The organism is Streptomyces sp. cg36 (assembly GCF_041080675.1).
Lineage (GTDB): Bacteria > Actinomycetota > Actinomycetes > Streptomycetales > Streptomycetaceae > Streptomyces.
This window is the reverse complement of sequence record NZ_CP163520.1, coordinates 3,410,988-3,468,658: the sequence shown is the minus strand read 5'-3', so window position 1 is coordinate 3,468,658 and position 57,671 is coordinate 3,410,988. Positions and strand designations below refer to the sequence as shown.

49 protein-coding genes (2 of these 49 cut by a window edge) are annotated in these 57,671 nt (G+C 71.2%); 36 read left to right on the top strand and 13 right to left on the bottom strand.

Annotated features, from left to right (window positions below; genetic code table 11):
* Both AB5J87_RS15390 and ccsB read left to right on the top strand, forming a co-directional pair.
* On the top strand, positions 1-243 hold the end of the coding sequence (locus AB5J87_RS15390; RefSeq protein WP_369377217.1) for a cytochrome c biogenesis protein ResB. Its footprint begins 1,512 nt before the window's first position; the window shows 243 of its 1,755 coding nt (coding positions 1,513-1,755); the start codon falls outside the window, past its left edge; it ends in the stop codon at positions 241-243.
* Complete coding sequence (gene ccsB, locus AB5J87_RS15385; RefSeq protein WP_369377216.1) at positions 240-1,328, top strand: c-type cytochrome biogenesis protein CcsB; 1,089 nt, start codon at positions 240-242, stop codon at positions 1,326-1,328. The genes AB5J87_RS15390 and ccsB overlap by 4 nt, the downstream gene beginning before the upstream one ends.
* Positions 1,329-1,431: 103 nt before the next feature.
* On the opposite strand, the gene AB5J87_RS15380 is transcribed toward ccsB, so the two are convergent.
* Positions 1,432-1,710, bottom strand: coding sequence for a PLD nuclease N-terminal domain-containing protein (locus AB5J87_RS15380; RefSeq protein WP_369377215.1), 279 nt, complete (start codon positions 1,708-1,710; stop codon positions 1,432-1,434).
* An 89-nt stretch (positions 1,711-1,799) separates the two neighbouring features.
* On the opposite strand from AB5J87_RS15380, the gene AB5J87_RS15375 reads away from it, so the two are divergent.
* From AB5J87_RS15375 to AB5J87_RS15365, 3 genes are read left to right on the top strand one after another with little or no spacing between them, the layout of a single operon-like run.
* A complete protein-coding gene (locus AB5J87_RS15375; protein WP_369377213.1) occupies positions 1,800-3,254 on the top strand; it encodes a menaquinone biosynthesis decarboxylase in 1,455 nt (484 codons plus the stop codon).
* On the top strand, positions 3,254-4,156 hold the full coding sequence (gene mqnP, locus AB5J87_RS15370) for a menaquinone biosynthesis prenyltransferase MqnP (RefSeq protein WP_369377211.1): 903 nt from the start codon (positions 3,254-3,256) through the stop codon (positions 4,154-4,156). Before AB5J87_RS15375 ends, mqnP begins: the two co-directional genes overlap by 1 nt.
* 38 nt (positions 4,157-4,194) lie before the next feature.
* The gene (locus AB5J87_RS15365; RefSeq protein WP_369377208.1) at positions 4,195-4,905 is read left to right on the top strand and encodes a UbiX family flavin prenyltransferase; all 711 of its coding nucleotides are present in this window, start codon (positions 4,195-4,197) and stop codon (positions 4,903-4,905) included.
* On the opposite strand, the gene AB5J87_RS15360 is transcribed toward AB5J87_RS15365, so the two are convergent.
* Entirely contained in the window at positions 4,902-5,027 is a 126-nt protein-coding gene (locus AB5J87_RS15360) for a hypothetical protein (RefSeq protein ID WP_369377207.1), read from the bottom strand. The two genes, AB5J87_RS15365 and AB5J87_RS15360, sit on opposite strands and share 4 nt — an antisense overlap.
* Before the next feature lie 144 nt (positions 5,028-5,171).
* Here AB5J87_RS15360 and AB5J87_RS15355 point away from each other — a divergent pair, with 144 nt between their 5' ends.
* The 5 genes from AB5J87_RS15355 to AB5J87_RS15335 all read left to right on the top strand — a co-directional run bounded on the left by AB5J87_RS15355 (position 5,172) and on the right by AB5J87_RS15335 (position 8,451).
* Entirely contained in the window at positions 5,172-5,621 is a 450-nt protein-coding gene (locus AB5J87_RS15355; protein ID WP_067160265.1) for an Lrp/AsnC family transcriptional regulator, read from the top strand.
* A gap of 54 nt (positions 5,622-5,675) precedes the next feature.
* Positions 5,676-6,854 (top strand): aminofutalosine synthase MqnE, encoded by a 1,179-nt coding sequence (gene mqnE / locus AB5J87_RS15350; protein ID WP_369377205.1) that lies wholly within the window; start codon positions 5,676-5,678, stop codon positions 6,852-6,854.
* A 14-nt stretch (positions 6,855-6,868) separates the two neighbouring features.
* Complete coding sequence (locus AB5J87_RS15345; protein WP_369377204.1) at positions 6,869-7,393, top strand: N-acetyltransferase family protein; 525 nt, start codon at positions 6,869-6,871, stop codon at positions 7,391-7,393.
* 63 nt (positions 7,394-7,456) lie between these two features.
* Positions 7,457-7,753: a DUF4229 domain-containing protein gene (locus AB5J87_RS15340; protein ID WP_369377203.1), complete on the top strand. Its 297-nt coding sequence runs from the start codon at positions 7,457-7,459 to the stop codon at positions 7,751-7,753.
* A gap of 56 nt (positions 7,754-7,809) precedes the next feature.
* The gene (locus tag AB5J87_RS15335) at positions 7,810-8,451 is read left to right on the top strand and encodes a TetR/AcrR family transcriptional regulator (protein WP_369377202.1); all 642 of its coding nucleotides are present in this window, start codon (positions 7,810-7,812) and stop codon (positions 8,449-8,451) included.
* A gap of 79 nt (positions 8,452-8,530) precedes the next feature.
* On the opposite strand, the gene AB5J87_RS15330 is transcribed toward AB5J87_RS15335, so the two are convergent.
* Positions 8,531-12,142, bottom strand: coding sequence for a ricin-type beta-trefoil lectin domain protein (locus AB5J87_RS15330; protein WP_369377199.1), 3,612 nt, complete (start codon positions 12,140-12,142; stop codon positions 8,531-8,533).
* A gap of 301 nt (positions 12,143-12,443) precedes the next feature.
* Here AB5J87_RS15330 and AB5J87_RS15325 point away from each other — a divergent pair, with 301 nt between their 5' ends.
* The 3 genes from AB5J87_RS15325 (at position 12,444) to AB5J87_RS15315 (ending at position 20,161) form a co-directional block, all read left to right on the top strand.
* Complete coding sequence (locus tag AB5J87_RS15325; protein WP_369377197.1) at positions 12,444-19,043, top strand: RHS repeat-associated core domain-containing protein; 6,600 nt, start codon at positions 12,444-12,446, stop codon at positions 19,041-19,043.
* Positions 19,040-19,402 carry a hypothetical protein gene (locus AB5J87_RS15320; protein ID WP_369377196.1) on the top strand — a complete coding sequence of 121 codons (363 nt, stop codon included), beginning with the start codon at positions 19,040-19,042 and terminating at the stop codon, positions 19,400-19,402. Before AB5J87_RS15325 ends, AB5J87_RS15320 begins: the two co-directional genes overlap by 4 nt.
* Before the next feature lie 321 nt (positions 19,403-19,723).
* Positions 19,724-20,161: an RICIN domain-containing protein gene (locus AB5J87_RS15315; protein WP_369377195.1), complete on the top strand. Its 438-nt coding sequence runs from the start codon at positions 19,724-19,726 to the stop codon at positions 20,159-20,161.
* Positions 20,162-20,215: 54 nt separating this feature from the next.
* Here AB5J87_RS15315 and AB5J87_RS15310 read toward each other — a convergent pair whose 3' ends face one another.
* Complete coding sequence (locus AB5J87_RS15310; protein WP_369377194.1) at positions 20,216-20,443, bottom strand: DUF397 domain-containing protein; 228 nt, start codon at positions 20,441-20,443, stop codon at positions 20,216-20,218.
* Entirely contained in the window at positions 20,440-21,273 is an 834-nt protein-coding gene (locus AB5J87_RS15305) for a helix-turn-helix domain-containing protein (protein WP_369377193.1), read from the bottom strand. The genes AB5J87_RS15310 and AB5J87_RS15305 overlap by 4 nt, the downstream gene beginning before the upstream one ends.
* A 122-nt stretch (positions 21,274-21,395) precedes the next feature.
* On the opposite strand from AB5J87_RS15305, the gene AB5J87_RS15300 reads away from it, so the two are divergent.
* Positions 21,396-21,806 carry an ATP-binding protein gene (locus AB5J87_RS15300; RefSeq protein ID WP_369377191.1) on the top strand — a complete coding sequence of 137 codons (411 nt, stop codon included), beginning with the start codon at positions 21,396-21,398 and terminating at the stop codon, positions 21,804-21,806.
* Here the strand turns inward: AB5J87_RS15300 and AB5J87_RS15295 are convergent.
* Together AB5J87_RS15295 and AB5J87_RS15290 are read right to left on the bottom strand one after the other, a co-directional pair.
* A complete protein-coding gene (locus tag AB5J87_RS15295; protein ID WP_369377190.1) occupies positions 21,803-22,972 on the bottom strand; it encodes a lipase family protein in 1,170 nt (389 codons plus the stop codon). The two genes, AB5J87_RS15300 and AB5J87_RS15295, sit on opposite strands and share 4 nt — an antisense overlap.
* 133 nt (positions 22,973-23,105) lie before the next feature.
* Complete coding sequence (locus AB5J87_RS15290; protein ID WP_369377188.1) at positions 23,106-24,122, bottom strand: AraC family transcriptional regulator; 1,017 nt, start codon at positions 24,120-24,122, stop codon at positions 23,106-23,108.
* Positions 24,123-24,217: 95 nt separating this feature from the next.
* On the opposite strand from AB5J87_RS15290, the gene AB5J87_RS15285 reads away from it, so the two are divergent.
* Positions 24,218-26,065, top strand: coding sequence for a long-chain fatty acid--CoA ligase (locus AB5J87_RS15285; protein WP_369377186.1), 1,848 nt, complete (start codon positions 24,218-24,220; stop codon positions 26,063-26,065).
* A gap of 144 nt (positions 26,066-26,209) precedes the next feature.
* Here AB5J87_RS15285 and AB5J87_RS15280 read toward each other — a convergent pair whose 3' ends face one another.
* Positions 26,210-26,413, bottom strand: a complete 204-nt coding sequence (locus tag AB5J87_RS15280) for a cold-shock protein (protein ID WP_003967102.1) — start codon at positions 26,411-26,413, stop codon at positions 26,210-26,212.
* Positions 26,414-26,674: 261 nt separating this feature from the next.
* Here AB5J87_RS15280 and AB5J87_RS15275 point away from each other — a divergent pair, with 261 nt between their 5' ends.
* On the top strand, positions 26,675-27,523 hold the full coding sequence (locus AB5J87_RS15275) for a menaquinone biosynthetic enzyme MqnA/MqnD family protein (RefSeq protein WP_369377183.1): 849 nt from the start codon (positions 26,675-26,677) through the stop codon (positions 27,521-27,523).
* A gap of 27 nt (positions 27,524-27,550) precedes the next feature.
* On the opposite strand, the gene AB5J87_RS15270 is transcribed toward AB5J87_RS15275, so the two are convergent.
* Positions 27,551-28,612, bottom strand: a complete 1,062-nt coding sequence (locus AB5J87_RS15270; RefSeq protein WP_369377182.1) for an alpha/beta hydrolase — start codon at positions 28,610-28,612, stop codon at positions 27,551-27,553.
* A 215-nt stretch (positions 28,613-28,827) separates the two neighbouring features.
* On the opposite strand from AB5J87_RS15270, the gene AB5J87_RS15265 reads away from it, so the two are divergent.
* The 5 genes from AB5J87_RS15265 (at position 28,828) to AB5J87_RS15245 (ending at position 34,469) form a co-directional block, all read left to right on the top strand.
* Entirely contained in the window at positions 28,828-30,720 is a 1,893-nt protein-coding gene (locus AB5J87_RS15265) for a protein kinase (RefSeq protein WP_369377180.1), read from the top strand.
* Positions 30,721-30,801: 81 nt separating this feature from the next.
* Complete coding sequence (mqnC, locus tag AB5J87_RS15260) at positions 30,802-32,001, top strand: cyclic dehypoxanthinyl futalosine synthase (protein WP_369377179.1); 1,200 nt, start codon at positions 30,802-30,804, stop codon at positions 31,999-32,001.
* A gap of 16 nt (positions 32,002-32,017) precedes the next feature.
* On the top strand, positions 32,018-32,524 hold the full coding sequence (locus AB5J87_RS15255; protein WP_369377177.1) for a hypothetical protein: 507 nt from the start codon (positions 32,018-32,020) through the stop codon (positions 32,522-32,524).
* A 266-nt stretch (positions 32,525-32,790) separates the two neighbouring features.
* Positions 32,791-33,486: a demethylmenaquinone methyltransferase gene (locus AB5J87_RS15250; protein ID WP_369377175.1), complete on the top strand. Its 696-nt coding sequence runs from the start codon at positions 32,791-32,793 to the stop codon at positions 33,484-33,486.
* Positions 33,487-33,503: 17 nt separating this feature from the next.
* Positions 33,504-34,469 carry a glutaminase gene (locus AB5J87_RS15245; protein WP_369377173.1) on the top strand — a complete coding sequence of 322 codons (966 nt, stop codon included), beginning with the start codon at positions 33,504-33,506 and terminating at the stop codon, positions 34,467-34,469.
* 177 nt (positions 34,470-34,646) lie between these two features.
* Here AB5J87_RS15245 and AB5J87_RS15240 read toward each other — a convergent pair whose 3' ends face one another.
* A complete protein-coding gene (locus tag AB5J87_RS15240) occupies positions 34,647-35,165 on the bottom strand; it encodes a GNAT family N-acetyltransferase (protein WP_369377171.1) in 519 nt (172 codons plus the stop codon).
* A gap of 101 nt (positions 35,166-35,266) precedes the next feature.
* On the opposite strand from AB5J87_RS15240, the gene AB5J87_RS15235 reads away from it, so the two are divergent.
* The gene (locus tag AB5J87_RS15235) at positions 35,267-36,553 is read left to right on the top strand and encodes a geranylgeranyl reductase family protein (RefSeq protein ID WP_369377170.1); all 1,287 of its coding nucleotides are present in this window, start codon (positions 35,267-35,269) and stop codon (positions 36,551-36,553) included.
* Positions 36,554-36,720: 167 nt separating this feature from the next.
* On the opposite strand, the gene AB5J87_RS15230 is transcribed toward AB5J87_RS15235, so the two are convergent.
* Positions 36,721-37,542 (bottom strand): C40 family peptidase, encoded by an 822-nt coding sequence (locus tag AB5J87_RS15230; protein WP_369377168.1) that lies wholly within the window; start codon positions 37,540-37,542, stop codon positions 36,721-36,723.
* A gap of 736 nt (positions 37,543-38,278) precedes the next feature.
* Here AB5J87_RS15230 and AB5J87_RS15225 point away from each other — a divergent pair.
* The 14 genes from AB5J87_RS15225 (at position 38,279) to nuoN (ending at position 54,341) form a co-directional block, all read left to right on the top strand.
* Positions 38,279-38,638: an NADH-quinone oxidoreductase subunit A gene (locus tag AB5J87_RS15225; RefSeq protein ID WP_007383963.1), complete on the top strand. Its 360-nt coding sequence runs from the start codon at positions 38,279-38,281 to the stop codon at positions 38,636-38,638.
* A 17-nt stretch (positions 38,639-38,655) separates the two neighbouring features.
* On the top strand, positions 38,656-39,210 hold the full coding sequence (locus tag AB5J87_RS15220) for an NADH-quinone oxidoreductase subunit B family protein (protein ID WP_067163033.1): 555 nt from the start codon (positions 38,656-38,658) through the stop codon (positions 39,208-39,210).
* 71 nt (positions 39,211-39,281) lie between these two features.
* The gene (locus AB5J87_RS15215; RefSeq protein ID WP_369383538.1) at positions 39,282-39,965 is read left to right on the top strand and encodes an NADH-quinone oxidoreductase subunit C; all 684 of its coding nucleotides are present in this window, start codon (positions 39,282-39,284) and stop codon (positions 39,963-39,965) included.
* Positions 39,965-41,287 carry an NADH-quinone oxidoreductase subunit D gene (locus AB5J87_RS15210; protein ID WP_369377165.1) on the top strand — a complete coding sequence of 441 codons (1,323 nt, stop codon included), beginning with the start codon at positions 39,965-39,967 and terminating at the stop codon, positions 41,285-41,287. Before AB5J87_RS15215 ends, AB5J87_RS15210 begins: the two co-directional genes overlap by 1 nt.
* A 26-nt stretch (positions 41,288-41,313) precedes the next feature.
* The gene (gene nuoE, locus AB5J87_RS15205; RefSeq protein ID WP_369383537.1) at positions 41,314-42,126 is read left to right on the top strand and encodes an NADH-quinone oxidoreductase subunit NuoE; all 813 of its coding nucleotides are present in this window, start codon (positions 41,314-41,316) and stop codon (positions 42,124-42,126) included.
* A complete protein-coding gene (nuoF, locus tag AB5J87_RS15200) occupies positions 42,126-43,496 on the top strand; it encodes an NADH-quinone oxidoreductase subunit NuoF (protein WP_369377164.1) in 1,371 nt (456 codons plus the stop codon). Before nuoE ends, nuoF begins: the two co-directional genes overlap by 1 nt.
* Entirely contained in the window at positions 43,493-45,988 is a 2,496-nt protein-coding gene (locus AB5J87_RS15195; protein ID WP_369377162.1) for an NADH-quinone oxidoreductase subunit G, read from the top strand. Before nuoF ends, AB5J87_RS15195 begins: the two co-directional genes overlap by 4 nt.
* 61 nt (positions 45,989-46,049) lie before the next feature.
* Positions 46,050-47,408 (top strand): NADH-quinone oxidoreductase subunit NuoH, encoded by a 1,359-nt coding sequence (gene nuoH, locus AB5J87_RS15190; RefSeq protein ID WP_369377160.1) that lies wholly within the window; start codon positions 46,050-46,052, stop codon positions 47,406-47,408.
* Positions 47,383-48,045, top strand: a complete 663-nt coding sequence (nuoI, locus tag AB5J87_RS15185; protein WP_369377159.1) for an NADH-quinone oxidoreductase subunit NuoI — start codon at positions 47,383-47,385, stop codon at positions 48,043-48,045. The genes nuoH and nuoI overlap by 26 nt, the downstream gene beginning before the upstream one ends.
* Positions 48,045-48,857 carry an NADH-quinone oxidoreductase subunit J gene (locus tag AB5J87_RS15180; RefSeq protein WP_369383536.1) on the top strand — a complete coding sequence of 271 codons (813 nt, stop codon included), beginning with the start codon at positions 48,045-48,047 and terminating at the stop codon, positions 48,855-48,857. Before nuoI ends, AB5J87_RS15180 begins: the two co-directional genes overlap by 1 nt.
* Positions 48,854-49,153, top strand: coding sequence for an NADH-quinone oxidoreductase subunit NuoK (gene nuoK, locus AB5J87_RS15175; protein ID WP_067163047.1), 300 nt, complete (start codon positions 48,854-48,856; stop codon positions 49,151-49,153). The genes AB5J87_RS15180 and nuoK overlap by 4 nt, the downstream gene beginning before the upstream one ends.
* Before the next feature lie 14 nt (positions 49,154-49,167).
* Positions 49,168-51,114 carry an NADH-quinone oxidoreductase subunit L gene (gene nuoL / locus AB5J87_RS15170; RefSeq protein WP_369377156.1) on the top strand — a complete coding sequence of 649 codons (1,947 nt, stop codon included), beginning with the start codon at positions 49,168-49,170 and terminating at the stop codon, positions 51,112-51,114.
* A 3-nt stretch (positions 51,115-51,117) separates the two neighbouring features.
* Positions 51,118-52,689 carry an NADH-quinone oxidoreductase subunit M gene (locus tag AB5J87_RS15165; RefSeq protein WP_369377154.1) on the top strand — a complete coding sequence of 524 codons (1,572 nt, stop codon included), beginning with the start codon at positions 51,118-51,120 and terminating at the stop codon, positions 52,687-52,689.
* Positions 52,686-54,341, top strand: coding sequence for an NADH-quinone oxidoreductase subunit NuoN (gene nuoN, locus AB5J87_RS15160; protein ID WP_369377152.1), 1,656 nt, complete (start codon positions 52,686-52,688; stop codon positions 54,339-54,341). Before AB5J87_RS15165 ends, nuoN begins: the two co-directional genes overlap by 4 nt.
* A 106-nt stretch (positions 54,342-54,447) precedes the next feature.
* Here the strand turns inward: nuoN and AB5J87_RS15155 are convergent, their stop codons facing one another.
* Complete coding sequence (locus AB5J87_RS15155) at positions 54,448-57,153, bottom strand: fumarate reductase/succinate dehydrogenase flavoprotein subunit (RefSeq protein WP_369377151.1); 2,706 nt, start codon at positions 57,151-57,153, stop codon at positions 54,448-54,450.
* A 40-nt stretch (positions 57,154-57,193) separates the two neighbouring features.
* Positions 57,194-57,671, bottom strand: partial view of an ABC transporter ATP-binding protein gene (locus tag AB5J87_RS15150; protein WP_369377149.1) — the 3' portion only. 281 nt of this gene lie beyond the right edge of the window; only the last 478 of its 759 coding nucleotides appear in the window; its start codon lies off the right edge, out of view — the gene reads right to left on this strand; the stop codon is at positions 57,194-57,196.

The window sequence follows — 57,671 nt, the reverse complement described above, 5'->3', positions numbered from 1 at the left end:
TTCATCCAGCGGCGCCGGGTGTGGGTCCGGGCCGTGACCGGTAAGGACGGCGTCACCGTCGTCGAGATGGCGGGGCTTGGGCGGAGCGAGTCCGCGAAGCTCCCCGAGGAGCTGGCCGATCTCGCGGTCACGCTCATTCCAGAGGCGCCGACCGCGCCCGATCCCGCCCCTGAGCCCGCCAGGGACCAGGTGGCCGATTCCGCCGATTCCGCACCTGCCGAAGCTGAAGGGGCCGAGAAGTGAATCTCGCCGCTACGACCAACGAGAGTCTGGCGCACACCAGCAATTACCTGATCTATTCGGCCATGGCGGTCTATCTGCTGGCCTTCTTCGCGCACATGGCGGAGTGGATCCTCGGCAGCCGCAGCAAGGTCGCCCGTACGGCGGCGGCGCTGACCGCCGAGGGCGCGGCGGCGGACTCCGGCACGGTCAAGGTGCAGGTCGCCAAGAAGGGCGGCGGCACCGCCGTCCTGGAGCGGCCCAAGGTCGTCACCCGCTCCGCCGCGGGCAGCCGTGACGTGCCCGACGGTCCGGGCGCGTCCGGCGGCGACGTGAAGGGCGACCTCTACGGCCGCATCGCCGTCTCCTTCACCGTCCTCGCCTTCCTCGTCGAGGCCGGTGGTGTCCTCACCCGCGCGCTGTCCGTGCAGCGCGCGCCGTGGGGCAACATGTACGAGTTCAACATCACCTTCTCCACCGTCGCCGTCGGCGTGTACGTCACGCTGCTCGCGCTGAAGAAGAACGTGCGCTGGCTCGGGCTGCCGCTGGTCACCTCGGTCCTGCTGGACCTGGGGCTGGCCGTCACGGTCCTCTACACCGCCAGCGACCAGCTGGTGCCCGCGCTGCACTCGTACTGGCTGTGGATCCACGTCTCCACCGCGATCTTCTGCGGCGCGGTCTTCTACGTCGGCGCCGTCGCCACGCTGCTCTACCTCTTCCGCGACCGCTACGAGGCGAAGCTGGCCGAGGGCGGCAAGCCCGGCAACTTCGCCACCTCGGTCATGGAGCGGCTGCCGGCCGCGGCCTCGCTGGACAAGTTCGCCTACCGCGTCAACGCGGCGGTCTTCCCGCTGTGGACGTTCACGATCATCGCGGGCGCCATCTGGGCGGGCGACGCCTGGGGCCGCTACTGGGGCTGGGACCCCAAGGAGGTCTGGTCCTTCATCACCTGGGTCGCCTACGCCTGCTACCTGCACGCGCGCGCCACGGCGGGCTGGAAGGGCCGCAAGGCCGCGACGCTGGCGCTGCTGGCCTTCGGCTGCTGGCTCTTCAACTATTACGGCGTCAACATCTTCGTGAACGGCAAGCACTCGTACGCGGGCGTCTAGCCCCGTCCCCCACGCACGGCGCGCGGCGCCCCCGCACCACGGTGTGCGGGGGCGCCGCGCGCGTGTCCGAGCGACACCGGGGCCATGACGGGCGGGACGAGCCTCAGTTCTCGGGGTCTTCCTTCGGGCGCTTGAGCCCGGCCAGGAACTCCGGGTTGTCGTCGGGGGCCGTCCAGCCGCCCCGGGCGGTGGCCACCCGGCGCGGGCGGCCCGCGAAGAACCAGGCGACCGGCCCCAGCAGCACCTCGCCGAAGAGCAGGATCACGATCACCCACACCACCTTCGGCAGACCGCGCACCTCCTGTTCGGGGGTGTTCAGGCAGTCGATGAACGCGTAGATCCACACGGCCAGGACCAGCAGGAACGGCAGATACCTGAGCATGTTCGGGTGGTCCCCCCAGCGGAAGGCGGCGGGGCCCTTGACGGCCCCGGTGACGGGCCCAGGGTAACCGGTGACCGATACTTGACCCCATGGCTTACGACGATCTTCGCTCGCTGCTCCGGGCGCTGGAGCGCGAGGGCGACCTCATCCGCATCAAGGCCGAAGTCGACCCGTACCTGGAGGTCGGGGAGATCGTCGACCGGGTCAACAAGGAGGGTGGTCCCGCGCTGCTCTTCGAGAACGTCAAGGGCTCGGCGATGCCCCTGGCGATGAACGTGTACGGCACCGACCGGCGGCTCCTGAAGGCGCTGGGCCTCAAGGCGTACGAGGAGATCAGCGACAAGATCGGCGGGCTGCTCAAGCCCGAGCTGCCGCAGGGCTTCGTCGGGGTCCGCGAGGCGTTCGGCAAGCTCGGCTCGATGGTGCACGTGCCGCCGAAGAAGGTGAAGGAGGCCCCGGTCCAGGAGACCGTCCTCACCGGCGACGACGTGGACCTCGACCTGCTGCCCGCGCTGTTCACCTGGCCCGAGGACGGCGGCTCGTTCTTCAACCTGGGCCTGACCCACACCAAGCACCCCGAGACCGGCGTGCGCAACCTGGGGCTCTACCGGCTCCAGCGCCACGACAAGCGCACCATCGGCATGCACTGGCAGATCCACAAGGACAGCCGCAACCACTACGCCGTGGCCGCCAAGAAGGGCGAGCGGCTGCCGGTCGCCATCGCCTTCGGCTGCCCGCCCGCCGTCACCTACGCCTCGACCGCGCCGCTGCCCGGTGACATCGACGAGTACCTCCTCGCCGGGTTCATCCAGGGCAGGCGCGTGGAGATGGTCGACTGCAAGACCGTGCCGCTCCAGGTCCCGGCCAATGCCGAGGTCGTCGTCGAGGGCTGGCTGGAGCCGGGCGAGATGCTGCCGGAGGGGCCGTTCGGCGACCACACCGGCTTCTACACGCCGCAGGAGCCGTTCCCGGCGCTGAAGATCGACTGCATCACCATGCGGCGCCGCCCGCTGCTCCAGTCCATCGTGGTGGGCCGCCCGCCGACCGAGGACGGGCCGCTGGGGCGCGCCACGGAGCGGTTCTTCCTGCCGCTCCTCAAGATCATCGTGCCGGACATCGTGGACTACCACCTGCCGGAGTCCGGCGGGTTCCACAACTGCGCGATCGTCTCGATCGACAAGAAGTACCCCAAGCACGCGCAGAAGGTCATGCACGCCATCTGGGGAGCGCACATGATGTCGCTCACCAAGCTGATCGTGGTGGTCGACGCCGACTGCGACGTGCACAACCTGCACGAGGTGTCCTGGCGGGCCTTCGGCAACACCGACTACGCCCGTGACCTGACGGTGGTGGAGGGCCCGGTCGACCACCTCGACCACGCCTCCTACCAGCAGTTCTGGGGCGGCAAGGCGGGGATCGACGCGACCGCGAAGTGGCCCGAGGAGGGCTACACCCGGGACGGCGGCTGGCCGCACATGGTCGAGTCGGACCCGGACACGGCGGCGAAGGTCGACCGCCGCTGGAAGGAGTACGGCCTCAAGTGATGAGTGCTTCCGCAGCAGCGGTCCCGCAGCCGGGCCGCACCAGGGCTTTCCTGCGCCTGGTCATGATCGAGCACTCGGTCTTCGCGCTGCCCTTCGCCTACATCGCCGCCCTGACCGCGATGTTCGAGCTCGACGAGAAGATGCACTGGGGCAAGCTGCTCCTGGTCACGGTCGCCATGGTCGGGCTGCGCACCTTCGCGATGGCCTGCAACCGGATCATCGACCGCGAGCTCGACGCCCGCAATCCGCGCACGGCCCAGCGCGAGCTGGTCACCGGCGCGGTGTCGGTGCGCTCGGCCTGGACCGGCGCCCTGATCGCGCTGGCGGTCTTCCTGGGCGCGGCCGGGCTGCTCAACCCGCTCTGTCTGGCGCTCGCCCCCGTCGCGGTGATCCCGATGGTGGTCTATCCGTACGGGAAGCGGTTCACCAACTTCCCGCAGGCGATCCTGGGCCTGGCGCAGGCGATGGGCCCGGTGGGCGGCTGGCTGGCGATCACCGGCGAGTGGTCCTGGGACGCGGTGGTGCTCGGTCTGGCGGTCGGCGTCTGGATCGGCGGCTTCGACCTGATCTACGCCTGCCAGGACGCCGAGTCCGACCGCGAGACGGGCGTCCTGTCGGTGCCGGCCCGGTTCGGCGTGCCCCACGCGATCCGGGGCGCCCGCGCCTGTCACGCCGTCACCACGGCGCTGCTGGTCGGGTACGCGCTGGCCACCGGCGCCGGGGTGTTCTTCTGGGCCGGTCTGGTGATCGTGGCGGGCGCGTTCCTCTACGAGCACACGATCGTCAAGCCGCACGACCTGTCCCGACTCAACCGGGCGTTCTTCACCACCAACGGTTTCATCGGGATCTCGCTCTTCGTCTGCGCGCTCCTCGACCTGCTGGTGCGCGGGCTCTCGGTGTGACGGCTCCGGCCCCCGGGCCGCCGGATAGGCTCGGACACGTGGAGCAGGTGAACGTACACAGTCAGCGAGAAGTCCCCGGTGCCCGGGTGCCCTGGGTCGTCGGGGTCTCCGGCGCGTCCGGTACGCCGTACGCGGCGGCCGTGCTGCGCGGGTTGCTGGACGCCGGGGAGAGCGTGGACCTGGTGGTCTCGCGGGCCTCGCGGCTCACGCTGCTCGACGAGACGGGGATCGCCTTCCGGGACGCGCACTGGCGCGACGACCTGGCCACCTGGCTGGCGCGGGGGGCGGACGGCAAGCCCGGCACGTTCCCCGTGGGCGACGGCTATCTCGACGGGGTGCGGCACTGGAGCGCCGGGGACCTCGGCGCGGGTCCGTCGTCCGGGTCGTATCCGGTGCGGGGGATGCTGATCGTGCCGGCCAGTACGGCGAGCGTGGCCGGGGTGGCGCTGGGGCTCTCGAAGGACCTTCTGCAGCGGGCCGCGAGCGTGACGCTCAAGGAGCGGCGGCGGCTGGTGGTCGCGGTGCGGGAGACGCCGCTGAACGGGCAGACGCTCCGGCACCTGGTGACGCTGGACGAGGCGGGCGCAGTGGTGCTGCCCGCCTCTCCGGCGTTCTACGCGGGGGCGACGCACATCCAGGATCTGGTGGACTTCGTCGCGGGGCGGGTGCTGGACGCGGCGGGCGTGCCGCACAGCCTGTACCGCCGTTGGGAGGGAGAGCTCGGTGGGGGCTCCCGGCCTCCGGGTTAGCGCTTCTTCGCGGCGCGCTTGGGCGCGCGGCGCTGAGCGGTGGTGGGCTGGTGGGCACGCGAGCGGTTGGCCAGGTCCTGAAGCTCGCGCATACGGGCGTAGGCCATCTCGATCGTGTACACGGTGTCGACACTCCTGAAAGATCGTCTTTGATCTGATGGAAAATTATGCAAGCGGTTGGAACATTCGCAGGGCCTCGACCCTGTGTACCTTAGATTCTACACCTAAACTCGCGGTATTGCTGAGCAATGGAAGGCTTCAGGTATATGGACGCCGTGGACAGGCAGCTCATCCAGGCCCTGCGGGAGAACGGCAGGGCCTCGTACGCCGAGCTCGGCCGGCTCGTCGGTCTCTCCGGACCCAGCGTCACCGACCGCATCAACCGTCTTGAGGCGGCCGGGGTCATCACCGGCTACCGCGCCACCGTCAACGCCGCCTCGCTCGGGCTCGGCGTGACCGCGCTCATCGGCATCTCTCTCTCCGACGCCGCCGACCACGAGGACGTGGCCCGCCGGCTGCGCGACCTGGAGGAGATCGAGGACTGCTGGTTCATCGCCGGCGACGACTCGTACATGCTCAAGATCCGCGCCTCGGACGTCGACGGGCTGGAGAAGACCATCCGCCGGCTCGGCTCCACCAAGGGCGTCTCGCGCACCCGTACGACGATCGTGCTCTCCACCAAGTGGGAGAACCGGGTCGGAGAACTGCCCGAGTGACCGGGGGCGTACCGTGGTGGACGCTGTGTACGGAGATTTCTGGGAGGCCGCCGCATGACCGCATCGATCACGGACGTGGGCTTCAAGCGTGAGCTGGAGGCCAAGGTCCGGGCCGGTGAGCGGCTGTCCCGCGAGGACGGCGTCGCGCTCTACGAGTCGGACGACCTGGCCTGGCTCGGCGGCCTCGCGCACGAGGTGCGCACCCGCAAGAACGGTGACGTCGTCCACTTCAACGTCAACCGGCACCTCAACATGACGAACGTGTGCACCGCCTCCTGCGCGTACTGCTCGTTCCAGCGCAAGCCGGGCGAGAAGGACGCGTACACGATGCGCATCGAGGAGGCCGTCCGCCTCGCCAAGGCGATGGAGAGCGAGAACCTCACCGAGCTGCACATCGTCAACGGGCTGCACCCGACGCTGCCCTGGCGCTACTACCCGCGTTCGCTCAAGGCCCTCAAGGAGGCCCTGCCGGACGTCGGTCTGAAGGCGTTCACCGCCACCGAGATCCACCACTTCGAGACGATCTCGGGGCTGAGCGCCTCCGAGATCCTCGACGAGCTGATCGAGGCGGGCCTCGAATCGCTCACCGGCGGCGGCGCGGAGATCTTCGACTGGGAGGTCCGCCGGCACATCGTCGACCACGACACCCACTGGGAGGACTGGTCGCGGATCCACCGGCTGGCGCACGAGAAGGGGCTCAAGACCCCCTCGACGATGCTGTACGGGCACATCGAGGAGCCCCGCCACCGGGTGGACCACGTGCTGCGGCTGCGTGAGCTCCAGGACGAGACCGGCGGCTTCCAGGTCTTCATCCCGCTGCGCTACCAGCACGACTTCGTGGACATGCAGGACGGCAAGGTCCGCAACAAGCTCCAGGCGCGCACCACGATGGCGACCGGCGCCGAGGCCCTGAAGACCTTCGCGGTCTCCCGGCTGCTCTTCGACAACGTGCCGCACGTGAAGTGCTTCTGGGTGATGCACGGGCTCCAGACCACCCAGCTCGCCCTCCAGCACGGCGCCGACGACATGGACGGCTCGGTCGTCGAGTACAAGATCACGCACGACGCGGACAACTACGGCACGCCCAACAAGCTGACCCGTGACGACCTGCTCGACCTGATCCGCGAGGCCGGGTTCCGCCCGGTCGAGCGCAACACCCGGTACGAGATCATCCGCGAGTACGAGGGCCCCGACCCCGAGCTGCGCGAGACGCCGCAGGCGATGCGGATCTGATCCGGAGCCCCGTCGTGCCGCTCGCCTTCCGGCTGGACCCGGCCGTCACCCCCGAACTGCGGGACGGGATCGTCGCCCTGTGGGCCGACGTCTCCAACGCCGGGGGTGCGGTCGGCTTCGTGCCGCCCGTCTCTCCCGAGCAGGTCCGGCCCGAGCTGCTCAAGCACCTGGCCGGAATGGCCGAGGGGCGGATCCGGCTGCTCGTCGGCCGCGACGAGCGGGGGGCGGTGGCCGCCACCGCGTTCCTCGTGCACAACACCCACGCCCTGATGCGCCACTGGATGTGGGTCTACACGGTGATGGTGCACCCGCGCCACCAGGGCGCCGGGTACGGGCGCGACCTCATGGCGGCCGTCGCCGCCGCGGGCCGCTCCCTCGACGGGATAGAGGCGCTGCGGCTGACCTGCCGGGGCGGGCTCGGCCTGGAGCGGTTCTACACCTCCTGCGGCTACCGGGAGGTCGGCCGGGTGCCCGGGGCGATCCGGGTCGCGGAGGGCGACGACCGCGACGACGTCTTCATGCTGCTCCCGCTGAATTGATCCATTAACGGACATGCTTCACTGGTGGGACACGAGGTGCCGTACGCAGAGAGAAGGTCAGCCGTGAGTGTCGCCAAGCCGAGCGCAACCGTCCGGTACACCGCGATGCGCATCGCCGTCTTCGTCGGCTGTCTGGTGTTCGTCGCCGCGCTGGTCCACTTCGGGATCATGCCCGCCGGTCTCGGCGACGCCAATGTGATCTGGGTGGTCCTGCTGGCGCTGGTGCTGTCCGCGCCGCTCAGCTTCGTGCTGCTGCGCAAGCAGCGCGACGAGATGTCCGCGCAGATCGTCACCAAGGTCGAGTCGGCCAAGGCGCGCCTGGAGGCCAACCGCACCCAGGAGGACGGCGCCGTCCAGTAGCCCGCCCGCACGTACCCTTGCCCCTGACGGAAGATCCCGGGGGAGGGGCGCGACACATGGGTGCGGGGAAGGCCAGGCGGATGCCACGGGCCGTGCGCGAGCAGCAGATGCTCGACGCCGCCGTACGGACCTTCGCCGAGCGCGGGTACCGGGCCGCGTCGATGGACGAGATAGCCGAGCTGGCCGGGGTCTCCAAGCCGCTGGTCTACCTCTATCTGAACTCCAAGGAAGAGCTGTTCACCGCCGTCATCCGGCGCGAGGCCCGCGCGCTCGTCACGGCGGTACGGGCCGGGGTCGCCGTCGCGGGGCCCGCCGACGCCCAACTCTGGTCGGGGCTGCGGGCGTTCTTCACGCACACCGCCGAGCGCCCCGAGGGCTGGGCCGTCCTGCACCGCCAGGCCCGCACCCACGGCGAGCCGTTCGCGGCCGAGGTGGCCGTGATGCGCGAGGAGATCGTGGCGTTCGTGACCACGCTGATCGGCGCGGCGGCCCGGGAGGCGCACGGCTCCGGGGACCTCGCCGACCGCGACGCGTCGGCCCTGGCGCAGGCGCTGGTGGGCGCCGCCGAGTCGCTGGCGGGCTGGGCCAACGAGACGGAGGGCGTCGCGGCCAAGGAGGCGGCGGCGACGATGATGAACTTCGCCTGGGCGGGCCTGGGCAATCTGATGCGGGGCCGCACCTGGTCCCCCACCGGGTGACGCCCCGCCCGGCCCACCACACGGACGCGCCCGCCCCCGGCAGCCGGGGACGGGCGCGTACGTGTGCCGGGGGCCGGGGCTAGAACAGCCCCACCACGTCCGCCACCAGTCCCGCGTCGCCGACGACCGTCGACGTGCCGTGGGCCGTCGGGGTGCCCGGGTAGAAGCGGAGGCCGCCGGGGGCCGCCTTGAAGACCGCCCAGAAGTCGGGGGTCTCCTGGCCGTCGGTCGGGACGAACTTCAGGTACGTGCCGGTGTCGACCACCGAGCCCTGGGCGTTGCCCGCGCCCGCGAAGAGCGGGATGTTCGTGGACTGCCAGGCGGCGGAGCCGTACACGGTCCGGGCGCCGATGCCGTACGTGCTGTTGCCGCCCGCGTCCAGGGTGCGGGTGCCGGGGTACAGGTAGAGCTTGCCGTAGTCGGCGCTCGCCGGGTCCGTGGTGACGTGCCGGCCGAGCAGGTCGGGGATGCCGTCGCCGTTGACGTCACCGGGCGAGGTGAAGTCGAAGCGGTCCCAGGAGCTGAAGCCGAACTGCTTGGCGGGCAGCAGCTTGTACGAGCCGGGCTCGGCCGCGAGCGGGCCCTCGGCGGTGCCGGAGTACAGCCACATCCCCTCGCCCTCCTGGACGATGAGGTCGGCGCCGGGCATGCCGTCGGCGTCGCGCGGGGTGAGGATCTGGCCGGTGCCCGCCCAGGTGCCGGGGACGGCCCAGTCCTGGGTGGCGTCGCCGTCGCAGTTGAGGAGCTGCACCGGGGTGCTCTTCACCGCGGCGCCGCCCGCGGTGTCCAGGCAGCGGCCGGAGCCCTGGTTGAGCAGGGAGCCGTCACCGCGGTCGAGCCAGCGCTGCGCCGGGCCGCCGTCGCAGTCGGCCAGCTGGACGGGGGCGGCCAGGTCGTTGCCCGCGGCGGCGGCGCACTTGCCGAGGACCTTGAGGGCGCCGTCGGTGAGCTGGAAGTCCTGGGCGCCGGTGGCGTTGCAGGTGTAGATCTGCAGCGGGGTGCCGTTGGCGGTGGCCCCGGACTTCACGTCGAGGCAGAGGCCGCCGACGCCGGTCAGCGGGCCGTTGTCCTTGCCGGTGGGGCGCAGCAGCTCCTTGCGCTGGGCGGTCAGCGGCATCCCGTTGCCGTCGCCCGGGTACAGGTACAGCTTGTTGCCGATCTTGACGAAGAAGTCCTCGTACCCGTCCATCGTCTGGCCGTCGGTGGCCGCGATGAAGTCGCCCCGGTGGGCGATGCGGGCCCCGTTCCAGCCGCCCGAGGCGATGGTGCGGGGGGCCTTCAGGGTGCCGTCGCCCTTGCCGCCGAGCAGGCGCAGGGTGCCGTCGGTGGCGGTGGCGAGCAGGTCGACCTGGCCGTCGCCGTCGAGGTCGCCCGGCAGGTCGCCGTGGACCCGCCCGGCGGAGTCGTGGACGTACACGGGCCGGTCGGTGGCGATCAGGGTGGTGTCGCTCGGGCCCGAACCGCCGTTGTACGCCGAGGTGTTGCCCGCCTTGTCGTACGCCTCCACGTGCAGCCGGTTGTTGGGCCACAGGCCGGGCCGGACGGTGACGGTGGCGGTGCCGTCGGCGCCCGCCTTCACATAGGTGCCGCTGGGGCACTTCAGGTTGGAGACGGAGAGCGGCTGGTTGAGGGCGTAGCAGAAGCCGTCGACGCCGCCCGGGTCGCTGGAGGCGAACCGGATCGTGCGGTCGGTGCGCGCGGGCACCTCCGCCACGTCCAGCGCGTGGCCGTCGGTGGCGGTCACGGTCGGCTGGGCGGGCGCGCTCTTGTCGACGCCGAAGCCGCAGAGCGGGGTCCACGCCGAGCTGTCCAGGCCGTCCTGGACCTGCGCGGACCAGGTGTAGCGCTTGCCGTCGGCGAGCGCGGAGCCGTCGATGCGGGCCTGGGCGTAGCCGCCGGAGGCGACCGTCGAGGCCGGCGCGGCGATCACCGCGCCGGTGGTGGCGTCCTTGAGCTGGAAGGCGCCGGTGAGCTGGCCGCCCTCCGGGTCGGAGACCTTCGCGGTGAGGGTGAGGCCGGTGTTGCCGACGACCGGGTACGCGGCCGGGTCGGTGGCGCAGGCGAGCTGTACGAGCCCGCCGGCGCCGGGCGCCCAGGAGCCCTGGTAGGCGGCCGAGGAGTCGATCTTCGGCGGTGAGTTGTAGGTGATCTCCAGGCTGGGGTCGTTCTGGAACTTCTTCCAGCTCAGCTCGTTGCCCTCGTAGTCGTCGCGCGAGCGCAGGCCGAGGGTCATGTCGGTGTCGCCCGCGTCCGCGACCGCCTGCACGGCGGTCTTCAGCGCGGCGGCGTCGAAGTCCTCGCCCGCGGCGGCGCACTGGGAGGCCGACCAGCCGTGCGCGAACGTCTTCGCCTGGATCGTCTGCTTCCAGGCGGGCTGCTTGTTCCAGGTGGTGGCGGAGGAGATGGGGCCGGTCAGACCGAGCTCCACCGGGGTCTTGGTGCACGACCAGGAGTAGCTGTTGAACACGTTGAACGTGGCGGAGAGGATCTTCGATCCGGCCAGTCCCTTGGTGTTGAGCTGGAAGTAGGAGCGGGCGGTGCCGTCGGTCGACGTCTCGTGGCCGACGCGGGCCAGCTTGTCGCTGAAGGTGCCGCCGTTCCAGTACGCGGTGTTGGCGATCGAGGAGTTGCCCGACTGCTTGTACGCCATGGCCCAGTTGTTGCGCCCGCCGCCGGAGAAGACCGGGTCGATCACGACCGGGTAGACCGTCCGCGGGTCCTTGAGCATCGCCGCGTCCGGGGTGATCCGCAGCCGGTCGCCGCTGACCCGGGTGCTCATCCGGTGCGGCGCGGGCGACGCGGTCTCGGCGGCCGGGCGCGCGCCGCGCGCCAGCTGGGCCGCGGCCTGCTTCGGCAGGTGGGAGGAGTCCCACATCGAGGGCGTGGGGGCGCTGAAGAGGCGGGCGCCGGAGCGGGTGTCGGTGGCCGTGAGATTGCCCTGGGCGTCCGCCTTCAGGGTGGCGCCCGCGGTGCGCAGCGCCAGTGAGAGCTCGGCCAGGCGCGGGTTGGCGGCGGCCTCGCGGTCCTTGACGACCAGGTGCTGGGCGAAGCCGTCCACGTCGGCCCGGAGGCTGAGGTCGACGCCGGGCAGCACCTCGGGGTAGACGGCGGTGTCGCCCTCGACGCGGGGGCGCGGCAGCGCGTCCGGCCAGGAGAGCGAGAGGGCCCGGCCGTTCTTGGTGAGCGTGGCGAGCGGGCCGGTGCCGCCGCCGGAGAAGGAGATGCCGAAGGTGGCGGCGGCCGGGGCGAGCCGGCCGTCGGCGCCCCGCTCCAGCGTGGCGTCGGCCTGCCGCCAGGCGCCGCCGACGCGGGCGAAGGCGGGGCGCACGTACTGGCGCATGGTGAGCGAGCCGTCCGGGTTGGCCAGCACCTGCGACATCTCGTCGCGGCGCTCCAGGATCTCGACCTGGCGGCCGGTCCTCTTCGCCTGGGCGAGCGCGCGCGCCTCGGCGGCGGAGCCCTGGCCTCCGGAAGCGCCCGTTCCGGCAGCAGTTGCTCCGGAAGTGGCCGTTCCGGAAGTGTGGGTTTCAGCCTTGGAACGATTGGCTCCGGCCGCACTTGTCCCGGTCTGTACACCGCTGTTGACGGTCTCGTCCGCAAACGCCGCCTGCGCGGCGCCCAGTTGCGCGAGGCCGCCCGCGCTGAGCGCGGCTGCCATCAGCGCGGCCGGCAGCCGTCTGCCCCGCCGCATGTGATGTCCCCTCACCAGTCCCCACCCTCATATTGGTCAATGCTGCTTGCAGAGCGGGAGCGTAACGCCGGAATAAGGTCCGAACTGGCCCGTTCGCACCCTTGGTCGCCCCTTTGCGTGCGTATGCTTCGGCGATCGTTCTCGTCTCGTTACATCCCCTCTCAACTGCGGTGTTCGCGCTATGAATTGTTCTTCCACCCATAAATTCCTTGGTGTTAAGTTCCCCCAGGCGTCCCGGAGATGGGGCGCCTTTTTGAGCTGAATACGGAGAGTTGGAGACTTCCAGGTGAGTCGTTCACGGGTGGGGACTTTGAGATACGACGACGATGCGGGGGGAGTCAGACGCCGGGCCACCACCGCGCTCGGCGCGCTCACGGCGAGCGCCGTGCTCGTCACGCTGCTGCCGAGCGTCGCCGCAGCCGCCGGACGGGTCGACTTCTCGGTCCGCTCGGTCCAGAAGACGGCCTCGGTCACCGGCTCCGAGCTGGGCAAAGAGAGTGCCGCCGGGCAGAGCGAGACCGCGCGGCGGCCGTGGCGGGCGCCGAAGGTGAGCTGGCCGAAGGCCGGAGACAGCGAGGTCGACCTCTCCGGCGTCGCGGCCGATGCGTTGGCAAAGAGCGCGGCGGGGCGAAGTGTGGCCGGATCGCGTCATGCCGCCGCGCCGGGCAGTCCGGTGGGTGTCGCCCCGGTGGCGCCGACGGCGGCCAAGGAGCGGTCCGCCGCGCCACTGGCGGGCGCGGGCGGGAGCGCGCCCGCCAAGGTGCGGGTGCGGATGGCCGATCGCGCGGCGGCCGACCGGCTCGGCCTGGACGGCGTCGTCCTCGGGGTCGCGCGCGACGACCGCGGGGCGGCGTCCGGGCGGGCCTCCGTGCGGCTGGACTACACCGCGTTCCGGGGGGCGTACGGGGCGGACTGGGGCAGTCGGCTGCGGCTGGTGCAGCTGCCCGCGTGCGCGCTGAGCACTCCGGAGAAGGCGGAGTGCCGGACCATGACGCCGCTGGCGTCGCGCAACGACGCGAAGGCGGGCGCACTGACCGCCGAGGTCGCCCTGGCACCGGACACCGCGGCGGCGCCCGGAAAGCAGGGTGCAGCCGCGGCCGGAGAGCGGGGCACGGCGGAGTCCGCGAAGCAGGGCACGGCCGCCGCCGGAAAGCAGGCCGCAGCCGCCCCCTCGAAGCAGGCCGCAGCCGCCCCCTCGAAGCAGGCCGCAGCCACCGGGGCGCAGAGCGCAGCCGCCCCCTTCACCGTGCTCGCCGCCACCGCCACCCCCGACGGGGCCAACGGCGACTTCAAGGCCACCTCCCTCTCGCCCTCCGGGAGTTGGACCGTCGGAGGCAACGAGGGCGGGTTCTCCTGGTCGTATCCGCTGGCCGTGCCGCCGGTGCCGGGGGATCTGAGTCCCAAGCTGGGGCTCGGCTACTCCTCCTCGTCCGTCGACGGGCGGACCGCCTCCACCAACAACCAGCCCTCCGCGCTCGGCGAGGGCTGGTCGATGGAGATGGGGTTCATCGAGCGGCAGTACATGGCCTGCAAGGACGACAGCGGCACGGGCACCAACGCCCCGGCCAAGTCCGGTGACCTGTGCTGGCGTTCGGACAACGCCGTGATGTCCCTGAACGGGGCCTCCACCGCGCTGGTGAGGACCGGCACGGGCGACACCTGGCGCCCGGCCGACGACGACGGCTCCCGGATCGAGCGCGTCAAGGGCACCGCCACCGACACCAACAACGGCGACGACGACAACGAGTACTGGAAGGTGACCACGCTCGACGGCACCCAGTACTGGTTCGGCAAGAACCGGCTGCCCGGCTGGGCCACCGGCAAGACCGAGACCGCCTCGGCGTACACGGTCCCGGTCTACGGCAACCACACCGGCGAGCCGGGGCACGCGACCGCCTTCACGGACTCCGTCCGCAACCAGGCGTGGCGCTGGAACCTGGACTACGTCGTCGACCCGCACGGCAACGCGATGGCGCTCTTCTACACCCAGGAGAAGAACGCGTACGCCAAGAACTCCGGCGGCTCCACGACCACCAAGCCCAAGGCGGACGCGAGTTACGCCCGCGCGGGCTACCTCGACCACATCGAGTACGGCCACCGCGCCGGGCAGGTGTACGCGGCCCAGCCCGCCGCCAAGGTCAACTTCGCGATGGCGGACCGCTGCCTGGGCACCACCACCGACTGCGCCTTCGACAAGGCGCACGCCTCGAACTGGCCGGACACCCCCGTCGACGAGGTCTGCGCGGTCGGCGCGGACTGCCTCAACGGCTCGCCGTCGTTCTGGTCCAAGAAGCGGCTGACCTCGGTCACCACCCAGGTGCTCAAGGGCACCGGCTACGCCGACATCGACACCTGGACGTTCGGGCAGAGCTTCCCCGGCACCGGTGACACCGGCGGCAACGGGCTGTGGCTCGACTCGATCACCCACACCGGCAAGGCGGGCGGCACCCCCCTGTCCAACCCGGCGGTGACGTTCGGCGGCACCCTGATGCCCAACCGCGTGGACTCCTCCGAGGGCCGTCCGCCGCTCAACAAGTACCGCATCACCAAGGTCGGTTCGGAGTACGGCGGCGACACGCTCGTCGAGTACTCGCCCACCGAGTGCACCTACGCGAGCCCCCCGGACGAGGCCACCAACACCAAGCGCTGCTTCCCGACCTGGTGGACCCCCGAGGGCGGCAGCCAGCCGGTGAAGGACTGGTTCCACAAGTACGTGGTGAACAAGGTGACCGAGGACGACAAGGTCGCGGGCACCGACTCCGAGGTGACCGAGTACGAGTACCTGGGCGGCATCGCCTGGGCCAAGGACACCAGCGAGTTCACCCTCGACAAGCACCGCACGTACAGCGACTACCGCGGCTACGGCAAGGTCCGCACCCGCACCGGCACGACAAACAGGACTTTGTCGGAGACGACATACCTGCGGGGACTTGACGGCGCCCAGGTGGCCGACTCCTTCGGCGCGCTCTACACCGATGCCGAGCAGTACAGCGGCAAGGAGCTGGAGAGCGTCAGCTACGACAAGGACGGCGGCAGGATCGTCGAGTCGTCGGTGGAGAAGCCGTGGTCGAAGCAGACCGCGACGCAGGCCCGCCCCGGCACGACCGACCTGCACGCCTACCAGACGGACACCGACGTCACCACCGGCCGTTCCCTGATGGACGACGGGAGCTGGCGGACCACGCGCTCGACGGACACCTTCGACGCGTACGGCCAGACCCTCACCACCTCGGACGAGGGCGATCTGGCGGTCTCCGGCGACGAGCAGTGCACCCGCACCACGTACGTCACCCCGGACACCACCGCCTACCTGGTCTCCTACATCGCCGACGAGCAGAAGAGCTCCACCACCTGCGCCACGGCGGCCACCGCCGCGACCGTGACCGGCGAGACCCGCACCACGTACGACACCAGCGCGTACGGCGCCGCGCCCGTCGCGGGCAAGGCGCTGCCGTCCAGGATCGAGGAGCTGGACCACTACACGGCCGGGCTGCCGGTCTTCGTGGCCACCTCCACCGCGCTGTACGACGCGTACGGCCGGATGACGCAGACGGTCGACGCGGCCGGGGCCAAGACCCTCACCGCGTACACCCCCGCGACCGGTGCCCAGCCCACCACGGTGAAGACCACCGACAACAAGGGGTTCGTCACCAGCGTCGACCTCGACGGGCTGCGCGGGCTCACCCTGAAGGCGACGGACGCCAACGGCCGGGTCACCAGCCAGGAGTACGACGCGCTCGGGCAGCTCACCGCCGCCTGGAAGCCGGGCCGGGTCAAGCCCGCCTCGGCCGACGTCACCTTCTCCTACCAGGTGCGCGACGACGGTCCCACGGCCGTCACCTCCAACACGCTGCTGGAGAGCGGCAAGTACCGCAAGGCGGTGACGCTCTACGACGGTCTGCTGCGCAAGCGGCAGGTGCAGACCGACGCGTACGGCGGCACGGGCCGGCTGATCACGGACAGCTTCTACGACAGCCAGGGCCGGGTCTACAAGGACAACGCCGAGTACTACAACGACCAGCCGACCGCGCCGGTGCTCTTCTCGGTGGCGGACAACCAGGTCCCGGCGCAGACCGTGACCGAGTTCGACGGCATGGGCCGCACCACCGCCGCCATCGCCCTCACCAAGGGCACCGAGCGGTGGCGCACGACCACCAGCTACGGCGGCGACTGGACGGCGACGGTCCCGCCGAGCGGGGCCACCGCCACGCTGGTGATCAGCAACGCCCACGACAAGGCGGTGGAGCTGCGCCAGTACAAGGACGGCAACCCGGTGATCGGCGCGAGCGCCGACAAGTACGAGGCGCTGAAGTACAGCTACGACACCTCGGACCGGCTGACCCGGCTGGTCGACGCGGCGGGCAACACCTGGTCGTCCACCTTCGACCTGCGCGGCCGTCAGATCACCTCCTCGGACCCGGACAAGGGCGCGGTCACCACGACCTACACCCCCGATGGCAAGACGGAGACCACCAAGGACGCCCGGGGCACCACGCTCGCGTACACGTACGACGAGATCGGCCGCCCCACCAGTCTGCGCAAGGACGGCGTCACCGGCCCCAAGCTCGCCGAGTGGGCCTACGACTCGCTGACCGGCGGCAAGAAGATGCTCAGCTCGTCGACCCGCTGGGACAACGGCAACGCCTACACCACGGCCGTGAAGGGCTATGACGCCTCGGGCCGGGCCACCGGTTCGGTGATCACGGTTCCGGCGGCCGAGGGCAAGCTCCAGGGCACCTACGAGTTCGGCTCGACCTACACCCCGACCACGGGCCTCGCCAACACCACGACCTTCCCGGCCGGCGGCGGGCTGCCCGCGGAGACCGTCCGCCAGGGCTACACGGACTACGGCCTGGCGACCACGGTCGGCAACGGCACGGACGTCTACTCGCTGGGCAACCAGTACTCGCCGTCCGGCGACATCCTGCAGACCGTGCTCGGCTCGGTCGGCGCCCGCACGGTCCAGACGTACACCTACGAGGAGGACACGCACCGGCTCAGCACGGTGGTCAACGACCGCGAGTCGAGCGGCCCGCAGACCATCGACAGCAAGTCCTACGGCTACGACCCGGCGGGCAACATCACCCGCATCCGCGACGACCGCGACGACAAGGCGAGCACCGACACGCAGTGCTTCACGTACGACTTCGCGGCGCGGCTCTCGCACGCGTGGACCGGTACGGACGACTGCGCGCTGACGCCGTCGACGGGCGTGAGGCCCAAGGTGGGCGGCCCCGACCCGTACTGGTTCTCCTACGGCTACGACACGGTCGGCAACCGGGCCTCCGAGGTCCGGCACGACGTGTCCGGCGACACCAGCAAGGACGTGCGGCGCGGCTACTCCTACCCGCAGCCCGGCGAGACCCGGCCGCACGGCATGGACACCGTCGACGTCACCGGCCCCGGGGCGCGCACCGACTCCTTCGAGTACGACGCCTCCGGCAACACCACCCGGCGGGTCACCGCCTCCGGTGACCAGAAGCTGACCTGGGACGCCGAGGGCAACCTCGCCTCCTCCACGATCGGCGGCCAGACCTCCACGTTCCTCTACGACGCGGACGGCTCCCGGCTGCTGCGCCGGGACCCGGGCGCGGTGACCCTGTACCTGGGCGCCGAGGAGCTGACGCTGAAGACGGCGGGCAACTCGGTCTCGGGCGTGCGCTACTACTCGGCGGGCAACACGACCGTCGCGCGCGGCTCGGACGGCTCGGTGACCTATCTGCTCAGCGACGCCCAGGGCACCGACGAGGTGGCCGTCGACTCGGTGACCCTGGCGGTCACCCGGCGCGCCTCCGGCCCCTTCGGCACCCCGCGCGGCACCCAGCCGCAGACGGGCTGGCCGGGCGACCACGGCTTCGTGGGCGGCGTCACCGACAAGTCCACGGGCCTGACCCACCTGGGCGCCCGCGAGTACGACGCGGAGAACGGCCGGTTCGCCTCGGTGGACCCGGTCATGGACCTCTCGGACCCGCAGCAGATCAACGGGTACGCGTACGCCAACAACTCGCCGGTCACCGACAGCGACCCGAGCGGCCAGTTCCACATCGGGCACGTGGTCAAGGCGATCAAGCACGCGGTGAAGAAGGTCGTCCACGCGGTGAAGCGGATCGTGCGCCGCATCGTGCACAAGGTCGCCCACACCGTCCGGTCGTCCTACGCCCGCGCGGTGCGGGCGATGTGGTCGCACGGCGAGAAGGGCGCCCAGTTCGGCCACTTCAACGTCGGCAAGGGGCCCGACCGGGGCATCATCATGATGCGGTTCTTCATCCACACCAAGGACGCGATGAAGATCCCGGGCCTGGGCTACCAGCTGCTCGGCGACGACCGCGAGTACTCCAACGACCCGGACGCCGCCTACCGCATGGTCCTGTTCTGGGACACGGCCACGGGTGACGTGACCTTCAAGGTCTCGCCGTCCCACACCAAGCCGTCGGTCAAGCACGTCTCGTCGTACCTGCTCCAGCAGGCGGGCCAGAGCGGCGACGGCTACGACATCGAGTCGCCGTCCCGGATGATCCCGGCGTTCCCGCTCTCGCTCAACGACTACCCGTCGGAGTCCGTGACCGGACGCAACATCGTGAACTACAGCTTCCTCGGGCAGTACCACTCGAACTCGTCGAAACTGGACCTGGGCATCGCCGGAGTCAACAGCCTCATGTCGCTGTTCTCGGTCGACACCCATGTGACGATCGCCGCCAACAAGGGCTCGGTCACCGTGACCAGGAAGGGAGACCATTACCCGGACATGGAGGTCGTCCAGTACCGTCGGGCCCAGCCGCCGGTGGTCGTGGCCCACGACCGCATGGACAACGTGTCCGGCCTGGACTCGATGCCCTGGTACGGCAACAAGGACATGCGGTACTGGAACTCCGCCCAATGCCTGAAGGACCCGCCGAAGTGACCCACGCACCCTGGTTCCCCCGCTGTGCGGCGAGGTACGTGCCGGTCTGCGCGATCGGCTGGTTCCTGGCGATGGCGCTGACCCCGCGCGGCGCGCTCTCCTTCGCGGAGCAGCTCGCGGACGGCGTGGACCTCGCGCTGTTCGTCGCGGCCGTCTCGCTCTTCCTGCTCCTCCTCCTGGGCCTGCTCAAGAGGTACGGGACGCCGGGAGGCTTCCGCACGGCGGCGGCGTTCCTGCTGCTCATGCCGGTGCTGCCGCTGGCGCTGGGCGGCGGGGGAGCGCTGTTCGGGATCATGCTCCTCACCCAGGTGGTCTTCGCCTCGGCGGTCATGCCGAAGCCGGAGCTGCTGGCGGTCTGAGGCCGTCCGCTCCGAGGAGGGGCCCGGCGCCGGTTCCGGCGCCGGGCCCCTTCGTGTTTCGGAACCGGGGCGGCGGCCGAAGTGTCGGGCGGCGCTGGCCATTCCGCTTGCGGGCATTGACGGCGGCGAGCTCGCCCTTTGCCCCGGCGGGCGGTAATACCCCGGCCAGCGGGGCCGGAAACGCGAGGGTGGGTGGTATACCACCCCGGCCATCCTGAAATGCGGCGTACGACGTGAAGTGCCCGTTACGGCGCGGGCCGGCGCGGCCTAGGTTGGTGCTCGCTCGATCGAAGCCGTCCCCTTGTTCACCCAGGAGGATTCATGGCAGCCGAGTTCCTGACCCACGGAACCTACGCGATCAAGAACGCCGCGTACCAGGACCGGGTGATCGACGTACGTGACGCCCGCACCGAGCCCAACACGCCGGTCATCGGCTACAGCTACCACAAGGGCGAGAACCAGCAGTGGGAGGTCGAGGCGTTCCCCGGGAACCTGTACGAGCTCAAGAGCAAGCTCACCTCCGGCGGCGCGCGGATCTTCTTCGCGCAGAGCATCATCCGGATCTACCCGCCGATGATCGCCACGCAGCCGTACGGCCAGCAGTGGTCGATCGAGCCGGTCGGTGACAACCTCTACCGCATCCACTTCCCGTACATGGACGGCGTCGCGACGCTGCCCGACGAGAAGGAGAAGACCCAGCTCATCATCGAGCCCTGGGAAGGCCGCGAGAACCAGAAGTGGCGCTTCGAGAACGTGTGACGGATGAGCCTGCGGCTACGCCGATGCGGAATCGGCGTAGCCGCGTCTTTGCGTCTACCGAGCGGCGTACGAGACGAAGGCCGCCCAGGCGGCCGGGGGGACGCGGAGTTCGGGTCCCGGGACGCATTTGGAGTCGCGGATGTGGATGGTGGTGGGATGGGCGGCGACCTCCACGCACTCGCCGCCTTCGGCGCCGCTGTAACTCGACTTGCGCCAGTCGTAGGCGACTTCGATGCAGGCGCCGCCCTCGCCGTCGCTGTAACTGCTCTTGAACCAGTTCATGCGTCTCCCAGCATCTTCTCGATCAGGGCCAGCGACTCCCGGGGCGTGAGAGCCTGCGCCCGGATGATCCCATAGCGAGTGATGATGACGCGGACCTCTTCGGGATCTGTGATCAACCGAGGGTGGCCCTGGATCTCCGTGTACGCAACCTGCTGCCCCTTCTTGGCGGTTAGCAGTGTGAACGGGCCGTCGATGCCGGGGCAGTCCTCACGGTCAGTGGGCATGACCTGGAGCTCGACGGTCCGTAGTCGGGCGATGTGCAGGAGCTGTCGGAGCTGCTCCGCCCATACAGCGTGTCCGCCGATGGGATGTTGCAGGACAACCTCTTGGAACACGAAACTGAACGTCGGCGCGGGCCAGGCATCGAGCATCGCCTGGCGGGCAAGGCGGTCGGCCACGCGCTTCTCGACGGTCTCGTCGCTCAACAGGGGGCGCCGCTGGGTGAACAGGGCCCGTGCATACCCCTCGGTCTGGAGCAGGCCGTGCACGGCCTGGCTGCCGTAGTGGTGCAGCTCAATGGCCTCGGCCTCCAGCAGCGCGTAGTTCCGGTACCACGCCGGATGCCGCGTCCGTGCCTTCGCCTGAGCCCGTTCGATGGCCTTCCTGGCCACCCGCAGCACCCCTCCCGCCTCCAGGACGTCATCCGCCTTGTCCAGGAAGTCCGGCTGGGTGGTCCGTACGCCCCGTTCCAGCGCCGAGATCTGGCTCTCGGTGTAGCCGACGAGACGGCCGAACTCCTTCTGGGTCAGCCCCGCCCGCAGCCGCAGCACCTTCAGCTGCTCGCCCACGGCGATGAACAGCTCCGAGGTGAGGCCCTCGTCCTCCTCCACGCACGCCTCCATGGGGTTACGGGCGACGACTCGTACACGGCGCGGGCCGTACCCGTACAGAAAGGCCGGTGTCGCGCGGACGCCCCTGTTCAGCGTACGCACACCTCGTCACGCTCGGTGACATGAATTCCCAAATCACCACCCCCACGGTGGAGTTCGTGCGGCGGTTCAGCAGTACGCGCCGGGGTGCGAGCAGCGCGCGGCGGCTGGCGGTCGGGCAGCTGGACGCGTGGGGCGTACCGCAGGGGAGCGAGTGCTCCGACACGGCCGCTCTCATCGTCGCGGAGCTGGCGGCCAACGCGGTACTGCACGGGCACGTACCCGGCCACGCGTGCGAACTCCGGCTCGTCCTCGGCACGGTGCTCCGCATCGAGGTGACCGACACCCGGCCCGGCCGCAGACCGCTCCGCCCGGAGCCGGCGGGGGACGCCGAGTCCGGGCGGGGGTTGCTGCTGGTCGAGGCGCTGGCGAAGGCGTGGGGGGTGGCGGAGCGGCCCCCCGGCAAGACGGTGTGGGCGGAGCTGGGGCCCTAGCAGTTGCTCTGGGGCGCGCGGCCCGCGAACCGGTCGGCGAGCCAGTCGGCGGCGGGCAGCGCGCCCACCGTCACGCCGCCGATGTGGCCGAGCAGCGGCAGCGGGTGCCACGACACGGACGCGCCCTTGGCGCACCAGTCGGCCCGCAGCCCTTGCCCGACCGCGTAGGGAATGAGCTCGTCGACGGTGCCGTGGTACAGGTACACGGGGGCGTCCGGCGCGTGCGTGCCGAGCCGGGACTGGTTGAGCCGGGCCTGCCAGTCCGGCTGCTCCAGCGGGTTCTTCACGGTGAGGTCGGAGATCTTCTTGAAGGAGCCCGCGACGGAGTCGACGGCGACGCAGTTCGTCCGGAAGTAGTCGACGAGGGCCTTGCCCGCCGGGTTCAGGTACGAGTCCAGCTTCAGTTCGGGGAAGGCCGCGTTCTGGCCCGCCGCCGCCATGAAGACGAGGCCCGAGCCGAGACCGCCGTCGTTGAAGTCGGCGACCTTCATCAGATCGGCCGGGACGCCGCCGGTCGCCGTGCCCTTGACCTTCAGCTCGGGCGCGTACGAGTCGTGCAGCTCGGCCGCCCAGCTGCTGGCCTGGCCGCCCTGCGAGTACCCCATGATCCCGACGGGGGAGTCGGCGTCCACGCCGGGGATGCCGAGGCGCTGGGCCGCGCGGGCCGCGTCCAGCATCGCGGTGCCCTCGGCCCGGCCGACCGTGTACGTGTGGTCGCCGGGGGTGCCGAGGCCCTCGTAGTCGGTCACCGCGACGGCCCAGCCGCGCTGCACGATCTGGTTGATGAGGGTGGCCTCGACGGTCGTGCCGTACGGGAAGCCCGCGCTGGGCGCGCAGGAGTCGCCGAGGCCGACGGTGCCGACCGCGTACGTCACCAGCGGGCGGGGGCCGGTGCGGCCGTCGTTGGGCACGATCACGGTCCCGGAGACGGTGTTGGGGGCGCCCTCGGCGGTGGTGGAGCGGTAGGTGAGGTGCCAGGCGCGGGTGTTGGTCCACTGGGCGGGCAGCGGGTGGAACTCGGTGGGGGCGGAGCTGAGGACGTCCCCGGGCCGGGCCGAGGAGTCGGCGGCGGCGTCGGAGGCGAAGGCGGTGGGGGTGGCTGCCGAGAGGAGGAGTCCGGCGGCCAGTGCGCCCGCGACTCGGTTTCGTACGGCACGGATGTGCATGCGGCTCTCCCAACGGTCATGTGGGGTGGGGGCAGTTGAGGAGAAGGTAGTGACTGACCGGTAGGTACGGAGCTGACCGGACAGCTCACCTTCACTGACCGGGCCGCCGCCCGCCCCGCACACCGCCCCCGCGTCACCCGGACGGCCGCACCGCCCGGTACGCGCCCGGTGTGGTCCCCGTCCAGCGGCGGAAGGCGCGGTGGAAGGAGGTGTCCTCGGAGAAGCCGAGCCGGGCGGCGAGTTCGGCGATCGGCTCGCGGCCCTCGGCCAGGCCCGCGATCGCCGCGTCCCGCCGCACGGTGTCCTTGAGCTGCTGGAACGAGGTGCCCTCGCGCTGGAGCCGGCGGCGCAGGGTGGCCGGGGAGAGGGCGAGCCGGGCCGCCGTGGCCTCCAGGGACGGCAGCCGGGGCGAGGCGAGCAGCGCGCGGGCCAGGTCCCGGTGCACCTGCTCGCCCACCGTCGTCCCGTACGCGCGGCGGCTGAGCAGCTCGAAGGGGGAGCGGCGCAGCATCCGCTCCAGCGCCGCCTCGTCCCGCACCAGCGGGGCGGTCAGCCAGTGGGCGCCGAACACGGCCCGCGTCCCGGACTGGCCGAACCGGACCGGGCAGCCGAACAGCGCCGGGTACTCGTCCTGGTGGGCGGGCGGCGGATAGCCGAACTGGGCGCGCAGCAGCGGGATGCGGCGGCCCACCAGCCAGCTGCACAGCCGGTGCGAGATGATCAGCAGGCACTCGGCGAGGAACCGGTCGCCGTCCCGGCCGCCCAGCCCGCCCCGGACGCCGAAGACCGCCTCCGGCCCCTCCACGGCGAGGGACAGTTCGGGGCCGCCGGGGAACAGCCCGTAGAACTGGATCCCGCGCCGCATCGCCGCACCCAGATCGCGGCAGCCCAGCGAGGCGTAGCACATCATCGCGAAGGTGCCGGGGCGGCTGCGGGCCGGGCCGAGCCCGAGGAACTCGTCCTGGGTGGCCCGGTACAACTCCCGGAACAGCAGGGCGAACTGGGCGGGCGCCACCCGGGCCCGGTCGTCGCCGAGCAGCAGCGGCGGGATCCCGGCCGCGCGCAGCAGCGGCACGGTGTCGACGGAGAGCCGCTCGGCGCCGCGCAGCAGGGCGCGTACATGGTGCACGGTGATCGTCCCCTTGCCCATGGCCAACGACCGTAGCGGGATTGAGCGGTGCGGTCAGCGGGGGTGACGTTTCCCGTCATCCCGCATGGCCGGGACGCGTCCCTACCGTCGGGTACATGACCGAGCCGAACGCCCTGCGCCCCGCCACCCTGGCCCTGTTCGCCGAGTGGGTGGGGCAGCGGTACGCGTCCCACCCCGCCCAGCGGTTCCGCACCCCGGACGGCGGCTGGACCTCCCTGACCTACACGGAACTGCGCGACACGGTCCGCCGCAGGGCCCGCGCCCTGCTGGCCCTCGGCATCCGCCGGGGCGACCGGGTGGCGATCCTCGCGGAGACCAGCCCCCAGTGGACCCACACCCACCTGGCCTGCCTGGCCACGGGCGCGGTGGTGGTCCCGGTCTACCCGACGGCGGGCGACGAGGAACTGGAATGGGTCCTGAAGGACTCGGGAGCGGTCCTGACCCTCTGCGAGACACCCGCCCAGACAGCAAGGGTCCAGACCGTGAAGCCCCGCCTGCCAGAGCTGAGACACCTGGGCACACTGAACGACTTGGAACGCCCCGAAGGCCCCGTCCCTCCAGGGGCGCGGGGAACTGCGCGAGCAACCCCGCACGGCCCGCAGACGGAAACGGGTTCCCCAGGGGCGCGGGGAACTGCGCGAGCAACCCACCACGATCCGCAGACAGAGGCGGGTGAAGGGGCGCGGGGAACTGCGCGACAAGCCCCCACCGGCCCGCAGGCGAAGGCGGACGAAGGGGCGCGGGGAACGGCGCGAGCAACCCCGCACGGCCCGCAGGCGCACGCGGACCTCGACGACCTCCTGGCCCGCCAGAACGCCGTCCGCCCGGAGGACACCGCCCTCCTGGTCTACACGTCCGGCACCACCGGCCCCCCCAAGGGCTGCCGCCTCACCCACGCCAACCTGGGCGCGGTCCAGGACGCCACCCTCCCCCTCACCGAGGGCGGTCCGGGCGACCGCACGTACCTCTACCTCCCCCTCGCCCACCTCCTCGCCCAGCTCATCCAGTTCTCCACGCTCCTGTACGGCGGAGAGCTCTGCTACTTCGGCGGCCGGGTGGAGAACATCGTGGCCGAGCTGTCCGAGGCCCGCCCGACCCATCTGCCGTCCGTGCCCCGCCTGTTCGAGAAGGTCCACCAGGGCGTGCTCTCGCTCGCCGAGGACCTCGGCGCCACCACCGACGAGGAGCTGCACGACCTCGCCCGCTCGGCGCTCGGCGGCAACCTGCGCTGGGCGCTCACCGGCGGCGCCCCCATCGCCCCGGAGACGCTGGACTTCCTGCGGGCGGCCGGGATCCAGGTCTTCGAGGGGTACGGGATGACCGAGTCGGGCGGGGTGATCACGCTCAACCACCCGGGCGCCGTGCGGTACGGAACCGTGGGCCGCCCGGTCGCGGGCTGCGAGGTCAGGATCGCGGCGGACGGCGAGGTGCTGGCCCGGGGCGCGAACGTCTTCCCCGGCTACCACGCCAACCCCGCCGGCACGGCCGCCGCCCTGGACGCGGAGGGCTGGCTGCACACCGGGGACCTGGGCGCCCTGGACGAGGACGGCTTCCTCACGATCACCGGCCGCAAGAAGGACCTGATCATCACCTCCGCCGGGAAGAACCTCAGCCCGCTGGAGGTGGAGCAGGCGATCGAGCGCTCCCGTTTCGTCTCGCACGCGGTGATGATCGGCGACCGCCGCCCGTACCCGGTCGCCCTGATCGCGGTGGACCCGGCCGAGGTCGCGGGCCGGGACGCGGCGGCGGTCCGGGCGCTGGTGCGGGAGGCGGTGGACGCGGCCAACGCCCGGGTCTCGCGCCCGGCCCGCATCCGCGCCTTCGCGGTCCTGCCGGACGACTTCACGGTGGAGAGCGGCGTACTGACCCCGACCCTGAAGGTGCGGCGCCGGGCGGTGGCGGAGAAGTACGCCAAAGAAATAGAACTTCTGTACGAGAAGTAGGGGTGATCGCAAAGGGGAGCTGATCGCGAAGCCGCACCCCGCACCCCACCCCCGTACAAAAAGGCAGGAGTCCTTTCCCGTACGTCACCGCACGGGAAAGGACTCCTTGGGTACTGCTAGTCAGCGATCGCCGACCCGGGCAACTTAGGCCGGGGTGACGTTCTCCGCCTGCGGGCCCTTCGGACCCTGCGTGACGTCGAAGTTCACGACCTGGTTCTCCTCGAGGGAGCGGAAGCCAGACGCGTTGATCGCGGAGTAGTGGACGAAGACATCCGGGCCGCCGCCGTCCTGGGCGATGAAGCCGAAGCCCTTTTCAGCGTTGAACCACTTGACGGTTCCGGTAGCCATAAGCCCTCCTTGGGCCAAAGGGTTGCCCTGCTCCAGAACCTGCAAAGAAGTCTGAAAACTACAAAAGCCTGCGGGTTACATGCTCCGCAGGCTCTGTACTGCAAGGGAAACCAAACTGCAACTTGCGCTGAGCGTAGCACGCAGGATCGGGGGCGCGGTAGAGGGAAAGATCACGTCACCCGGACGTTTGACGAGCCCTTTCGGGGGGTGACGGACCGACCCGCCGTAGCTGGACAAACCGGACAGGTCTAGTCTCGCGATGTGGACCAAACAACCACCCGGCCACGGGTCGGGCACATCCAGTTCCTCAACTGTCTGCCGCTCTACTGGGGCCTCGCCCGCACGGGCACCCTGCTGGACCTGGAGCTGACGAAGGACAGCCCCGAGAAGCTGAGCGAACAGCTCGTCCGGGGCGACCTCGACATCGCCCCGGTGACCCTCGTGGAGTTCCTGCGCAACGCGGACGATCTGGTCGCCTTTCCGGACCTCGCGGTCGGTTGTGACGGGCCCGTCATGTCCTGCGTGATCGTCTCGCAGGTGCCCCTGGAGCAGCTGGACGGCGCCCGGGTGGCGCTCGGTTCCACCTCGCGCACCTCCGTACGCCTGGCGCAGCTGCTGCTGGCCGACCGCTACGGCGTCAGCCCCGACTACTACTCCTGCCCGCCCGACCTCGGCCTGATGATGCAGGAGGCGGACGCGGCGGTGCTGATCGGCGACGCCGCGCTGCGCGCCTCGCTGCACGAGGCCCCGCGCCTCGGCCTCCAGGTCCACGACCTGGGGGCGATGTGGAAGGAGTGGACGGGGCTGCCGTTCGTCTTCGCCGTGTGGGCGACCCGCAAGGACTACCTCGCCCGCCACCCCGAGGTCGTGCGCGAGGTCCACGAGGCGTTCCTGGCCTCCCGCGACCTCTCCCTGGAGGAGGTCACCAAGGTCGCCGAGCAGGCCGCCCGCTGGGAGGTCTTCGACGCGGAGCTGCTGGAGCGCTACTTCACGACGCTGGACTTCCGCTTCGGCGCCGACCAGCTCGCGGGCGTACGGGAGTTCGCCCGCCGCACCGGCCCCACCACCGGCTTCCCGGCCGACGTGGCGGTCGAACTGCTCGGCTCCTGACGGGGGCCGGGCGGGCGGGAGGGGCCGTCAGGGCGACGGGATCGGCGCCTGGAGCTTGCTGCTGATCCACTGCATGGTCCCGTCGCCCATCCCCTTGATGTAGGTGTGGGCGTTATGCTTCCCGCCCTGGATCACCTGGAGGTGGGTCTTCACCGGGCCCTTGCCGAACCGGGCGATGAAGCCGTTCAGGTTCGCCATGCCGCCCTCCTTGGTGCCGATCTGGAAGGCGAGGTCGACCTCGGGGCCCTTGCTGTCGATCAGCGCCTGGGCGAGCTTCTCCGGGTTGTTCGCCTGCTTCTCGGCCTCGTGCCCGGCCCACAGCGGCGAGTCCGGCACGGTGTCGGGACCGGAGGCGATCACGGCCTTGAACTGGTCGGGCCGCTTGAGCACCGACTTCAGGCCCACGAACCCGCCCGAGGAGGAGCCCATGAAGGCCCAGCCGTCCCGGGACTTGAAGGTGCGGAAGTTCGCCTTCACGAAGTCCGGCACGTCCTCGGTCATCCAGGTGCCCATCTTGGGGTGGCCCGGTATGTCACTGCCGTCGTAGTAGTACTTGGCGTCCGGGTTGAGGACCGGCATCACCACCACGAACGGGACGCTCTTGCCCTGCTTGGACCACTCGGTGATGCTGCTCTGGAGCTTGAGGTCGGTGCCCATCCAGTAGTTCTTGGGATAACCGTTTCCGCCCGGCAGCGCGATGAGCACCGGGAAGCCGCTCTGCGCGTACTTGGGGTCGAAGTACTGCTTCGGCGCCCACACCCACACCTTGCCCGTGAACCCCGACTTCTTGCCGTGCAGGGTGGTCACACCGATCTTGGTGCCGTCCTCCAGCGTGTTCTGCGTGGTGAACTTCGCCTTCGGACCGGTCGGCAGCAGGGTCTTGGCGACGGCCTCGGAGACCTTCTGGTCCTGCCCCTTGCCGTCCTCGCCCTTGCCCTGGGCCCCGCCGCCCGCCCCCGGCCCGCTCGCCTTCGCGGACGGGGTCGGCTCGTCGAAGCTCACCGGCTTGCCCTCGTCCGAGCAGCCGGCGACCAGCACCGCCGCGCCGAGGACGGCGGCGGCGGTCAGCACGGCGGGACGGCGTTTCATGGGGCGCTCCGGGAAGGTCTGGGGGGTGGGGAACGGCGAGGGGTCCGCCGGCGTGCGGACCGCGCAGAGAAAGACGGGCAGGCGTTCGATTCGGTTCGCCCGCGCATGCCGAGGATCCCGTCCGGTGGAGTGATCCGGCGCACGTCGCGCTCTACTCTGCTGTGCGACCGTACTCGACGGGCCGGGGTGAACGGCGTGGGGGAGAGCAGATCGCGATGCAGCCGCTCGAATCGGACGAACCGCGCACCATCGGCGCCTACCGGCTGCTCGGCAGGCTCGGCGCGGGCGGCATGGGCCGCGTCTACCTGGGCCGCAGCGCGGGCGGCCGAACCGTCGCGGTGAAGGTGGTCCACCCGCACTTCGCCCTCGACGAGCAGTTCCGGGCCCGCTTCCGGCACGAGGTCGAGGCGGCCCGGCGGGTCGGCGGCGACTGGACCGCGCCGGTCCTGGACGCCGACCCCGAGGCGCCCGTGCCCTGGGTCGCCACCGGCTACGTCGCCGGGCCCTCGCTCACCCAGGCCGTCGCCGCGCACGGCCCGCTGCCCGAGCACGCGGTGCGCGCGCTGGGCGCCGGGCTCGCCGAGGCGCTGGCCGCCGTGCACGCGCTCGGCCTCGTCCACCGGGACGTGAAGCCCTCCAACGTGCTGCTCACCCTCGACGGCCCCCGCCTGATCGACTTCGGCATCGCCCGCGCCACCGACGGCACGGCCTCGCTCACCGCGACCGGCGTCTCCATCGGCTCGCCCGGCTACATGTCGCCCGAGCAGATCCTGGGCAAGGGGATCACCGGCGCCGCCGACGTGTTCTCGCTGGGCGCGGTGCTCGCGTACGCGGCGACCGGCGCGCCCCCCTTCACGGGCGACTCCTCGGCCGCGCTGCTCTACCAGGTGGTGCACGAGGAGCCCGAACTGGCCGGGCCGCTCGCCGGGGAGCTGCGGGCGGCGGTCGAGGCGTGCCTCACCAAGACGCCCGGGACCCGCCCGGCCCCCGCCGACCTGGCCCGGCGGCTCGCCCCGGAGGGCGCGGCGGCCCTGGTCGCGGGCGGCTGGCTGCCGGGGGCGCTGGTGGCCGAGGTGAGCAGGGCGGCGGTACGGCTCCTCGACCTGGAGCCGGAGGCCCCGGCGGCCCAGACGCAGGCGCCGGGGCCGGTGGGGTCGGGACCGGTCGGGTCCGGGCCGGTGGGGTCGGGCTCCGCGACCTCGGGGCTGGTCGCGCCGGGGCCCGCGACCTCGGGGCCGGGGGCATCGGGGCCGGTGGCCTTCACCGGCCCGTCCGCAGGTGTCTTCGGCCCGCCGGACGCGTCCTACGGCTCCCACGGGGCGGCGCCCACGCACGGCTCGTACGGCTCGGGGTCGCCCGGCCCCTACCCGTACGGGAACGGAAGCGGGAACGGGAACGGAAGCGGGAACGGAAGCGGCACCGGCGGCCGTACCGGGGCGGTCGCGGACGCGGTGCCCGGGCCGCGCGCCCCGGAGCAGCCCACCGCCCCGCCCCGCGCCTCCCTCTCCGTGGGCACCGCCGTGGAGCGGACGGGGACGGGCCGGGGGCGGCGGATCAGCTGCACGGTCGCGCTGGCCGTCGCCGGGGCGCTGGCGGCCGTGACCGTCGGGGCCGCGTTCCTCTTCGACCTGGTGCCGGGCGGCGGCGACAAGAACGAGTCGGCGGCGAGCCCCGGCAAGTCGGGCGCCCCCTCGGACGCCGGCCCGGGGGCGACGGGCGGCCCGGCCGCCGCCGAGCTGCCCCGGACGTTCCTGGGGACCTGGCAGGGCCCCATGACGGAGTCGACGACCGGCCAGCCGCACGGCGACCTGACCGCCGTGTTCACCGCGGGCGGCACCGGCAAGGACGTCCTGCACACCTCCTCCAAGATCACGGTCATCGGCACGACCGTGGAGTGCTTCGGGGTCGCCCGGCTGGTCTCCGCGAGCGCCGACCGGGTGACCGTCGAGGAGCGCTCCGACCCGGCGCGCCCGGGCACCGCGGGCCTGTGCACCAGCGGCACCGCCACCCTCGTGTTCACCCGCAACGCCGACGGCACCCTCAAGTACGAGTCCCAGGAGGCGGGCGCGGGCAAGCCGTACGCGACGCTGGTCAAGGAGACCGGCTGACGCGACCCGGACCGAGGCCGCCCGACCCCGCTGGCGTACGCTGGCCGGGTCCGTCCGCAACCCTGCCGAAAGGGACACTCCGTGACTGAGAAGGCCGACCTTCAGTCCGTCCTCGACCGTGCCGCTGCGGGTGGACGGATCACCCCCGAAGAGGCGCTCGACCTCTACCGTTCGGCGCCGCTGCACGCGCTGGGCGCCGCCGCCGACGCGGTCCGCCGCCGCCGGTACGCGGGCACCGAGCACATCGCCACGTACATCATCGAGCGCAACATCAACTACACGAACGTGTGCGTCACGGCGTGCAGGTTCTGCGCCTTCTACGCGGCCCCCAAGGACACCAAGAAGGGCTGGACCCGCGACCTCGACGACATCCTGCGCCGCTGCGCGGAGACCGTCGAACTGGGCGGCACCCAGATCATGTTCCAGGGCGGCCACCACCCGGACTACGGCGTCGAGTACTACGAGAAGCACTTCAGCGCCATCAAGCAGGCGTTCCCGCAGCTGGTCATCCACTCCCTCGGCGCCTCCGAGGTCGAGCACATGGCCCGGATCTCCGGGGTCTCGGTGGAGGAGGCCATCCAGCGCATCCACACCGCCGGCCTCGACTCCTTCGCGGGCGCCGGCGCCGAACTGCTGCCCGAGCGGCCCCGCAAGGCGATCGCCCCGCTCAAGGAGAGCGGCGAGCGCTGGCTGGAGATCATGGAGACGGCCCACAACCTGGGCGTGGAGTCCACCTCCACCATGCTGATGGGCACCGGCGAGACCAACGCCGAGCGCATCGAGCACATCCGGATGATCCGTGACGTGCAGGACCGCACCGGCGGCTTCCGCGCGTTCATCCCGTACACCTACCAGCCCGAGAACAACCATCTGAAGGGCCGGACGCAGGCCAGCGTCTTCGAGTACCTGCGGATGCTCGCGGTCGCGCGCCTCTTCCTCGACAACGTCGCCCACATCCAGGGCTCCTGGCTCACCGTCGGCAAGGAGGCGGGCCAGCTGTCGCTGCACTACGGCGCGGACGACCTGGGCTCGATCATGCTGGAGGAGAACGTCGTCTCCTCGGCCGGTGCCAAGCACCGCTCCAACCGCATGGAGATCATCGACCTGATCCGCAAGGCGGGCCGGGTCCCGGCGCAGCGCGCCACCACGTACGAGCACCTGCTGGTCCACGACGACCCGGCGAACGACCCGGTCGACGAGCGGGTCATGTCCCACATCTCCTCGACGGCGATCGAGGGCGGGACGGCCCACCCCGAGCTGAAGCTGCTGGCCTCCAACTAGCGGCCCCCGGCGTCCCGTGCTGACGATCCACGCCCCCGAGACGGGCGACGCGGTCCTGGTCGAGGGCGACCGGGTGGCGGCCATCGGCCCGTACGAGTCGCTGGCCGCGGCGTACCCGGCCGCGCGGGTGCGGCGGTGGCCGGGCACGCTGTCGCCCGGACTCGTCGACCCCGACGGGGTGGAGCTGCTGGAGCTGGCCTACCACCCCGACCCGCGCGAGGCCGACACCCTCGGCACGGAGCCGATCCTTCCGCCGCCCTTCCCGCTGGACGACGTCCGCCGGGGCGGGTCCGTGCGGCGGGGGGCGCAGCGGATGCTGGCGCGGGGGGTGGTGGCCGTGGTGGGGTCGTCGCGGTCGCGGGTGGTGGCGGAGGCGACCCACCGCTCGGGCCTCACGTCCCTGCCCACGCCCGACCTCCCCCCACTGACGGTGGGCGGCCCGGCCCGCTTCGCGGTCTTCGACGGGGAGGGCGGGTGCGTGGCGACGGTGGTGGGGGGCCGCCTGGTGTACCGCACGCGCTGAGGGGCCCCCAGGCATTCAGGGGCGCGGGGAACTGCGCGAGGAGCGAGCACGGTCCGCGGACGACTGCGGGTTGAGGGGCGCGCGGGGAACTGCGCGAGAGGGGGCCCGAAGGGCCACTCAGGGGCGCGGGGAACTGCGCGAGCGGCCACGCACGGTCCGCAGCCGGAGGCCAGCCCTCGGAGAGTTTCGGGAAGGGGCGGGGTGGGGGACGCCGCGCGCAGGGGGGCGTGGGCGGCCGGGGCGCGAGCCCCAGGCACAATGAGGTCGTGACCCGCGCATCCCTGGACAAGCAGCCGCACGAAGTCGCCTCGATGTTCGACGACGTCGCCGCGAACTACGACCTCACCAACGACGTGCTCTCGCTGGGCCAGACCCGCCTGTGGCGCAAGGAGGTGGCGAAGGCGGTCGACGCGCGCCCCGCGCAGAAGGTCCTCGACCTGGCCGCCGGCACCGCCACCTCCTCCCTCCCCTTCGCCGCCACCGGCGCGTACGTCGTCCCCTGCGACTTCTCCCTCGGCATGCTGAAGGTCGGCAAGGGCCGCCACCCGCACCTGCCGTTCACGGCGGGCGACGCCACGAAGCTGCCGTTCAAGGACGACACCTTCGACGCCGTCACCATCTCCTTCGGCCTGCGCAACGTGCAGGACACGGACACGGCCCTGCGCGAGCTGTTCCGGGTGACCCGCCCCGGCGGCCGGGTGGTGATCTGCGAGTTCTCGCAGCCGGTCTGGAAGCCGTTCCGCACGGTCTACAGCGAGTACCTGATGCGCGCGCTGCCGCCGGTCGCCACGGCCGTCTCGTCCAACCCGGACGCGTACGTCTACCTCGCCGAGTCCATCCGCGCCTGGCCCGACCAGCCCGCGCTGGCGGCCCGCCTCCAGCAGGCCGGCTGGTCCAAGGTGGCCTGGCGCAACCTGACCGGCGGTGTGGTGGCGCTGCACCGCGGCTTCAAGCCCCAGTAACCGGCGGCAGCACCACCGTGGAGCACCAGAACCACCAGGGCCCCCAGAGCCACGAGGACCACGAGGACCACCAGGACTTCCAGGCCGTCCTCCAGCAGATCGCGGACGACGTCGCGCCCCTCGTGGGGCGCGGCACCCCCGCCGCGTACATCCCCGCCCTCGCCGACGTGGACCCGTCCCGCTTCGGCATGGCCGTCGCGGACCTCGACGGCAAGGTGTACGGGGCGGGGGACTGGCAGCGGCCGTTCTCCGCCCAGTCGATCACCAAGGTGTTCACGCTCGCGCTCGCCCTCGCGCGCGGCGGCGACAGCCTCTGGGAGCACGTGGGCCGCGAGCCCTCGGGCAACCCGTTCAACTCGCTGGTGCAGCTGGAGTACGAGAACGGGATCCCGCGCAATCCGTTCATCAACGCGGGCGCGCTCGTCGTCACCGACCGCCTCCAGACCCTCACCGGCGACGCCAGCAGCGAACTCCTGGAGTTCCTGAAGGAGGAGACCGGCAACGCCGACCTCGCCTTCGACGCGGTCGTCGCCGAGTCGGAGTCCGCGCACGGCGACCGCAACGCGGCCCTCGCCCACTTCATGGCCTCGTACGGCAACATCGCCAACGACGTGCCGACGCTGCTCGACCACTACTTCTGGCAGTGCGCCATCGAGATGAGCTGCGCGGACCTGGCCCTCGCGGCCCGCTTCCTGGCCCGCCACGGCCTGCGCGCCGACGGCTCCCGCCTGCTGACCCGCAGCGAGGCCAAGCAGATCAACGCGGTGATGCTGACGTGCGGGACGTACGACGCGGCGGGCGACTTCGCGTACCGGGTCGGGCTGCCGGGCAAGAGCGGCGTCGGCGGCGGCATCGTGGCGGTCGTGCCGGGCCGCTGCACGCTGTCCGTGTGGAGCCCCGGACTCGACGCCCGGGGCAACTCGGTGGCGGGGGTGGCGGCCCTGGACCGCTTCACGACGCTGACGGGCCTGTCGGTGTTCTGACGTTCCGCCCCGCCCCCGAGCGCCTGCCCCAAGCGTTGGGGGCGTGGGGAACCGCGCGAGCAACCGGCCGCGGTCCGCGGACACACCGCACCGCGACTTGGCCGAAACACGCTCCCCGCCGGACGTTTAGGGGCGCGGGGAACGGCGAGATCGGCCCACCGCGGTCCGCGGACGACTTCACAGCGCCAGCCGGAAGCAGTACCCCTCCCGCTGCGACGTGGGCGTCCGGAACGTCTCCGCCAGCCGCATCCCCAGCCGCCGCGTCACCGCCACGGACCGCTCGTTGCGCGCGTCCACCATCGCCACCACCCCGCCGACCCCGGCGGCCCGCACCCGCTCCACGGCCATCCTGGCCGCCGCCGTCGCGTACCCGCGGCCCCACGCCGGGCGGGCCAGCCGCCAGCCGATCTCCACCTCGCCCGCCGGGCCCCAGGCGTGCGGCCACGGCTGGGCGCCGGTGAACCCGATCACCCGGTCGTCCTCGTCGAGCAGCGTCCAGAGGCAGAACCCGCGCTCGGCGTCGTGCTTGCGCTGGCGCGCCGTCAACTCCTCGTACACCGAGAGCTCCGCGGGCGCCCCGCCGTGGAACTCCATGACCTCACGGTCGTTGAACACCTCGTGCCAGGCCCACGCGTCCTCCTCGGTCGGCACGCGCAGCCGTACGACGGGCAGGGACTTCTCCGCGCTGGAGTTCATGACGTGGGCAACCCTTCGCGATAACGATCAACAGCCACCCATAGACTGCACATGTCCCGTGCTTTCCGGCACGCAAAATCGAGTCTTCGGGAGAACCCGCTGTGACCGAGCCCCTCACCGAACACACCGCGGATGTGATCGTCGTCGGGGCGGGCCCCGCCGGGTCGACCACGGCGTACTACCTGGCCAAGGCCGGACTCGACGTACTGCTGCTGGAGAAGACCGCCTTCCCCCGCGAGAAGGTCTGCGGCGACGGGCTGACCCCGCGCGCCACCAAGCAGCTGGTCGCCATGGGCATCGACATCTCCGAAGAGGCCGGCTGGCTGCGCAACAAGGGCCTGCGGATCATCGGCGGCGGCGTCCGGCTCCAGCTGGACTGGCCCGAGCTCGCCAGCTACCCGGACTACGGACTGGTCCGCAAGCGCGACGACTTCGACGAGCAGCTGGCCCGCCAGGCCCAGAAGGCCGGGGCGCGGCTGTACGAGCGCTGCAACGTGGCGGGCCCCATCGTCGACGACCGCACCGGCCGCATCACCGGCGTCACCGCCAAGCTCGGCGAGGACAAGCGCGAGGTCTCCTTCCACGCGCCGCTGGTGGTCGCCGCCGACGGCAACTCGACCCGGCTCTCCCTGGCGATGGGCCTGCACCGCCGCGAGGACCGCCCGATGGGCGTGGCCGTCCGCACGTACTTCACCTCGCCCCGCCACGACGACGACTACCTGGAGTCCTGGCTGGAGCTGTGGGACCGGCGCGGGCCCGGCGAGGACCGGCTGCTGCCCGGCTACGGCTGGATCTTCGGCATGGGCGACGGCACCTCCAACGTCGGCCTCGGCGTCCTCAACACCTCCGCCTCCTTCAAGGAGCTGGACTGGCGCGAGGTCCTGAAGGCGTGGTGCGCGTCCATGCCGCAGGACTGGGGCTACACCGACGAGAACATGACGGGCCCCATCCGCGGTGCCGCCCTCCCGATGGCCTTCAACCGCCAGCCGCACTACACCAAGGGCCTGCTGCTCGTCGGTGACGCGGGCGGCCTGGTCAACCCGTTCAACGGCGAGGGCATCGCGTACGCCATGGAGTCGGGCCAGATCGCGGCCGACGTCATCGTCCAGGCCCACGCCCGCGCGACCCCGGCCCAGCGCGAACTGGCGCTGCACAACTACCCGAAGATCCTCAAGGAGACCTACGGGGGCTACTACACGCTGGGCCGCGCCTTCGTGAAGCTCATCGGCAACCCGAAGGTCATGAAGATCGCCACCCAGCGGGGCCTGACCCACCCGGTCCTGATGAAGTTCACCCTGAAGATGCTCGCGAACCTCACGGACCCGACGGGCGGCGACGCGATGGACCGCATCATCAACGGCCTCTCCAAGGTGGCGCCGAAGGCGTGAACCGGCCCCGGACCGCCCCGAGCGGCTCCGGGCACGGCTGAGGGGGCGACCCCCACCCGGGTCGCCGGCCCTCAGCCGTACGGTGTTGCGGGCCCCAGCGGGCCCGTGGCCCCTTCGAGGGACCGGGTCTTCTCGGGGACCGGGTCCTCCCAGGAGGCGGAGTCCGCTCAGAGGACCCGGACGGCGCCCGTCGGACGGTCCCAGTCCAGGCTGCGCTCGACCACGCCGGTCGAGGAGTTCTGCGCGCCCACGAACTTGCCGCCGCCGACGTAGATCGCCACGTGGTACGCGGAGCCGGAGCTGCCCCAGTACAGGACGTCGCCGGGCTGGAGGTTCGACAGGGAGACCTGGCGGCCCGTGGCGGACTGGTCCTGCGAGACGCGCGGCAGGTCGATGCCGACCTGGCGGTAGGCGGCCTGCACCAGGCCCGAGCAGTCGTACGCGCTGGAGCCCGTGGCACCCGACACGTACGCCTTGCCGACCTGCGCCAGCGCGAAGTTCACGATGGTGGCGGCCGAACCCGTGGCGGTGGACGAGGAGGTGACGGAGCTGCTGCCGCCACCGGTCGAGGCCAGGGTGGTGCGCGCGGAGGAGCGGGAGGCGCGGTCGGCGGCCTCCGCCTTCGCCTTGGCCTCGGCTTCCGCCTTGGCCTTCTTCTCCGCCTCCGCCTTGGCGTCCGCGTCGGCCTTGGCCTTCTTGGCGACCTTGGCGGCGCTGGAGGCGGCCGCGTTCTGCTGGGCCTTCAGCTGGAGGTCGGCGGCGACCTGCTGGGTGGCCTCGGCGGAAGCGGCGGCGGTGCTCGCGAGCCCGGTCGTGAGCGTGGGCATCTCGATGGTCTCGGTCACCGGCTCGGCGGCCTGCGCCGGACCCGTGGCGCCTGCCACCGCGATGGTGCTGAGGACGCCACCGGCAACTCCGGCACGGAGCGCGAGCTTCGAGGCGCTGCGGCGGGGCTTCCGGTGGCTGGGTATGTGAGCGGTGTGGGACATGAGGACAACCGCTATCAGGGGTTCACGGTTCCCATCAAGAAACGTGTCCTGCGCCACAGTTGCAGCTGGAATGGCTGAATCCGCTTCCTTCGCGCCCTTATTGACGCCGTAACGGGCAATACGGGCATGGGTGATCACGGCTGTGATCATGTGGTTTTTATAAAAAGTCCGAATTGCCCGCCGCCTACCATCCGTTCACACCGTTGGCCAAGCCCGGTTTAATCCGTGACGGTTTCCTGTGACGCAGGTCACTTCGTGGCCTGCTCTCGCCCGTCCCGTGACCGGCTCGTGATCAACGCACGGGGTCGCGCGGCGGAGTTCGTGAACGCGTGCACAGGTCCACCCCCGAACCGTGACCTCACCCGCACGAGTGACCCACCCGCCTTTATCACTCGAAGGCGTCCATCGCCAATTTGCCTGTAGGGCCCATGTCTTGATAGTGCCCCACCCCTTGCGACCAGCGGTAACAGGTGTAGATGCTACGCCTTGTGATCACTCAACCGCTTCGGGTGTGAAGATCACTGCTCATCCGACTTCATGATCCTTCGTCAGGTGGTGGAGATCACAAAGCCGTTGGCGCACCCCGTGTCGCAGATCACAGACCGCCGGGCATAGGATGCGGTGCAGTCGGGCTTGTGAACTGCCTCACATGTGCGCGATCTTCGCGCGGCGAGGAGGCGGCAGCGGCGCCCGTGTGCGGTCCAACGGTCAAGGACGACTGGAAGGAGCGAGGAGCGTGAATGCCTACGCGCCCATCCTCGTGCTCGGCGCCCTCGGGGCTGGGTTTGCGATCTTCTCCGTGGTCATGGCCACGCTTATCGGCCCAAAAAGGTACAACCGGGCGAAACTTGAGGCGTACGAGTGCGGCATCGAACCCACTCCCACGCCGGCCGGAGGCGGCCGCTTCCCCATCAAGTACTACCTGACGGCGATGCTCTTCATCGTCTTCGACATCGAGATCGTCTTCCTCTACCCCTGGGCGGTCACCTTCGACGCCCTCGGGGTTTTCGGGCTCGTGGAGATGCTGCTCTTCGTGCTCACCGTGTTCGTCGCCTACGCGTACGTATGGCGGCGCGGCGGCCTGGAATGGGACTGAGGGGCTGAGGGGCACCTATGGGACTCGAAGAGAAACTGCCGAGCGGCTTTCTGCTGACCACCGTCGAACAGGCCGCGGGCTGGGTGCGCAAGGCGTCCGTCTTCCCCGCCACCTTCGGCCTCGCCTGCTGCGCCATCGAGATGATGACGACCGGAGCCGGGCGCTACGACCTGGCCCGCTTCGGCATGGAGGTCTTCCGCGGCTCACCGCGCCAGGCCGACCTGATGATCGTGGCCGGCCGGGTCAGCCAGAAGATGGCGCCGGTCCTGCGCCAGGTCTACGACCAGATGCCCAACCCCAAGTGGGTCATCTCCATGGGCGTTTGTGCCTCGTCGGGCGGAATGTTCAACAATTACGCGATTGTGCAGGGCGTCGACCACATCGTGCCGGTCGACATCTATCTGCCCGGCTGCCCGCCCCGGCCCGAGATGCTCATCGACGCGATCCTCAAGCTCCACCAGAAGATCCAGGGCTCCAAGCTCGGCGTGAACGCCGAGGAGGCCGCCCGCGAGGCGGAGGAAGCCGCGCTCAAGGCGCTCCCCACCATCGAGATGAAGGGGCTGCTGCGGTGAGCGACGACCGTACTCCTCAGACGCCGGGCGACGGCGCCCCCGGAACGCCCGAGGCGCCCGAGAGCGGCGGACTGCCCGCCCAGCGCGACGACACCGGCGACGTCATCGGCGTACGCAAGGGCATGTTCGGCGCCGAGAAGGGCGGCGACACCACCGGCTACGGCGGCCTGGTGCGCACCGTCACCCTGCCCGGCGCCTCCTCCCGCCCCTACGGCGGCTGGTTCGACGAAGTGGCCGACGAGCTCGAAGGCGCCCTGGAGGAGCAGGACCTGCTCCCCGAGAACGCCATCGAGAAGACCGTGGTCGACCGCGGCGAGCTCACCTTCCACATCGCGCGCGAGCACCTCGTCCGGGTGGCCCGCACCCTGCGCGACGACCCGGCCCTGCGCTTCGAGCTCTGTACGGGCGTCAGCGGCGTCCACTTCCCGGGCGACAAGGGCCGCGAGCTGCACGCCGTCTACCACCTGCGCTCGCTCACCCACGGCCGGCTGATCCGGCTGGAGGTCACCGCCCCCGACAGCGACCCGCACGTGCCGTCCCTGGTCGGGGTCTATCCGACCAACGACTGGCACGAGCGCGAGACCTACGACTTCTTCGGCTTGGTCTTCGACGGCCACCCCGCCCTCACCCGGATCATGATGCCGGACGACTGGCAGGGCTTCCCGCAGCGCAAGGACTACCCCCTCGGCGGCATCCCCGTCGAGTACAAGGGCGCCCAGATCCCGGCTCCGGACCAGCGGAGGTCGTACACCTGATGTCCACTTCACACGCTTCCGCCAGGGAGACCACGGAGGGGACCGTCTACACGGTCACCGGCGGCGACTGGGACGAGGTCGCCCGCACCGCCGCCCGCGCCGACGACGAGCGCATCGTCGTCAACATGGGCCCCCAGCACCCCTCCACCCACGGTGTGCTCCGCCTCATCCTGGAGATCGACGGAGAAACGGTCACCGAGGCCCGCTGCGGCATCGGCTATCTGCACACGGGCATCGAGAAGAACCTCGAATTCCGCACCTGGACGCAGGGCACCACCTTCGTCACGCGCATGGACTACCTGACGCCGTTCTTCAACGAGACGGCGTACTGCCTGGGCGTCGAGAAGCTGCTCGGCATCACCGACCAGATCCCGGACCGCGCCTCGGTCATCCGCGTGCTCCTCATGGAGCTCAACCGGCTCTCCTCGCACCTGGTGTGCATCGCCACCGGCGGCATGGAGCTCGGCGCCACCACGATCATGATCTACGGCTTCCGGGACCGCGAACTCATCCTGGACCTCTACGAGCTGATCACCGGCCTGCGGATGAACCACGCGTTCATCCGCCCCGGCGGCCTCGCCCAGGACCTGCCCGCGGGCGCGGTGGACCAGCTCCGCGAGTTCGTGAAGACCATGAAGAAGAACCTGCCGGAGTACGACAAGCTCGCCACCGGCAACCCCATCTTCAAGGCCCGCATGCAGGACGTCGGCTACCTCGACCTGACCGGCTGCATGGCCCTCGGCGCCACCGGCCCGATCCTGCGCTCCGCCGGCCTCCCGCACGACCTGCGCAAGACCGACCCGTACTGCGGCTACGAGGACTACGACTTCGAGGTCCCCACCACCGACTCCTGCGACTCCTACGGCCGCTTCCTGGTGCGCCTGGAGGAGATGCGCCAGTCGCTGCGCATCGTCGAGCAGTGCCTCGACCGGCTGGAGCCCGGCCCGGTGATGGTCGCCGACAAGAAGATCGCCTGGCCCGCCCAGCTCGCGCTCGGCCCGGACGGACTCGGCAACTCCCTCGACCACATCAAGAAGATCATGGGCACCTCCATGGAGTCCCTGATCCACCACTTCAAGCTGGTGACCGAGGGCTTCCGGGTCCCCGTCGGACAGGCGTACGCGGCGGTCGAGTCGCCCAAGGGCGAGCTCGGGGTGCACGTCGTCAGCGACGGAGGCACCCGCCCCTACCGGGTCCACTTCCGCGACCCGTCCTTCACCAATCTCCAGGCCATGGCGGCGATGTGCGAGGGCGGCCAGGTCGCCGACGTCATCGTCGCCGTCGCGTCCATCGACCCCGTGATGGGAGGCGTCGACCGGTGACCGAGACCACGCCGACGAGCCTGGGCATGCCCCAGCTGCCCGCGCCCGATTTCCCGGCCGACGTCCGGGCCCGACTGGAGGCGGACGCCAAGGAGGTCGTCGCCCGCTATCCCGACAGCCGCTCCGCGCTGCTGCCGCTGCTGCACCTGGTGCAGTCGGAGGAGGGCCACGTCTCCCGTACCGGGATGCGCTTCTGCGCCGAGACGCTGGGCCTCACGACCGCCGAGGTGACCGCCGTCGCCACCTTCTACACCATGTACCGCCGCAAGCCCTCCGGCGACTACCAGGTGGGCGTCTGCACCAACACCCTGTGCGCGGTGATGGGCGGCGACGCCATCTTCGACGAGCTCAAGCGCCATCTCGGCGTGGGCAACGACGAGACGACCGCCGACGGCAAGGTGACGCTCGAACACATCGAGTGCAACGCCGCCTGCGACTTCGCGCCCGTGGTGATGGTCAACTGGGAGTTCTTCGACAACCAGACCCCCGAGTCGGCCAGGCGCCTGGTCGACGACCTGCGCGCGGGCAGGCCGGTCGAGCCCACCCGGGGCGCGCCCCTGTGCACCTACAAGGAGACCGCCCGCATCCTGGCCGGTTTCCCCGACGAGCGCCCCGGCGCCGTCGGGGCGAGCGGGGGCGCGGGCCCCGCCTCGCTGGTGGGGCTGCGCCTGGCCCGGGGCGAGGCACCGCACCCGCGCGTGGTCGGCCCGCGCGGCGAGGGCGCCCGAGACGAATCCCAGCCCGGATCCGGGCACTTGAGCTCGCACGACGCACCACAGCAGACCTCTGCGTCCGACCCGGCGCACCCGGCCGGCCCGGTCGGCGAGGAGGGGGAGTGATGACCTTGGCAGCCGAACTGAGTGGGAACGGGAACGGAAGCAGCCCCGAAAAGCTGCTGGCACCCGTTCTGTCGGCCTTCTGGGACCAGCCCGATTCCTGGACCCTGGAGACCTACCGTCGGCACGACGGTTATGAGGGGCTGCGCAAGGCCCTCGCCATGTCCCCGGACGACCTCATCGCGTACGTGAAGGACTCCGGGCTGCGCGGCCGGGGCGGCGCGGGGTTCCCCACGGGCATGAAGTGGCAGTTCATTCCGCAGGGCGATGGCAAACCGCACTATCTAGTTGTCAACGCCGACGAGTCGGAGCCCGGGACCTGCAAGGACATCCCGCTCCTCTTCGCCAACCCGCATAGCCTCATCGAGGGCATCGTGATCGCCTGTTACGCGATCAGGTCGTCGCACGCGTTCATCTATCTGCGCGGGGAGGTCGTCCCCGTACTGCGGAGGCTGCACGAGGCCGTGCGGGAGGCGTACGCGGCGGGCTACCTCGGCAAGGACGTCCTCGGCAGCGGTCTCGACCTCGAACTCACGGTGCACGCGGGCGCGGGTGCGTACATCTGTGGCGAGGAGACCGCACTCCTGGACTCCCTCGAAGGCCGTCGCGGTCAGCCCCGGCTGCGTCCCCCCTTCCCTGCGGTCGCCGGTCTCTACGCGTGCCCCACTGTTGTCAACAACGTCGAGTCCATCGCCAGCGTTCCCGCGATCCTGCATCGCGGAAAGGACTGGTTCAAATCGATGGGCAGCGAGAAGTCCCCGGGCTTCACGCTGTATTCGCTCAGCGGGCACGTCGCCAACCCCGGCCAGTTCGAGGCCCCGCTCGGCATCACGCTGCGCCAGCTGCTCGACATGAGCGGCGGCATGCGCCCCGGCCACCGGCTGAAGTTCTGGACCCCGGGCGGCTCCTCGACCCCGATGTTCACCGACGAGCACCTCGACGTCCCGCTGGACTACGAGGGCGTGGGCGCCGCGGGCTCGATGCTCGGCACCAAGGCGCTCCAGTGCTTCGACGAGACCACCTGCGTGGTGCGCGCGGTCACCCGCTGGACCGAGTTCTACGCCCACGAGTCCTGCGGCAAGTGCACGCCCTGCCGTGAAGGAACGTACTGGCTGGTCCAGTTGCTCCACGACATCGAGGCCGGCAAAGGCGCCATGGACGACCTCGACAAGCTCACCGACATCGCCGACAACATCAACGGCAAGTCGTTCTGCGCGCTCGGCGACGGCGCCGCCGCCCCCATCTTCTCCTCGCTCAAGTACTTCCGCGAGGAGTACGAGCAGCACATCACCGGCCGGGGCTGCCCCTTCGACCCGGCCAGGTCGACCCTGTGGGCCGACAGCCCGCACCGCACCACGGAGGTGAACGCATGACGGTGACGACTGGCGCTCCCTCCGGCGGCGGAGAGGCGGCGGTGCCGCCCGAGGACCTGGTGTCGCTGACCATCGACGGGATCGAGATCAGCGTCCCCAAGGGCACGCTGGTGATCCGGGCCGCCGAGAAGCTCGGCATCGAGATCCCCCGGTTCTGCGACCATCCGCTGCTCGATCCGGTCGGCGCCTGCCGCCAGTGCATCGTGGAGGTGGAGGGCCAGCGCAAGCCGATGGCGTCCTGCACCATCACCTGCACCGACGGCATGGTGGTCAAGTCGCAGCTGACCTCGCCGGTGGCCGAGAAGTCCCAGCGCGGGGTGATGGAGCTGCTGCTCATCAACCACCCGCTGGACTGCCCGGTCTGCGACAAGGGCGGCGAGTGCCCGCTGCAGAACCAGGCGATGCAGGTCGGCGACCCCGACACCCGCTTCGAGGGCAAGAAGCGCACCTACGAGAAGCCGGTGCCCATCTCGACGCAGGTGCTGCTCGACCGCGAGCGCTGCGTGCTGTGCGCGCGCTGCACCCGCTTCTCCGAGCAGGTCGCGGGCGACCCGATGATCGAGCTCCTGGAGCGCGGCGCGCTCCAGCAGGTCGGCACCGGCGAGGGCGACCCCTTCGAGTCGTACTTCTCCGGCAACACCATCCAGATCTGCCCGGTCGGCGCGCTGACCTCGGCGGCGTACCGGTTCCGCTCCCGCCCCTTCGACCTGGTCTCCTCGCCGTCGGTGTGCGAGCACTGCGCGGGCGGCTGCGCCACCCGCACCGACCACCGGCGCGGCAAGGTCCTGCGGCGCCTCGCGGCCAACGAGCCCGAGGTCAACGAGGAGTGGTTGTGCGACAAGGGCCGGTTCGGCTTCCGGTACGCGCAGCAGCAGGACCGGCTGACCCATCCGCTGGTGCGCAACGCGGCCGGTGAGCTGGAAGTGGCCTCCTGGCCCGAGGCGCTGGAGGCAGCCGCGGCCGGCCTCACGGCGGCGCGCGGCCGGGCCGGGGTGCTCACCGGCGGCCGGCTGACCGTCGAGGACTCCTACGCGTACGCCAAGTTCGCCCGGATCGCCCTGGACACCAACGACATCGACTTCCGCGCGCGCGTGCACTCGGCCGAGGAGGCCGACTTCCTGGCGGCGAAGGTCGCCGGGCGCGGCCACCTCACCGGCGAGGGCGTCACGTACACCGCGCTGGAGAAGGCGCCCGCGGTGCTGCTCGTCGGGTTCGAGGCGGAGGAGGAGGCGCCCGGCGTCTTCCTGCGGCTGCGCAAGGCGTGGCGCAAGCACGGCCAGCGCACCTACGCGCTCGCCACCCATCTGACCCGGGGCCTGGAGAAGGCGGGCGGCACGCTGCTGCCCGCCGCGCCCGGCACCGAGACCGAGTGGCTGGACGCGCTGGCGGGCGGGGTCGGCCTGGAGGGCGACGGCTCGGCCGCCGCCGAGGCGCTGCGGGCCACCGGGTCCGTCATCGTCGTCGGCGAGCGGCTCGCGGGCGTCCCGGGCGCGCTGACCGCCGCCGTACGGGCCGCCGCCGCGACCGGCGCCGAGCTGGTGTGGATCCCGCGCCGGGCCGGCGAGCGGGGCGCGATCGAGGCGGGCGCGCTGGCCGCGCTGCTGCCCGGCGGGCGCCCGGCCACCGATCCACGCGCGCGTGAGGAGGTGGCCGCCGCCTGGGGCGTACGCGAACTGCCGCACCGCTTCGGGCGCGACACCGGCCAGATCGTGGAGGCCGCCGCCACCGGCGAACTGGGCGCCCTGCTGGTCGCGGGCGTCGACCCGGCCGACCTGCCGGACCCGGCACGCGCGCGTGAGGCACTCGCCGGGGCCTTCGTGGTCTCCCTGGAGCTGCGGCCGAGCGAGGTCACCGAGCGGGCGGACGTGGTCTTCCCGGTCGCGGCCGTCGCCGAGAAGTCCGGCTTCTTCCTCAACTGGGAGGGCCGGGCCCGGATGTTCGAGGCGGCCCTCAAGCCGGAGCAGATGACCCGGCGCCTGGCGCCCGCCGACGCGCGCGTGCTGCACATGCTGGCGGACGCCATGGACGTGCACCTGGCGCTCCCCGACAACCGCGCCGCCCGCACCGAGCTGCGCGGACTCGGCCACTGGGACGGGCCGCGCGCCACCGAACCCCTGGAGACCGCGCACCCGTTGCCGCGGCCCGCCGAGGGCGAGGCGGTCCTCGCGGGCCACCGGCTGCTGCTGGACCTCGGCACCCTCCAGGAGGGCGACGAGGCGCTGGCCGGCACCCGGCACGCGGCCCCGGCCCGGCTCTCGGCGACCACCGCCGCCGAGACCGGCGTCAAGGACGGCGACCTGCTGGAGGTGAGCGGGCCCGCGGGCGCGCTCCGACTGCCGCTGGTGGTCACCGAGATGCCCGACCGGGTGGTGTGGCTGCCGCTCAACTCGACCGGTGGCGGGGTGCTCGCGGACACCGGGGCCCTGCCGGGCCAGGTCGTCCGCATCGGCCCGGCCGCCGAGGCCGCCACCGCACCGGAGGTGCGGCCGTGACCGACTTCCCCGTCCGCCCCGCGGCACCGGGCGCCGCCGTCCACGTACCGGAGGTGCGAGCGTGACCCCGACCTTCCTCGCGGCCGAGGACCTCTCCCTGTTCGGCCGCGACCCCTGGTGGCTCATCGCCCTCAAGGCCGTGTTCTGCTTCGCGTTCCTGATGGTGACCGTGCTGTTCTCGATCGTCTGGGAGCGCAAGGTCGTCGCCTGGATGCAGCTGCGCATCGGGCCCAACCGGCACGGCCCCTGGGGCATGCTCCAGTCGCTCGCCGACGGCATCAAGCTGATGCTGAAGGAAGACGTCGTCGTCAAGCGGGCCGACAAGGTGGTCTACGTCCTGGCGCCGATCGTCGCCGCGATCCCGGCCTTCATGGCGATCGCCGTGATCCCGTTCGGGCCGTCCGGCAACGAGGTCTCGATCTTCGGCCACCGCACCACCATGCAGCTCACCGACCTGCCGATCGCGATGCTCTACATCCTCGCGTGCGCCTCGGTCGGCATCTACGGCATCGTGCTCGCGGGCTGGTCCTCCGGCTCGACGTACCCGCTGCTCGGCGGGCTCCGCTCGTGCGCGCAGATGATCTCGTACGAGATCGCGATGGGCGCGGCCTTCGCCTCGGTCTTCCTCTACTCGGGGTCGATGTCGACCTCGGAGATCGTCGCCCAGCAGCACGACCGCTGGTACATCGTGCTGCTGCCGGTCTCCTTCATCATCTACGTGGTCACGATGGTGGGCGAGACCAACCGCGCCCCCTTCGACATGCCCGAGTCCGAGGGCGACCTGGTCGGCGGCTTCAACACCGAGTACTCGTCGATCAAGTTCGCGCTGTTCATGCTGGCCGAGTACGTCAACATGGTCACCGTCTCGGCGGTGTCGACCACCCTCTTCCTCGGCGGCTGGCGGGCCCCGTGGCCGGTGTCCACCTTCTGGGAGGGCGCCAACCACGGCTGGTGGCCGATGCTCTGGTTCGTCATCAAGGTCCAGCTGCTGCTGTTCTTCTTCATCTGGCTGCGCGGCACGCTGCCCCGCGTCCGCTACGACCAGCTGATGAAGCTCGGCTGGAAGGTCCTCATCCCGGTCTCGGTCGTCTGGCTGATGCTGGTGGCGACCGTGCGCGCGCTCCGCAACGACGGCCACGACTTCTCCAAGATCGTGCTGTACGTCGGCGGCGCGGTCGTCGCCGTCCTGCTGATCTCACTGGTCGCGGACGTCTTCCGGGGCCGCACGGACGAGTCGGCGGCCGAGGCCGAGCCACCCGCGTTCGACCCGATGGCGGGCGGGTTCCCGGTGCCACCGCTGCCCGGACAGACCCTGCCGCCGGTACCGCGACGGCGCCCCAGGCACGAGCGCGAGCTGGTTGTCAGTGGCGGATCGGATACTGAGAGTGACCGCGATGGAAGGGAGGACGAGGGTGTCTAAATCGATTGAACCGGCCGGGACTTCGGGGGAGCCCGGAGCCGCGTCCCAGGACAAGTTCCTGAACCCGGTGGCGGGCTTCGGCGTGACCTTCAAGGCCATGTTCAAGAAGCGGCTGACCGAGCAGTATCCGGAGCAGCAGAAGACCACGGCCCCCCGCTTCCACGGGCGCCACCAGCTCAACCGGCATCCGGACGGGCTGGAGAAGTGCGTCGGCTGCGAGCTGTGCGCCTGGGCCTGCCCGGCGGACGCGATCTACGTGGAGGGCGCGGACAACACGGACGAGGAGCGCTACTCGCCGGGCGAGCGGTACGGAATCGTCTACCAGATCAACTACGCCCGCTGCATCCTGTGCGGCCTGTGCATCGAGGCGTGCCCCACGCGCGCGCTCACGATGACCAACGAGTTCGAGCTCGCGGACAGCAGCCGGGCCAACCTGATCTACACCAAGGACCAGCTGCTCGCGGGCCTCACCGAGGGCATGGTCGACTCGCCGCACGCCATCCACCCGGGCATGACCGAGGGGGACTACTACCGGGGCCTGGTCACCGAGGCCGCCCCCGGCACGGTCCGCCAGGTCGCCGTCTCCCGGGGCGAGGAGCCGGCCGCCGGGGAGCAGCCCGAGGAGGTGGACGCGTGATGCAGCTCGCCGTCTCCGCCACCTCGACCTCGACGGGTGAGGCGTTCCAGTTCTGGGTGCTGGGCACGGTCGCCGTCATCGGGGCGCTGTGCACCGTACTGATGAAGAAGGCCGTGCACAGTGCGCTGTGCCTGGCCGGGACGATGATCATCCTGGCGGTCTTCTACCTCGCCAACGGGGCGTACTTCCTGGGCATCGTCCAGGTCGTCGTCTACACCGGCGCGATCATGATGCTCTTCCTCTTCGTGGTGATGCTGGTCGGTGTCACCGCGGCCGACTCGCTGAAGGAGACCATCAAGGGCCAGCGCGTCTGGGCCGCGGTCTGCGGGGTCGGCTTCGGGGTGCTGCTCGTCGCGGGCATCTCCAACGCCTCCCTGAAGCACTTCAACGGCCTCTCCCAGGCCAACTCGGGCGGCAACGTGGAGGGTCTGGCGACCCTCATCTTCACCAAGTACGTGTTCGCCTTCGAGATCACCGGCGCCCTGCTGATCACCTCGGCGGTCGGCGCGATGGTGCTCACGCACCGCGAGCGCACCGAGCGCGCCAAGACCCAGCGCGAGCTCTCCGAGCAGCGCGTGCGCGACGGCAAGCACCTGCCGCCGCTGCCCGCCCCCGGCGTCTACGCCCGGCACAACGCGGTGGACATCGCGGGCCTGCTGCCCGACGGCACCCCGTCCGAGCTCACCGTCAACCAGACGCTGCGCGGCCGGGGCCAGATCCGGGACGTGTCCAGCGAGGCGCTGTCCGACCTCAAGGCCCTGGAGCAGCGCTCCGCCGAGCGGCTCGGCCGGGAAGAGGAGGCCGCGAAGTGAACCCGGTCAACTACCTTTATCTGTCGGCGCTGTTGTTCACCATCGGCGCCGCCGGTGTGCTGATCAGGCGGAACGCGATCGTGGTCTTCATGTGCGTCGAGCTGATGCTCAACGCCTGCAACCTCGCGTTCGTGGTCTTCTCCCGGATGCACGGCAACCTCGACGGCCAGATCATCGCCTTCTTCACGATGGTCGTCGCCGCCGCGGAGGTCGTCGTCGGGCTCGCGATCATCGTGTCGCTCTTCCGTTCCCGCCACTCGGCCTCGGTCGACGACGCCAGCCTGATGAAGCTGTAAGGGGTCGCTGAATCGTGGAGAACCTGATTGCGCTGCTCATCGCGGCGCCTCTGCTAGGAGCGGCGGTCCTGCTGTGCGGCGGGCGTCGGCTCGACGCCGTGGGCCACTGGCTCGGCACCCTGCTGGCGGCCGTGTCGTTCGGCCTCGGCGTGGCGCTCTTCGCCGACATGCTGGGCCGCTCGGCCGACAACCGGGCGGTGCACAAGCACCTGTTCAGCTGGGTGCCGGTGGAGGGCTTCCAGGCCGACATCGGCTTCCAGCTCGACCAGTTGTCGATGACCTTCGTCCTGCTGATCACCGGTGTGGGCACGCTGATCCACATCTACTCGATCGGCTACATGGAGCACGACGAGAACCGCCGCCGCTTCTTCGGCTACCTCAACCTGTTCCTGGCGGCGATGCTGCTGCTGGTCCTCGCCGACAACTACCTCCTGCTGTACGTGGGCTGGGAGGGCGTGGGCCTCGCGTCCTACCTGCTCATCGGCTTCTGGCAGCACAAGCCCAGCGCGGCGACCGCGGCCAAGAAGGCGTTCCTGGTCAACCGGGTCGGCGACATGGGCCTGTCCATCGCCATCATGGTCATGTTCACCACCTGGGGCTCCTTCTCCTTCTCGACCGTCTTCAACGAGGTGGGCGAGACCGGGGACGGCCGCAACACCACGATCGGCCTGATGCTGCTGCTGGCCGCGTGCGGCAAGTCCGCCCAGGTGCCGCTGCAGTCCTGGCTCGGTGACGCGATGGAGGGCCCGACCCCGGTCTCGGCCCTGATCCACGCGGCGACGATGGTGACCGCGGGCGTCTATCTGATCACCCGCTCCGGCACCATCTTCAACGCGGTGCCGGACGTGCAGACGGTCGTGGTGATCGTCGGCGCGGTCACCCTGCTGTTCGGTGCGATCGTCGGTTGCGCCAAGGACGACATCAAGAAGGCCCTGGCGGGCTCCACCATGTCGCAGATCGGCTACATGGTCCTGGCCACCGGCCTCGGCCCCATCGGCTACCCCTTCGCGATCATGCACCTGGTGACCCACGGCTTCTTCAAGGCCGGGCTCTTCCTCGGCGCGGGCTCCGTGATGCACGGCATGAACGACGAGGTCGACATGCGCAAGTACGGGGGCCTGCGCAAGTACATGCCGGTCACCTTCATCACCTTCGGCCTCGGCTACCTCGCCATCATCGGCTTCCCGGGCCTGTCCGGCTTCTGGTCCAAGGACAAGATCATCGAGGCGGCCTTCGCCAAGGGCGGCACCGAGGGCTGGATCCTCGGCGCGGTCACCCTGCTGGGCGCGGCCATCACCGCGTACTACATGACGCGCGTGATGCTGATGACGTTCTTCGGCGAGGAGCGCTGGCGCACCGCCCCGGCCGCGTCCCCGGCCGAGCCGGGCGCGGAGCCGGCCGCGGCCCACCAGGACGCGCACGCCGAGCCGCACCCGCACGAGTCGCCCGGCACCATGACGATCCCGATGATCGTGCTGGCCTTCGGTTCGGTCCTCGCGGGTGGCCTGTTCAGCATCAACGAGTCGTTCGTGAAGTGGCTGGAGCCGGTCACGAGCCTCTCGCACGGCGACTCGCCGGTGAGCGAGGGCGTGGTCACCGCGGCCACCATCACCGTGCTGCTGATCGGCGTCGGCCTGGCCTGGGCGCAGTACGGCCGGAAGCCCGTCCCGGTCGTCGCCCCGCGCGGCTCGCTGCTCACCCGGGCCGCCCGCCGCGACCTGCTCCAGGACGACTTCAACCACGTGGTCCTGGTCCGCGGCGGCGAGCACCTCACCCGCTCGCTGGTGTACGTCGACCACACCCTGGTCGACGGAGTGGTCAACGGAACCGCCGCAGGGTTCGGCGGGCTCTCCGGCCGGCTGCGCAAGCTGCAGAACGGCTTCGCCCGCAGTTACGCGGTCTCCATGTTCGGAGGTGCGGCGGTGCTCATCGCCGCGACCCTGCTGATGAGGGCGGTGTAAGGCATGTCGTTCCCCCTCCTTACCGCGACGGCGGCGCTCCCGGCGGTCGGTGCGATCGCCACCGCCGCCGTCCCGGCCGAGCGGCGGACCGCCGCCAAGTGGCTGGCGCTGCTGGTGTCGCTGGGCACGCTGGCCCTGGGCGTCGTCCAGCTCGTACGGTTCGAGCCCGGCGGCGACCGGTACCAGCTCACCGAGTCGCACGCCTGGATCAAGGACTTCGGCGTCCGCTACGAACTGGGCGTGGACGGCATCGGGGTGGCGCTGATCGCGCTCACCGCGCTGCTGATCCCGTTCGTCATCGCGGCGGGCTGGCACGACGCCGACCCGCTGGACACGCACAGCAGCCGCTGGCGCCCCACCCAGGGCTTCTTCGCCCTGATCCTGGCGGTCGAGGCGATGGTGATCCTCTCCTTCGAGGCCACCGACGTCTTCCTCTTCTACATCCTGTTCGAAGCCATGCTGATCCCGATGTACTTCCTGATCGGCGGCTTCGGCGACCGCGCCCACGAGCACGGCGACGAGGCGGCGGCCACCCAACGGTCGTACGCGGCGGTCAAGTTCCTGCTCTACAACCTCATCGGCGGGCTGATCATGCTGGCCGCGGTGATCGGGCTCTACGACGTGGCCGGGACGTTCTCGCTCGACGAGATCGCGGCGGCGCGCGCCAACGGCTCGCTGGACATGGCGACCAACACCGAGCGGCTGCTGTTCCTCGGCTTCTTCTTCGCCTTCGCGGTGAAGGCCCCGCTGTGGCCGCTGCACACCTGGCTGCCCAACGCGATGGGCGAGGCCACGGCGCCGGTCGCGGTGCTGATCACGGCGGTGGTCGACAAGGTCGGCACCTTCGCGATGCTCCGCTTCTGCCTCCAGCTGTTCCCGGACGCCTCCAAGTGGGCGACGCCGGTGATCCTGGTGCTCGCGGTGATCAGCATCATCTACGGGGCGCTGCTGGCGGTCGGCCAGCGGGACATCAAGCGCCTGGTGGCGTACGCGTCGATCTCGCACTTCGGCTTCATCGTCATGGGCATCTTCGCCATGACCACCCAGGGCCAGTCGGGCGCCACGCTCTACATGGTCAACCACGGGATCTCGACGGCGGCGCTGATGCTGGTGGCCGGCTTCCTGATCTCGCGCCGCGGCTCGCGGCTGATCGCGGACTACGGAGGGGTGCAGAAGGTGGCCCCGCTGCTCGCGGGCACCTTCCTGGTGGGCGGTCTGGCGACGCTCTCGCTGCCCGGACTCGCGCCCTTCGTCAGCGAGTTCCTGGTCCTGGTCGGCACGTTCAGCAGGTACCCGGCGATCGGTGTGATCGCCACGCTCGGCATCGTGCTCGCCGCGCTGTACGTGCTGGTGCTCTACCAGCGCACCATGACCGGCCCGGTCAAGGCCGAGGTGCAGGGCATGCCCGACCTCAAGGTCCGTGAACTCCTGGTGGTCGCCCCGCTGATCGCGCTCCTGGTGTTCCTGGGTGTGTACCCGAAGCCGCTGACCGACATCGTCAACCCGGCGGTGCAGCACACCATGACCGACGTACACAAGAAGGACCCCAAGCCCGTGGTGGAGGCGGCCCAGTGAGCACAGCAGCAGCTGTCCACAGCCTGTGGACGACGGCGGCCGACGGCAAGGTCGACAAGATCCCGGCGCCGCACATCGAGTACGCGCAGCTGGCGCCCACGCTGATCGTGGTCGGCGCGGCCCTGGTGGGCGTGCTCGTGGAGGCGTTCGTCCCGCGCAAGAGCCGTTACTACGCCCAGGTGTTCCTCTCCGTCGTCGCGCTCGCCGCCGCCTTCGCCGCGGTGGTCGGGCTCGCGGCGGACGGATACGGCACGACGAAGGCGCACATCGCGGCGATGGGCGCGATCGCCGTCGACGGCCCGGCGCTCTTCCTCCAGGGCACCATTCTCCTCGCCTCGATCGTCGCGGTCTTCACCTTCGCCGAGCGGCGTCTGGACCCCGAGTCGCACGGCAACCGGGTGGACTCGTTCGCGGCCCAGGCCGCGTCCGTGCCCGGCAGCGACAGCGAGAAGGAGGCGGTCAAGGCCGGTTTCACCACCACCGAGGTCTTCCCGCTGGCGCTCTTCGCGATCGCCGGCATGCTGGTCTTCCCGGCGGCCAACGACCTGCTGACGCTCTTCGTGGCCCTGGAGGTCTTCTCCCTGCCGCTGTACCTGCTCTGCGCGCTGGCCCGCCGCAAGCGGCTGATGTCGCAGGAAGCGGCCGTGAAGTACTTCCTGCTCGGCGCCTTCTCCTCGGCGTTCCTGCTGTTCGGCATCGCGCTCCTGTACGGGTACGCGGGCTCCGTCCAGTACGCGACGATCGCGGACGTCGTCGACGGCACGGTCCAGACCGTGGACCCGGCGCTCGCGGGCACCATGGGCAATGACGCGCTGCTGCTGATCGGCGGCGCGATGATCCTGGCGGGGCTGCTCTTCAAGGTCGGCGCGGTGCCGTTCCACATGTGGACGCCGGACGTCTACCAGGGCGCGCCCACCCCGGTCACCGGCTTCATGGCCGCCGCCACCAAGGTCGCCGCCTTCGGCGCGCTGCTGCGGCTGCTGTACGTGGTGCTGCCCGGGATGCGCTGGGACTGGCGCCCGGTGATGTGGGGCGTCGCCATCGTCACCATGGTCGGCGGCGCGGTCGTGGCGATCACCCAGACCGACATCAAGCGGCTCCTCGCGTACTCGTCGATCGCGCACGCGGGGTTCATCCTCGCCGGTGTGATCGCCACCAACGCGGACGGCATCTCGTCGGTGCTGTTCTACCTCGGGGCGTACTCGTTCGTGACGATCGGCGCCTTCGCGGTCGTCACGCTGGTGCGCGACGCGGGCGGCGAGGCGACGCACCTGTCCAAGTGGGCGGGGCTCGGCCGCCGTTCGCCCCTGGTGGCGGCGGTCTTCGCGGTCTTCCTGCTCGCCTTCGCCGGCATTCCGCTGACCTCCGGGTTCACCGGGAAGTTCGCGGTCTTCAAGGCGGCGGCGGAGGGCGGCGCCGGTTCGCTGGTCGTGGTCGGTGTGATCTCGTCCGCGATCGCCGCGTTCTTCTACATCCGGGTGATCGTGCTGATGTTCTTCAGCGAGCCGAAGGCGGACGGCCCGACGGTGGCCGTTCCCTCGCCGCTGACGATGACGGCGATCGGGGTCGGTGTCGCCGTGACGCTGGTCCTGGGTGTGGCGCCGCAGTACTTCCTGGATCTGGCGGGACAGGCGGGGGTGTTCGTGCGCTGAGCTCCCGGCCCGGCCTCCGGCCGCGGCCCCGTGGTGGTCCGGTCGTACCGTTCCCCGCGTCCCCGAGTGTCCGGGGGCGCGGGGAACGGTGTGTGTGGGCCGCCGCTCAGGCCGTGGCCGGGGACCGGGCCGCGTACGCCCGTACGTCCGCGTCCGCGTCGTTCACCGCCCGGGCCAGGGCCTTTCGTGCGGCCGGGGTCGAGTGGGCGCGCAGGGCCAGCACCGCCGCCTTGCGGACGTCCGCGTTCGGGTCGGCCAGCGCGGTCGTGAGGGCCGGGACCGCCGACGGCTCCGGAGCCGTCCCGAGCGCCGCCGCCGCGCCCGCGCGGACCTGCCAGGCCGGGTCCGCCAGGGCGTCGACCGCGCGGGCCGCGAGCGGCCCGGGGCAGGGACCGGCGGCCAGCGAGGTGAAGGCCGCGGCCCTGACCAGCGCGTCCGCGTCGGCGAGCAGCGGGGTCAGCAGACCCGGCGAGGTCAGCCCCCGGGCCGCCGCCACCCGGACCTCGCGGGCCGGGTCGGCCGTCGCCCGGGCCACCTCGTCGTGCGCGTCGACCGACACCAGCGCGCGTACGGCCGCGATGCGCACCTCCCGGTCGGGGTCGGCCAGGAGCGGGGCGTAGTGGGCGGCGCCGCCCAGGCGCAGGGCGCGCAGGACGTCCAGGACACCGGCCCGTACGGTCGCGTCCGCGCTCGCCGTCGCGGCCAGCAGGCCCTGGGCCAGCGCCGGTTCGGCGGGCAGCACCTCGACCAGCTCCAGGAGCGAGCGGGCCGCCGCCGCCCGTACCGTCGCGTCGGTGTCCGCGAGCCGGGCCGCGAGGGCCGGGCCCGCGCCGGGCGGGACCGTCTCGGTGAGCGCCGCCACGGCCGCGCCCCGGACGGCGGGGTCGGGGTCGCCCAAGTACTCCTTGAAGGCGCCCAGTTCGGGCCCGGTCTCGGTGAGGGCCAGGGCCTCCAGGATGCGGGGGGAGCGCGAGCGGGCGGGGGCCGCCGCCGCGGGCCGGGGGGCGCCGGCGCCGGAGCCGATCGGGGCGCGGTCGCGCGGCCCGGCCGTGGCCACCTGCTCGACGCGCACCTCCCCGAGGTGGCGCGGGGCGCCGCCGGTCGGCGCGTACTCGTCGACCGCCACCAGATAGGGCTCCACGGGCCGAGCGGTGAACTCCATCGCCCCGGAGGGTGATTTGCGCAGGTCGAGGTGGTGCAGCCAGCCCTCGTCATCGCGCTCGGGGTGGTCGGTGCGCTCGTGGTAGAGGCCCCAGCGCGACTCGGTGCGGGCGAGCGAGGAGCGCGCGGCCATCTCCGCGCAGTCGCGGATGAACGTCACTTCCGCGCACCGCATCAGCTCGTGCGGGGTCCGCGCCCCCATCCCGGCGATCTCCGCGCGCATCCGCTCGAAGTGCTCGACGGCCAGCGACAGCCGGGCCCCGGACTTGGGCGGCGCCACATAGTCGTTCACGAAGCGGCGCAGCTTGTACTCGACCTGCGGCTGGGGCGGGCCGGACGGGTTGCGCAGCGGCCGGTAGACCAGTTCGTGGGCAGCCGTCAGCTGGTCGGGCGGCAACTCGCCCTCGTACGTGCCCTCCTCGGCCCGGAAGCGGGCCGCGTCCGCGCCCGCCAGATCGCCGAAGACGAACGCGCCGATCATGTAGTTGTGCGGTACGCACGCCAGGTCGCCGGCCGCGTAGAGGCCGGGCACGGTGGTGCGGGCGTGGTCGTCGACCCGGACGCCGGACGCCGAGTGGCCGCCGCACAGGCCGATCTCGGAGATGTGCATCTCGATGTCGTGGGTGCGGTAGTCGTGGCCGCGGCCCGCGTGGAAGGTGCCGCGCGTGGGGCGTTCGGTGGAGTGCAGGATCGACTCCAGCGCGGTCACCGACTCCTCGGGCAGATGGCTGAGCTTGAGGTAGACCGGCCCCCGGTCGCTGGCGACCTCCGCCGCGAACTCGGCCATCATCCGGCCCGACCAGTAGTCGGAGTCCACGAACCGTTCGCCGTGCCGGTTGACCTGGTAGCCGCCGAACGGATTGGCCACGTAGGCGCAGGCCGGGCCGTTGTAGTCCTTGATCAGCGGGTTGATCTGGAAGCACTCGATCCCGGTGAGCTCGGCGCCCGCGTGGTACGCCATGGCGTGGCCGTCGCCCGCGTTGGTGGGGTTCTCGTACGTCCCGTAGAGATAGCCGGAGGCGGGCAGTCCGAGACGGCCGCAGGCGCCGGTCGCCAGGATCACCGCGCCCGCGCGCACCGTGACGAACGCGCCGGTGCGCGTGTGGAAGCCCGCCGCCCCCACCGCGCGCCCCCCGGCGGTCAGCACCCGCACCGGCATCACCCGGTTCTCGATCCGGATCCGCTCGCGCATCTCGCGCCGCCGCAGCTGCCGGTAGAGGACCTTCTTGACGTCCTTGCCCTCCGGCATGGGCAGGACGTACGAGCCGGAGCGGTGCACCTGGCGCACCGCGTACGCGCCGTGCTCGTCCTTCTCGAACTTCACGCCGTACGACTCCAGGCGCTGGACCATCGCGAAGCCGCGGGTGGCGGTCTGGCGGACGGTGGACTGGTCGACGATCCCGTCGTTGGCGCGGGTGATCTCGGCGACGTAGTCGTCGGGCTCGGCGCGGCCGGGGACCACCGCGTTGTTGACGCCGTCCATGCCCATGGCGAGCGCGCCCGAGTGGCGGACGTGCGCCTTCTCCAGGAGCAGCACGTCCGCACCGCGCCCGGCGGCGGTGAGCGCGGCCATCGTGCCGGCCGTGCCGCCTCCGATGACGAGGACGTCGCAGGTCAGCTCCTCGGCGTCGGCGAGTGCGGGGATCTGCATGGGGTGCCTTCCGTCGGCTTGGCGGGATGGGGGAGCGCGGTCAGGCGCGCTCGGCGAGCGAGGCGAGCACCTCGCGGCGCAGGGCCGTGGTGGCCGGGTCGTCGTGCGCGGCCCGCTCGCGCGGCCGGGGCACGTCGAGGACGCGTCCGGTGCCGAGCAGGGCGACCCGGTCGCCCAGGAACAGCGCCTCGTCGACGTCGTGGGTGACGAAGACGACGGTCGCTCCGGTGCCGTGCAGCACCTCGACCAGCAACTGCTGCATGGCGGAACGGTTCTGGGCGTCGAGCGCGCCGAACGGCTCGTCCATCAGGACGGCGCGCGGCCGTCCGGCCAGCGCGCGGGCCAGCTGCGCGCGCTGGCGCTGACCGCCCGAGACGTGGTGCGGGAGCCGTCCGGCGTGCGCGGTCAGCCCGACCCGGGCGAGCCACCGGTCGGCCCGCGCGCGGCGCTCGGCGCGGGGCACCCGCTGCACGGCGAGCGGCAGTTCGACGTTGCCGCGCAGGGTGCGCCACGGCAGC

Bases quoted from the DNA above. Each gene is read 5' to 3' on its own strand.
- AB5J87_RS15330 (WP_369377199.1), bottom strand. From the start codon at position 12,142: ATGCGGCGGGGCAGACGGCTGCCGGCCGCGCTGATGGCAGCCGCGCTC.
- nuoF (WP_369377164.1), top strand. From the start codon at position 42,126: ATGACCTTGGCAGCCGAACTGAGTGGGAACGGGAACGGAAGCAGCCCC.
- AB5J87_RS15310 (WP_369377194.1), bottom strand. From the start codon at position 20,443: ATGAACTGGTTCAAGAGCAGTTACAGCGACGGCGAGGGCGGCGCCTGC.
- nuoE (WP_369383537.1), top strand. From the start codon at position 41,314: ATGCCCCAGCTGCCCGCGCCCGATTTCCCGGCCGACGTCCGGGCCCGA.
- AB5J87_RS15290 (WP_369377188.1), bottom strand. From the start codon at position 24,122: ATGGGCAAGGGGACGATCACCGTGCACCATGTACGCGCCCTGCTGCGC.
- AB5J87_RS15155 (WP_369377151.1), bottom strand. From the start codon at position 57,153: ATGCAGATCCCCGCACTCGCCGACGCCGAGGAGCTGACCTGCGACGTC.
- AB5J87_RS15335 (WP_369377202.1), top strand. From the start codon at position 7,810: ATGGGTGCGGGGAAGGCCAGGCGGATGCCACGGGCCGTGCGCGAGCAG.
- mqnE (WP_369377205.1), top strand. From the start codon at position 5,676: ATGACCGCATCGATCACGGACGTGGGCTTCAAGCGTGAGCTGGAGGCC.
- AB5J87_RS15270 (WP_369377182.1), bottom strand. From the start codon at position 28,612: ATGAAACGCCGTCCCGCCGTGCTGACCGCCGCCGCCGTCCTCGGCGCG.
- AB5J87_RS15165 (WP_369377154.1), top strand. From the start codon at position 51,118: ATGTCGTTCCCCCTCCTTACCGCGACGGCGGCGCTCCCGGCGGTCGGT.
- nuoI (WP_369377159.1), top strand. From the start codon at position 47,383: ATGGAAGGGAGGACGAGGGTGTCTAAATCGATTGAACCGGCCGGGACT.
- AB5J87_RS15230 (WP_369377168.1), bottom strand. From the start codon at position 37,542: ATGTCCCACACCGCTCACATACCCAGCCACCGGAAGCCCCGCCGCAGC.
- mqnP (WP_369377211.1), top strand. From the start codon at position 3,254: ATGAGTGCTTCCGCAGCAGCGGTCCCGCAGCCGGGCCGCACCAGGGCT.
- AB5J87_RS15265 (WP_369377180.1), top strand. From the start codon at position 28,828: ATGCAGCCGCTCGAATCGGACGAACCGCGCACCATCGGCGCCTACCGG.
- AB5J87_RS15315 (WP_369377195.1), top strand. From the start codon at position 19,724: ATGGCAGCCGAGTTCCTGACCCACGGAACCTACGCGATCAAGAACGCC.
- AB5J87_RS15375 (WP_369377213.1), top strand. From the start codon at position 1,800: ATGGCTTACGACGATCTTCGCTCGCTGCTCCGGGCGCTGGAGCGCGAG.
- AB5J87_RS15380 (WP_369377215.1), bottom strand. From the start codon at position 1,710: ATGCTCAGGTATCTGCCGTTCCTGCTGGTCCTGGCCGTGTGGATCTAC.
- AB5J87_RS15195 (WP_369377162.1), top strand. From the start codon at position 43,493: ATGACGGTGACGACTGGCGCTCCCTCCGGCGGCGGAGAGGCGGCGGTG.
- AB5J87_RS15355 (WP_067160265.1), top strand. From the start codon at position 5,172: ATGGACGCCGTGGACAGGCAGCTCATCCAGGCCCTGCGGGAGAACGGC.
- AB5J87_RS15300 (WP_369377191.1), top strand. From the start codon at position 21,396: ATGAATTCCCAAATCACCACCCCCACGGTGGAGTTCGTGCGGCGGTTC.
- AB5J87_RS15295 (WP_369377190.1), bottom strand. From the start codon at position 22,972: ATGCACATCCGTGCCGTACGAAACCGAGTCGCGGGCGCACTGGCCGCC.
- AB5J87_RS15210 (WP_369377165.1), top strand. From the start codon at position 39,965: ATGTCCACTTCACACGCTTCCGCCAGGGAGACCACGGAGGGGACCGTC.
- AB5J87_RS15285 (WP_369377186.1), top strand. From the start codon at position 24,218: ATGACCGAGCCGAACGCCCTGCGCCCCGCCACCCTGGCCCTGTTCGCC.
- AB5J87_RS15220 (WP_067163033.1), top strand. From the start codon at position 38,656: ATGGGACTCGAAGAGAAACTGCCGAGCGGCTTTCTGCTGACCACCGTC.
- AB5J87_RS15180 (WP_369383536.1), top strand. From the start codon at position 48,045: ATGCAGCTCGCCGTCTCCGCCACCTCGACCTCGACGGGTGAGGCGTTC.
- AB5J87_RS15280 (WP_003967102.1), bottom strand. From the start codon at position 26,413: ATGGCTACCGGAACCGTCAAGTGGTTCAACGCTGAAAAGGGCTTCGGC.
- AB5J87_RS15240 (WP_369377171.1), bottom strand. From the start codon at position 35,165: ATGAACTCCAGCGCGGAGAAGTCCCTGCCCGTCGTACGGCTGCGCGTG.